This window comes from Thalassospira sp. MBR-102 (genome assembly GCF_040549275.1).
GTDB lineage: Bacteria > Pseudomonadota > Alphaproteobacteria > Rhodospirillales > Thalassospiraceae > Thalassospira > Thalassospira xiamenensis.
Map to the genome: position 1 here is coordinate 56791 of NZ_JBEPTC010000009.1, position 57671 is coordinate 114461.

49 protein-coding genes (2 of these 49 only partly in view) are annotated in these 57671 nt (G+C 55.8%); 20 read left to right on the plus strand and 29 right to left on the minus strand.

Annotated elements, in window-relative coordinates; all coding sequences use genetic code 11:
• A protein-coding gene (locus ABIE64_RS15325; protein WP_037991160.1) for a cupin domain-containing protein crosses the window boundary here: on the plus strand, positions 1 to 279 show its 3' portion. Its footprint begins 225 nt before the window's first position; only the last 279 of its 504 coding nucleotides appear in the window; the start codon falls outside the window, past its left edge; it ends in the stop codon at positions 277 to 279.
• 49 nt (positions 280 to 328) lie between these two features.
• Positions 329 to 976 carry a LysE family translocator gene (locus ABIE64_RS15330; RefSeq protein ID WP_114095558.1) on the plus strand — a complete coding sequence of 216 codons (648 nt, stop codon included), beginning with the start codon at positions 329 to 331 and terminating at the stop codon, positions 974 to 976.
• 35 nt (positions 977 to 1011) lie between these two features.
• On the opposite strand, the gene ABIE64_RS15335 is transcribed toward ABIE64_RS15330, so the two are convergent.
• Entirely contained in the window at positions 1012 to 1557 is a 546-nt protein-coding gene (locus ABIE64_RS15335) for a TetR/AcrR family transcriptional regulator (protein WP_007091190.1), read from the minus strand.
• Positions 1558 to 1649: 92 nt separating this feature from the next.
• Between ABIE64_RS15335 and ABIE64_RS15340 the strand changes: the two genes are divergently transcribed.
• On the plus strand, positions 1650 to 2666 hold the full coding sequence (locus ABIE64_RS15340) for an NADP-dependent oxidoreductase (RefSeq protein WP_354377881.1): 1017 nt from the start codon (positions 1650 to 1652) through the stop codon (positions 2664 to 2666).
• Between the two features lies 1 nt (position 2667).
• A complete protein-coding gene (locus ABIE64_RS15345; RefSeq protein WP_037991123.1) occupies positions 2668 to 2967 on the plus strand; it encodes a putative quinol monooxygenase in 300 nt (99 codons plus the stop codon).
• A 141-nt stretch (positions 2968 to 3108) separates the two neighbouring features.
• Here ABIE64_RS15345 and ABIE64_RS15350 read toward each other — a convergent pair whose 3' ends face one another.
• From ABIE64_RS15350 to tldD, 11 genes are all read right to left on the minus strand, one after another.
• On the minus strand, positions 3109 to 4101 hold the full coding sequence (locus tag ABIE64_RS15350) for a peptide ABC transporter ATP-binding protein (RefSeq protein WP_063093300.1): 993 nt from the start codon (positions 4099 to 4101) through the stop codon (positions 3109 to 3111).
• Complete coding sequence (gene dppD, locus ABIE64_RS15355) at positions 4101 to 5126, minus strand: dipeptide ABC transporter ATP-binding protein (RefSeq protein ID WP_071239427.1); 1026 nt, start codon at positions 5124 to 5126, stop codon at positions 4101 to 4103. Before dppD ends, ABIE64_RS15350 begins: the two co-directional genes overlap by 1 nt.
• Before the next feature lie 3 nt (positions 5127 to 5129).
• On the minus strand, positions 5130 to 6071 hold the full coding sequence (locus ABIE64_RS15360) for an ABC transporter permease subunit (RefSeq protein ID WP_007091185.1): 942 nt from the start codon (positions 6069 to 6071) through the stop codon (positions 5130 to 5132).
• Positions 6072 to 6084: 13 nt separating this feature from the next.
• Positions 6085 to 7095 (minus strand): ABC transporter permease subunit, encoded by a 1011-nt coding sequence (locus ABIE64_RS15365; RefSeq protein ID WP_341363307.1) that lies wholly within the window; start codon positions 7093 to 7095, stop codon positions 6085 to 6087.
• 116 nt (positions 7096 to 7211) lie between these two features.
• Positions 7212 to 8819 (minus strand): ABC transporter substrate-binding protein, encoded by a 1608-nt coding sequence (locus ABIE64_RS15370; RefSeq protein ID WP_063093303.1) that lies wholly within the window; start codon positions 8817 to 8819, stop codon positions 7212 to 7214.
• Between the two features lie 400 nt (positions 8820 to 9219).
• Positions 9220 to 10245 carry a threonine aldolase family protein gene (locus ABIE64_RS15375; RefSeq protein WP_354377882.1) on the minus strand — a complete coding sequence of 342 codons (1026 nt, stop codon included), beginning with the start codon at positions 10243 to 10245 and terminating at the stop codon, positions 9220 to 9222.
• 103 nt (positions 10246 to 10348) lie between these two features.
• Positions 10349 to 11362, minus strand: a complete 1014-nt coding sequence (locus tag ABIE64_RS15380) for a threonine aldolase family protein (RefSeq protein WP_354377883.1) — start codon at positions 11360 to 11362, stop codon at positions 10349 to 10351.
• Positions 11363 to 11452: 90 nt separating this feature from the next.
• Positions 11453 to 13768 carry a CHASE2 domain-containing protein gene (locus ABIE64_RS15385; RefSeq protein ID WP_354377884.1) on the minus strand — a complete coding sequence of 772 codons (2316 nt, stop codon included), beginning with the start codon at positions 13766 to 13768 and terminating at the stop codon, positions 11453 to 11455.
• Positions 13769 to 13781: 13 nt separating this feature from the next.
• On the minus strand, positions 13782 to 15164 hold the full coding sequence (locus ABIE64_RS15390) for a FecR family protein (protein WP_354377885.1): 1383 nt from the start codon (positions 15162 to 15164) through the stop codon (positions 13782 to 13784).
• A gap of 69 nt (positions 15165 to 15233) precedes the next feature.
• Complete coding sequence (locus ABIE64_RS15395) at positions 15234 to 16703, minus strand: tetratricopeptide repeat protein (RefSeq protein WP_354377886.1); 1470 nt, start codon at positions 16701 to 16703, stop codon at positions 15234 to 15236.
• Positions 16704 to 16939: 236 nt separating this feature from the next.
• Positions 16940 to 18373 carry a metalloprotease TldD gene (gene tldD / locus ABIE64_RS15400; RefSeq protein ID WP_354377887.1) on the minus strand — a complete coding sequence of 478 codons (1434 nt, stop codon included), beginning with the start codon at positions 18371 to 18373 and terminating at the stop codon, positions 16940 to 16942.
• 214 nt (positions 18374 to 18587) lie between these two features.
• Between tldD and ABIE64_RS15405 the strand changes: the two genes are divergently transcribed.
• A complete protein-coding gene (locus tag ABIE64_RS15405; protein WP_354377929.1) occupies positions 18588 to 19856 on the plus strand; it encodes a DUF3422 family protein in 1269 nt (422 codons plus the stop codon).
• A 175-nt stretch (positions 19857 to 20031) separates the two neighbouring features.
• Positions 20032 to 21576, plus strand: a complete 1545-nt coding sequence (locus tag ABIE64_RS15410) for a Fic family protein (protein ID WP_354377888.1) — start codon at positions 20032 to 20034, stop codon at positions 21574 to 21576.
• 286 nt (positions 21577 to 21862) lie between these two features.
• On the opposite strand, the gene ABIE64_RS15415 is transcribed toward ABIE64_RS15410, so the two are convergent.
• The gene (locus ABIE64_RS15415; protein WP_037991174.1) at positions 21863 to 22591 is read right to left on the minus strand and encodes a hypothetical protein; all 729 of its coding nucleotides are present in this window, start codon (positions 22589 to 22591) and stop codon (positions 21863 to 21865) included.
• Between the two features lie 157 nt (positions 22592 to 22748).
• Positions 22749 to 23825 carry a COX15/CtaA family protein gene (locus ABIE64_RS15420; protein ID WP_354377889.1) on the minus strand — a complete coding sequence of 359 codons (1077 nt, stop codon included), beginning with the start codon at positions 23823 to 23825 and terminating at the stop codon, positions 22749 to 22751.
• A 246-nt stretch (positions 23826 to 24071) separates the two neighbouring features.
• Here ABIE64_RS15420 and ABIE64_RS15425 point away from each other — a divergent pair, with 246 nt between their 5' ends.
• Both ABIE64_RS15425 and ABIE64_RS15430 read left to right on the plus strand, forming a co-directional pair.
• A complete protein-coding gene (locus tag ABIE64_RS15425; RefSeq protein ID WP_354377890.1) occupies positions 24072 to 24629 on the plus strand; it encodes a precorrin-2 dehydrogenase/sirohydrochlorin ferrochelatase family protein in 558 nt (185 codons plus the stop codon).
• Positions 24629 to 25372, plus strand: coding sequence for a phosphoadenylyl-sulfate reductase (locus ABIE64_RS15430; RefSeq protein WP_417834939.1), 744 nt, complete (start codon positions 24629 to 24631; stop codon positions 25370 to 25372). Before ABIE64_RS15425 ends, ABIE64_RS15430 begins: the two co-directional genes overlap by 1 nt.
• Positions 25373 to 26619: 1247 nt before the next feature.
• Here the strand turns inward: ABIE64_RS15430 and ABIE64_RS15435 are convergent.
• Both ABIE64_RS15435 and ABIE64_RS15440 read right to left on the minus strand, forming a co-directional pair.
• Positions 26620 to 28059 (minus strand): deoxyguanosinetriphosphate triphosphohydrolase, encoded by a 1440-nt coding sequence (locus tag ABIE64_RS15435; RefSeq protein WP_354377892.1) that lies wholly within the window; start codon positions 28057 to 28059, stop codon positions 26620 to 26622.
• Between the two features lie 110 nt (positions 28060 to 28169).
• Positions 28170 to 28589: a DUF4870 family protein gene (locus tag ABIE64_RS15440; RefSeq protein WP_037991700.1), complete on the minus strand. Its 420-nt coding sequence runs from the start codon at positions 28587 to 28589 to the stop codon at positions 28170 to 28172.
• A 241-nt stretch (positions 28590 to 28830) separates the two neighbouring features.
• On the opposite strand from ABIE64_RS15440, the gene gor reads away from it, so the two are divergent.
• The 3 genes from gor (at position 28831) to pbpC (ending at position 37556) form a co-directional block, all read left to right on the plus strand.
• Complete coding sequence (gene gor / locus ABIE64_RS15445) at positions 28831 to 30192, plus strand: glutathione-disulfide reductase (RefSeq protein ID WP_354377893.1); 1362 nt, start codon at positions 28831 to 28833, stop codon at positions 30190 to 30192.
• Between the two features lie 170 nt (positions 30193 to 30362).
• Positions 30363 to 35426, plus strand: coding sequence for an MG2 domain-containing protein (locus ABIE64_RS15450; RefSeq protein WP_354377894.1), 5064 nt, complete (start codon positions 30363 to 30365; stop codon positions 35424 to 35426).
• Between the two features lie 18 nt (positions 35427 to 35444).
• Complete coding sequence (gene pbpC / locus ABIE64_RS15455; RefSeq protein WP_354377895.1) at positions 35445 to 37556, plus strand: penicillin-binding protein 1C; 2112 nt, start codon at positions 35445 to 35447, stop codon at positions 37554 to 37556.
• Between the two features lie 21 nt (positions 37557 to 37577).
• Here pbpC and ABIE64_RS15460 read toward each other — a convergent pair whose 3' ends face one another.
• The gene (locus ABIE64_RS15460; RefSeq protein WP_071239408.1) at positions 37578 to 38066 is read right to left on the minus strand and encodes an Lrp/AsnC family transcriptional regulator; all 489 of its coding nucleotides are present in this window, start codon (positions 38064 to 38066) and stop codon (positions 37578 to 37580) included.
• Between the two features lie 179 nt (positions 38067 to 38245).
• Between ABIE64_RS15460 and ABIE64_RS15465 the strand changes: the two genes are divergently transcribed.
• Complete coding sequence (locus ABIE64_RS15465; protein ID WP_037991707.1) at positions 38246 to 39262, plus strand: 1-aminocyclopropane-1-carboxylate deaminase; 1017 nt, start codon at positions 38246 to 38248, stop codon at positions 39260 to 39262.
• Between the two features lie 164 nt (positions 39263 to 39426).
• On the opposite strand, the gene ABIE64_RS15470 is transcribed toward ABIE64_RS15465, so the two are convergent.
• From ABIE64_RS15470 to ABIE64_RS15485, 4 genes are all read right to left on the minus strand, one after another.
• Positions 39427 to 40734, minus strand: a complete 1308-nt coding sequence (locus ABIE64_RS15470) for a TRAP transporter large permease (RefSeq protein WP_007091270.1) — start codon at positions 40732 to 40734, stop codon at positions 39427 to 39429.
• 73 nt (positions 40735 to 40807) lie between these two features.
• Complete coding sequence (locus ABIE64_RS15475) at positions 40808 to 41431, minus strand: TRAP transporter small permease subunit (protein WP_354377896.1); 624 nt, start codon at positions 41429 to 41431, stop codon at positions 40808 to 40810.
• A 156-nt stretch (positions 41432 to 41587) separates the two neighbouring features.
• Positions 41588 to 42616, minus strand: a complete 1029-nt coding sequence (locus tag ABIE64_RS15480) for a TRAP transporter substrate-binding protein (RefSeq protein ID WP_037989447.1) — start codon at positions 42614 to 42616, stop codon at positions 41588 to 41590.
• The gene (locus ABIE64_RS15485) at positions 42613 to 43224 is read right to left on the minus strand and encodes a gluconokinase (RefSeq protein WP_071239407.1); all 612 of its coding nucleotides are present in this window, start codon (positions 43222 to 43224) and stop codon (positions 42613 to 42615) included. The genes ABIE64_RS15480 and ABIE64_RS15485 overlap by 4 nt, the downstream gene beginning before the upstream one ends.
• A gap of 141 nt (positions 43225 to 43365) precedes the next feature.
• Between ABIE64_RS15485 and gntR the strand changes: the two genes are divergently transcribed.
• Positions 43366 to 44391 (plus strand): HTH-type transcriptional regulator GntR, encoded by a 1026-nt coding sequence (gene gntR, locus ABIE64_RS15490; RefSeq protein ID WP_354377897.1) that lies wholly within the window; start codon positions 43366 to 43368, stop codon positions 44389 to 44391.
• A gap of 9 nt (positions 44392 to 44400) precedes the next feature.
• On the opposite strand, the gene ABIE64_RS15495 is transcribed toward gntR, so the two are convergent.
• The 3 genes from ABIE64_RS15495 to ABIE64_RS15505 form a co-directional block, all read right to left on the minus strand.
• Complete coding sequence (locus tag ABIE64_RS15495; protein WP_354377898.1) at positions 44401 to 44970, minus strand: IMPACT family protein; 570 nt, start codon at positions 44968 to 44970, stop codon at positions 44401 to 44403.
• 48 nt (positions 44971 to 45018) lie between these two features.
• Positions 45019 to 45768: a sulfite exporter TauE/SafE family protein gene (locus tag ABIE64_RS15500; protein WP_354377899.1), complete on the minus strand. Its 750-nt coding sequence runs from the start codon at positions 45766 to 45768 to the stop codon at positions 45019 to 45021.
• A 120-nt stretch (positions 45769 to 45888) separates the two neighbouring features.
• Positions 45889 to 46686 carry a hypothetical protein gene (locus tag ABIE64_RS15505; protein WP_071239404.1) on the minus strand — a complete coding sequence of 266 codons (798 nt, stop codon included), beginning with the start codon at positions 46684 to 46686 and terminating at the stop codon, positions 45889 to 45891.
• A gap of 46 nt (positions 46687 to 46732) precedes the next feature.
• Here ABIE64_RS15505 and ABIE64_RS15510 point away from each other — a divergent pair, with 46 nt between their 5' ends.
• The 3 genes from ABIE64_RS15510 to ABIE64_RS15520 all read left to right on the plus strand — a co-directional run bounded on the left by ABIE64_RS15510 (position 46733) and on the right by ABIE64_RS15520 (position 49516).
• Positions 46733 to 47089, plus strand: a complete 357-nt coding sequence (locus tag ABIE64_RS15510; RefSeq protein ID WP_354377900.1) for a hypothetical protein — start codon at positions 46733 to 46735, stop codon at positions 47087 to 47089.
• Positions 47090 to 47398: 309 nt separating this feature from the next.
• Positions 47399 to 48784, plus strand: coding sequence for a class II 3-deoxy-7-phosphoheptulonate synthase (locus ABIE64_RS15515; RefSeq protein ID WP_007091279.1), 1386 nt, complete (start codon positions 47399 to 47401; stop codon positions 48782 to 48784).
• A 246-nt stretch (positions 48785 to 49030) separates the two neighbouring features.
• Positions 49031 to 49516 carry a hypothetical protein gene (locus ABIE64_RS15520; RefSeq protein WP_007091280.1) on the plus strand — a complete coding sequence of 162 codons (486 nt, stop codon included), beginning with the start codon at positions 49031 to 49033 and terminating at the stop codon, positions 49514 to 49516.
• Positions 49517 to 49581: 65 nt separating this feature from the next.
• Here ABIE64_RS15520 and ABIE64_RS15525 read toward each other — a convergent pair whose 3' ends face one another.
• Genes ABIE64_RS15525 through ABIE64_RS15535 form a run of 3 tightly spaced genes read right to left on the minus strand, consistent with a single transcriptional unit; the run spans position 49582 to position 51869 of the window.
• Complete coding sequence (locus ABIE64_RS15525) at positions 49582 to 50157, minus strand: hypothetical protein (protein WP_354377901.1); 576 nt, start codon at positions 50155 to 50157, stop codon at positions 49582 to 49584.
• Positions 50157 to 51506, minus strand: a complete 1350-nt coding sequence (locus ABIE64_RS15530) for a M48 family metalloprotease (protein WP_354377902.1) — start codon at positions 51504 to 51506, stop codon at positions 50157 to 50159. Before ABIE64_RS15530 ends, ABIE64_RS15525 begins: the two co-directional genes overlap by 1 nt.
• Positions 51507 to 51524: 18 nt before the next feature.
• Entirely contained in the window at positions 51525 to 51869 is a 345-nt protein-coding gene (locus ABIE64_RS15535; protein ID WP_037989462.1) for a YbjQ family protein, read from the minus strand.
• 208 nt (positions 51870 to 52077) lie between these two features.
• Here ABIE64_RS15535 and ABIE64_RS15540 point away from each other — a divergent pair, with 208 nt between their 5' ends.
• The 3 genes from ABIE64_RS15540 (at position 52078) to cysS (ending at position 56566) form a co-directional block, all read left to right on the plus strand.
• Positions 52078 to 53754 carry an NAD+ synthase gene (locus ABIE64_RS15540; RefSeq protein ID WP_354377903.1) on the plus strand — a complete coding sequence of 559 codons (1677 nt, stop codon included), beginning with the start codon at positions 52078 to 52080 and terminating at the stop codon, positions 53752 to 53754.
• A gap of 12 nt (positions 53755 to 53766) precedes the next feature.
• Positions 53767 to 55119, plus strand: coding sequence for a glutamate--tRNA ligase (locus tag ABIE64_RS15545; RefSeq protein ID WP_354377904.1), 1353 nt, complete (start codon positions 53767 to 53769; stop codon positions 55117 to 55119).
• A 67-nt stretch (positions 55120 to 55186) separates the two neighbouring features.
• Positions 55187 to 56566 carry a cysteine--tRNA ligase gene (gene cysS / locus ABIE64_RS15550; RefSeq protein WP_354377905.1) on the plus strand — a complete coding sequence of 460 codons (1380 nt, stop codon included), beginning with the start codon at positions 55187 to 55189 and terminating at the stop codon, positions 56564 to 56566.
• A gap of 57 nt (positions 56567 to 56623) precedes the next feature.
• Here cysS and ABIE64_RS15555 read toward each other — a convergent pair whose 3' ends face one another.
• On the minus strand, positions 56624 to 57019 hold the full coding sequence (locus ABIE64_RS15555; RefSeq protein ID WP_354377906.1) for a carboxymuconolactone decarboxylase family protein: 396 nt from the start codon (positions 57017 to 57019) through the stop codon (positions 56624 to 56626).
• Between the two features lie 29 nt (positions 57020 to 57048).
• Complete coding sequence (locus ABIE64_RS15560; RefSeq protein ID WP_354377907.1) at positions 57049 to 57414, minus strand: MerR family transcriptional regulator; 366 nt, start codon at positions 57412 to 57414, stop codon at positions 57049 to 57051.
• A 171-nt stretch (positions 57415 to 57585) separates the two neighbouring features.
• Between ABIE64_RS15560 and ABIE64_RS15565 the strand changes: the two genes are divergently transcribed.
• A protein-coding gene (locus ABIE64_RS15565; protein ID WP_354377908.1) for an aldo/keto reductase crosses the window boundary here: on the plus strand, positions 57586 to 57671 show its 5' portion. 853 nt of this gene lie beyond the right edge of the window; the window shows 86 of its 939 coding nt (coding positions 1-86); its start codon is at positions 57586 to 57588; the stop codon falls past the right edge of the window.

Below are 57671 nucleotides of genomic sequence, written 5' to 3' on the forward strand. Positions count from 1 at the left end.
CTTGGCGATCCGGTCGAACAGCTGCAACTTTATGCCGATGGCAGTCATCGGCTGGTTGAAATCGGCAATGACCTGCTGGCGGGGCAGAAACCACAAATGATCGTGCCGAAAAATGTCTGGCAGGGGGCGCGCCTGAAACAAGGTGGCAAATTTGCCCTTCTGGGCTGTACGGTGGCCCCCGGTTTTGACTTCGCCGATTTCGCCATGGGCAAGCGGGCCGACCTGTCGTCGAAATGGCCGGCGGCGGCAACGATGATTGCCGCCTTGACGCGCGACTGAATTTCGGGCGCAATCAGCCGGTCACCCATTTTTCACAGGACTTCCCGAAATGCAGCTCGATACATGGTTGCTGTTTTCCGGCGCGGCCTTGGCGCTTTCGATGGCCCCCGGACCGAATAATCTTCTCGCGATGTTCAATGGCGCGCGTCACGGCGTTGCGTCAGCCGCCATTGGCGGGGCGGGCCGCCTGCTGGCTTTTGCCCTGATGATCGTTGTGACGGCCATGGGGCTTGGCGTGGTGCTTGCCGCCAGCGAAACCGCCTTCATGATCATCAAATGGGGTGGGGCGATCTATCTGGTTTATCTGGGCCTCAAAAGCTGGCGAACCAAAGTTGCCGAGCCCGAGGTTCCCGGTGATAGCGTCGGCTTTATCGCCCATCCCGGTGCGATGTCATTGGCCCGGACGGAATTCCTGACCGCAATCGGCAATCCCAAGGCGATCCTGATCTTTACCGCCTTCTTTCCGCAATTCCTTGATCAGGCCGGTTCATATGGCCCGCAATTTGCGATCATGGGGGTGACCTTCATCGCGATGGAGGCCTGTGTCCTTCTCGGATACGGGCTTGTCGGCGGGCAGGTAAAGGGGCTGATCCGTTCCGCCCGCCACATGCGCTGGCTTAACCGCATCAGCGGCAGCCTTCTGATCGCCGCAGGGGTGCTGCTGGCGCTGACGGACCGCACGCGTAGTAGCGCCTGATCCGCGACGGTTTGCGGATGTGATGGTCCCGGCCATCACTTTTTCAGGATGGCGCTGGTGATGACATTGAACAGATGATCCGCACGTGGTGCCGATGATGGCTGATCGCCAAGCCAGGCAAGTGCGCCCACCATCGCAAACAGGTCTCCGCCATCAATATCGGTGCGTGCGACGCCTTTTTCCTGTGCCCGGACAAGGAGCCTTGTCCCCGCGGCTTTCATGGTAACGCACGACGCATGAAGAGCCGACTCTTCATCCTCAATGGCGGCCACCATCGCGGCAATGACGCCGCGATAGTCGTTCGCGCACGCAACAAGATCACGTAACCACGATACCAGCGCATCATCCGGCGAACTTGCGGTTTCGCGTTCGCGCGCTGATTCTTTCAGCCCGTCAAAGCTCTCGCGAAGCAGGGTTTCAAGCAGTGCCTCGCGCGTTGGAAAATGTCGGTACAGCGTACCAAGTCCCACCCCGGCTTTGCGGGCGATGTCGCGCAAAGATGCTTCCGCACCCTGGTCTTTGACAACCTCCCGCGCGATGGCAAGCAGATGTTCGTAGTTCTTCTTTGCGTCGGCTCGCATATGTTCCTCTTGACAAACGGAGCACTGCTCCATAAATGCGGATCAGTGCTCCGATTGTGGATAGCATATATGCGATGAAAGAAGAAGCAGTGATGACAAAGATGATGAAGGCGGTCCGTCAGCACGCGTTCGGCGGGCCCGAGGTCATGCGCTACGAGGACGCGCCGATACCTGATCCGGGACCGGGTGAAATAAGGGTCCGGGTGCACGCGGTCGGGATTAATCCGCCCGACTGGTATTTGCGTGATGGCTACAGGATGCTTCCGCCGGAATGGCAGCCGCAAATATCCTTCCCGGTGATACTTGGAACCGACATATCAGGTGTCGTTGACGCCGTTTCTGATGATGTTACCGGCTTTGCGCCAGGAGACGACGTTTACGCCATGGTTCGTTTCCCGTCCGGGCTTGCCGGGGGAAGCAGGGCCTATGCACAATATGTCACGGTCCCTGCATCGGAAGCCGCGCCCAAGCCGGACGGGATTGATCATGTGCATGCGGCGGGGGTACCAATGTCGCTTCTGACCGCTTGGCAGTTCCTGGTTGATCTGGGACATGACGAACCAAATCCGCTTCAGTCCTATCAGCATAAGCCGGTTGAACTTTCGGGGAAAACCGTTCTGGTGAATGGCGCTGCCGGTGGTGTTGGGCATTTTGCCGTGCAGGTCGCAAAACTCAAAGGTGCCAGGGTCATCGCGGTTGCGTCTGGCAAACACGAGGCGCTTCTGCGCGACTTGGGGGCTGACGAGTTTATCGATTATACGAAAACCCCACCCGAAGACGTCGTGCGGGATATTGATCTTGTGATTGATGCCCTTGGCGGACCGACCGCCGGGCGTTTCCTGCCCACGATCAAACGGGGTGGTGCCCTTTTCCCGGTGTTCCCGCTGGGCTTTTCCAGTCACGAAGAAGCCGAAAAGCTTGGCATTACGGTATCGGCAACGCAGGTTCGCTCGAACGGCGATCAACTGGCGGAGCTTGCCAATCTGCTGACTGACGGCACACTTCGCGTCGTGCTCGACAGCACATACCCGCTTGCCGATGCCCGCAAGGCTCATGAACGTGCGGCCAAAGGGCACATTCAGGGCAAGATCGTGCTTGTGGTGGAATGACATGATCATCCTGATGGGGCACATTCATGTTGATCCACATGAAATTGATCAGTTCATCGCCGACGTTCAGGTGATCGCGCGCAATGCAACACCCGAAAAAGGCTGTCTTTTTTATGCGGTTAATCCTGATGCGGCGTGCCCGGGGCGTCTCGTTATTGCCGAACGTTGGCGCGATCAATCGTCATTGAAAGCCCATCTTGAAACACCAGAGGTTTTAGACTTTGTGCATAACTGGCAAGGCAGGATGAGAAGCGGGATACAGCAATATCAGGCCACGCACGAAGAAACATTCTTGGGCTGAGTTTTGTTCTCAGGGTTCGCATACAGCAAGCAAAGCCTTTGCGGGCTTTCTTGTGACCCTGAAAGGCTCAGGGGCGCAGCTTTATAAAAGCGCGCCCCCTTGCTCCCTTGTCTACCCGGATATCCGGGTGATCGCCTGTTTTCAGGCGATTTCTTCGACCCGATGGCACGCCACCTCGCGGCCTTCATACATGCGCAATTCAGGACGAACCTGTGCGCAATGGTCGGTCGCAAACGGGCAGCGTTTATGAAACGCACAGCCCGACGGCGGATTGATCGGTGAAGGCAGTTCACCGGTAAGCGGTTCTGCCTTGACGCGATGCGCCGGATCGATCTTTGGTGCCGATGCCAGAAGCGCCCTTGTATAGGGATGCAGCGGCTTGGCAAAGATTTCTTCGGTCGGTCCCTTTTCAGCGACGCGCCCCAAATACATCACCATGACGTCATCTGCAATATGGCGGACGACAGAAAGATCGTGCGAGATGAAGACATAGGCGACATTCATCTCTTCCTGCAGGTCCATCATCAGGTTCAGAACCTGTGCCTGCACCGACACGTCAAGGGCGGAAACCGGTTCATCGGCAACGATGACTTTCGGTTCAAGGATCAGCGCACGTGCAATCGCGATACGCTGACGCTGCCCGCCGGAAAACATATGCGGATAGCGCCCGTAAAATTCGGGGCGCAGGCCAACCTTGGCCATGGTTTCGCGCACACGTTCCTCGCGCTCCTTGCGGCCCAGATCCATGTTAAGCAACACCGGCTCGCCAAGGATCTGACCGACTTTCTTGCGCGGGTTCAGCGACCCGTAAGGGTTCTGGAAGATCATCTGAACCGTGCGACGGAACAGTTTTGCTTCCTTGTCACTCAGATCACCAACCGCTTCGCCATTGATTTTAAGCTGTCCGGCACTGGGCTTTTCAATCAGGGTCAACTGACGGCCAAGTGTGGACTTGCCACAACCGGACTCGCCAACAACCGCCAGCGTCTTTTTGGCTTCCAGCGTAAAGGAAACACCATCAAGCGCCTTGACCATCGCACTGGGTTTGCCAAGGCCGCGGCTGACTTCATAGTGACGGACAAGATCATCGGATTCCAGCAACGGAACACCGGGTTTTGCATCAAGAAAACTCATTACACGGTCTCCCCGGTGGTTTGGCCGGTGGTTTGGCCGGTGGTTTGGCCGGTTGGCTGGCCGCGGTCGTCAAGCGGATAGAAGCAACGCACATCGCGCCCGTTATAGGCACCAACATCGGGGCGTTCGACAACGCAACGATCATTGGCATAACGGCAACGCGGTGCCAGAAGACAGCCTGCCGGCCGGTCATACTGGCCCGGAACCACACCGGGGATGGTGCGCAGGCGGTCATGCCCTTCGGAGCGTTCCGGCAATGCCTCAAGCAACGCCTGGGTATAGGGATGGCGCGGGGCGGCAAAGATGCTGTCCGCCGGGCCACTTTCAAACAGCTGACCGGCATACATCACCTGAATGCGATCAGCCGCTTCGGAAACCAGTGCCAGATCATGCGTGATCAGGATCAGGGCCATGTCACTATCGTCCTGCAATTTCAGCAGCAGGTCGATGATCTGGGCCTGAATGGTCACGTCAAGGGCGGTGGTCGGTTCATCGGCAATCAGCAGGCGCGGATTGCACGCAATCGCCATCGCAATCACGATACGCTGGCTCATCCCGCCCGAAAGCTGATGGGGATAGGCGGTCATGCGTGATTTCGGATCGGGAATACCCACCTGGTTCAGAAGGTCAAGCGTACGTTCACGCCGCTCTTTTTTCGAACCGCCCTCATGGACTTTCAGGGCTTCCATGATCTGGGCCTCGACCGTAAAGCACGGGTTAAGGGCCGACATCGGATCCTGAAAGATCATGCCGATATCCTTGCCCGTAATCGCACGGCGTTTGCCAGGCGACATCGTCAGCAGGTCCTGACCGTCAAAGGTCAGGCTGTCGGCGGTGACACGACCGGGGTAGTCGATCAGGCCCATGACGGCAAGCGAGGATACGGATTTACCCGACCCCGACTCCCCGACGATGCCAAGGACTTCGCCGCGATCAACGGAATAGCTTACATTATCAACAGCACGGAACGGCCGGTCTTCGGAGCCGAACTCGACTGTCAGGTTTTTAACTTCGAGAAGAGCCATGACTTACCGCTTCATCTTGGGATCAAGGGCATCGCGCAGACCATCACCCATCAGGTTGAAGGCAAGCACGGTGACGAGGATGCAAAGGCCGGGGAAGGTGATCACCCACCATGCCGATCCCACGAATTCGCGGGCTTCGGCCAGCATGGTACCCCATTCCGGCAGCGGCGGCTGTGCGCCAAGGCCAAGGAAGCCAAGGGCGGCAGCATCAAGGATGGCACTGGAAATACCCAATGTGCCCTGAACGATCAGGGGCGCCATGCAGTTCGGCAGGATATTGACGAACATCTGGCGCATATGACCGGCACCGGCAATCTGCGATGCGATGACATATTCCTTGTTCAGTTCGGATACCACCGAGGCACGCGACAGGCGCACATAATGCGGCAACTGGACAATCGCAATCGCCAGCATGGCGTTTTCAAGTCCCGGGCCGAGGATCGCGACAATCGCCATCGCCATGATCAGGCTGGGCAGGGCCAGCATGGTATCCATCAAGCGCATGATGCCGACTTCGATCCAGCCGCGGAAATATCCGGCAACCAGTCCAAGAACGATACCGGCAACCATCGAAATGATCACGACGAATACGCCGATGGTCACCGAAAGCTGCGCGCCATGGATCAGGCGCGACAGGATATCGCGGCCAACCGCATCCGTGCCAAGGATATAGCGCGGATCAGCACCTTCCATCCAGATCGGCGGTTTCAGGAACGCGGTGCGGTCCTGTGCAATCGGATCAAACGGCGCAACCCATTGGGCGAATGCCGCCATGAACAGGATAAAGCAGATGATGATCAGGCCAACATAAGCACCACGGTTCTTGCGGAAATAATTCCACGTTTCCATGAACGGACTTGGCGGGTTGATCTTCTGGTCTTCCACTGCCGCCGCTTCGGCTGCTGCCGTTTCGGGGGTGGTTGATTGGGTATTCTGGTTTGTCATTTCCCGTGCCCCCTTAACGCTTGTGCCGGATGCGGGGATTGATCACCCCATACATCAGATCGACGAACAGATTGACCGCCATAACCACGAAGGCAATCATCAGGATGCCGCCCTGGATGGTCGGGTAATCGCGGCGGTTCAGTGCCTCGACAATCCATTTGCCAATACCGGGCCACGAGAAAATGGTTTCAGTCAGGATCGCACCGGCAAACAGCACACCGACCTGAAGGCCGATCACCGTAATCACCGGGATCAGGGCATTGCGCAGCGCATGGACCATGATCACCCGCATCGGGGCTAGGCCCTTGGCGCGTGCCACCCGGATATATTCCTCGCCCAGAACTTCAAGCATCGAGGACCGCGTCATACGCGCAATCACGGCCATCGGAATGGTGCCAAGCGCAATCGTCGGCAGGATCAGATGACGGAGCGCACTGAGAAACGCGCCTTTTTCATCGCTAAGCAACGTATCGATCAGCATGAAACCGGTGGTCGGCTCGATGTAATACATGATCGACAGGCGACCGGAAACCGGGGTCCAGCCAAGCGTTGTCGAAAAGAACATGATCAACAGCAGCGCCCACCAGAAGATGGGCATTGAATATCCGGTCAGCGATAAACTCATGGTCAGGTGGTCAAGCCACTTTCCCCTGTTGATCGCGGCAATGACCCCCAATGGCAAACCGATAATGATCGCAAACAGAATCCCCGCGACGGACAGTTCGATCGTAGCCGGGAATAGGGTCGCGAATTCTTCGATCACCGGACGTTTGGTGACAAAGGACTCACCAAGATCACCCTGCAACACACCGCCCAGATAATCGAAATACTGAACAACAAGCGGCCTGTCGAAACCATATTCCTTTTGCAGTTCGGCGTATCGTTCGGGGTCGATACTGCGTTCACCTGCGCGCATCTGGATCGGGTCGCTCGGGATCAGGTGAATCATCAGAAACACCAGAATGGTAACGCCAAAGAAAGTCGGTATGACGTCACCCAAACGGCGTAAAAGGAAACCTAACATGCCATTGGGCCTTTTTTGGCATCCGCGCGCGGGCCTGCGGGCGGACGTCTCTCTCTATTGCGGAATTGCAAAGAGGCCCGGAAAACCGGGCCTCCTCGGCAAGGTGTAGGGGCGTGTTATTCTTTGATATCGACGCCGTAGAAGATGTGACCGCCAAACGGATCGATCTTGTAGTCGACAACTTCGTTACGGATCGGTTCGAAAACGATCGAGTGCGCGATGGTTGCCCACGGTGCTTCACGTTTGAAGACGGCCTGGGCTTCTTCGTACAGACGGGTACGCTCAAGAACATCAGCAGTGGTTTTCGCCTGCTGGATCAAGCTGTCGAATTCCTCGTTGCACCACTGTGCACGGTTCGCACTGCCAACGGCATCGCAACCCAGCAGAACAGCAAGGAAGTTGTCGGGGTCGCCGTTATCGCCGGTCCAACCGAGCATGAAGCTGCCCTGTTCACCTTTTTTGGTGCGATCAAGATATTCGCCCCACTCGTAGGAAACGATTTCGGCATTCACGCCAATCGCAGCCCAGTCAGCCTGAACGAGTTCAGCCATACGGCGTGCGTTCGGGTTGTAAGGACGCTGTACCGGCATGGCCCAGATATCGGTGGTGAAACCATCCGGATAACCGGCTTCTGCCAGCAACTTCTTGGCGGCTTCCGGATCATACGGATCGTCAACGGTATCGTTGTTGTACGACCAGATGGTCGGCGGGATCGGGTTTTTGGCGGCAACGCCTGCACCCTGATAAACACCTTCGATGATCGCAGCCTTGTTGATCGCCATGTTCAGGGCCTTACGGACCTTGACATTGGTGAACGGCTCTTTCTGGGTGTTATAACCAAGATAACCGACGTTCAGACCTTCCTGGCTCATCAGGTTGATGTCGCCATCGGCTTCCATCGCGGTCAGGTCAGCCGGGTTCGGGTACGGCATGACATGGCATTCACCGGCTTTCAGCTTCTGGTAACGAACCGTGCTGTCCGGGGTGATGGCAAAGATCAGGTTATCAATCGGTGCCTTGCCTTCCCAATATTCCGGGAACGCCTTGTAACGGATGACCGCATCTTTCTGATACTGGACAACCTGGAACGGGCCGGTACCGACCGGGTTCAGGTCGATCTGTTCCGGCGTACCGGCAGCCATCAGCTGATCGGCATATTCACCCGACAGGATGGATGCGAAATCCATCGCCATGTTGGCAATGAACGGTGCTTCCGGACGGTTCAGAACGAATTTGACGGTGTAATCGTCAACTTTGACGATGTCCTTGATCAGTTCGCCCATGGACATCGAGTTGAAATACTCGTAACCGCCACCCGAAACCGGATGGTACGGATGTTCTTTGTCCCACTGGCGACGGAACGAGAAGATCACGTCGTCTGCGTTGAAATCGCGGGTCGGGGTGAAGGCATCGGTGGTCTGGAATTTAACGCCTTTACGCAGGTTAAAGGTGTATTCCGTGCCATCGGCCGATACGTCCCAGCTGGTTGCAAGGCCCGGAACGATGGTGGTCGTGCCGCGCTTGAACTGTACCAGACGGTTGAAGACCTGACGCGAGGTGGCGTCAAAGGTGGTACCCGCGGTGTAAAGCTGCGGGTTGAAGCCTTCCGGGCTTCCTTCCGAGCAATAAACCAGGGTTTTTGCCGAAGCGGCAGTCGGAGCAGCAAGCGCAGTCGCTGCAAGCAGACCTGCACCGATCGCCGCTTTGACGAAATTCGCTTTCATATAAGATGCCTCCCTCAAGGCTGGCCCGAACAATTTGCGCTGGTGGCTGCTGGCCTTGAACGGCTCATGCATTGCAATTTGCGCAAATAGACGGGCGGGTTTACCCGATCCAACATTTATGTTGGCAATCGACGAGGGAAAATAATCAGGGTTTCTGGGTATCGTCAACGTTTCCTGCGGGGTTTTACGTAGGACGATCTGATCGAAGGAATGATGAATTTATGTCAAGTGTTTGTTATTTTTATGAAATTGTCCCCCACAATCGGGTATGGGAGCCGTGCATTTTTTTCGGGGCTACTGATGACCGAACGGAAAAACACATAAAGCTAACGTGCTTTTCCATCCGATCTATCTTCTTGAAATTTCTAGATTCGTTTGACCACGGAACCCCTTGCGCCGATCAATTGCGCGCAATGCGATCATTAAGCTCACTGATTTGCGCGATATCCGTGTTCCACGCTGTCACAAATCGATAAACATCCGCCCCCAATGACGGCCATGGATAAAACAGCGCCCCGGCATCGCGCATTTTCTGCGCCAGTTCGGCGGGGATATTCGCAAAAATCTCGTTGCCATCAGCGGCATGCGCCAATGTTGCCCCATGCGAAACCAGCATGTCACAAAGGGTTTTGGCCGCCCCGTTGGCGTGGCGCGCATTGCGCAGCCAAAGATCATCCTTCACATAGGCCAGAAGCTGCGAGGCCAGATAACGATGCTTGGAATACAGATGCCCGCTGCGCTTCCGGGCCTGCTCGACCTTGCCGCGCAGTGACGTATCAAACAGGACAATCGCATCAACCGCCTGCGCACCGTTCTTGGTCGCCCCAAAGCTGATCGCATCGACACCGGCCTTCCACGTGATATCCGCCGGATGACAGCCCAGATGGGCAACCGCATTGGCAAACCGTGCCCCATCCATGAAAAACCGCAGGTCACGCTTTTTGCAAATCGCGCCAATGGCGGCAACTTCATCGGCGGAATAAACCGTGCCCAATTCGGTCGCCTGCGTGATCGCAACGCATTCCGGGGCCACCGAATGCACCCCGCGATCCACCCGGCTTGCCAGAAAGGCATCAAGATTATCGGCTTCAAGCTTTGCCGCCGGGCCATCAACCGGCATCAGCTTCGCCCCGCCGGTAAAGAACGCAACGCCCGTACTTTCATCTTCGTTGATATGGGCCTCGTGATGGCAAACGATCCCGCCAAACGGCGATACCAGTGCCGACAGGCTGATGCAGTTTGCCGCGGTGCCGGTGGCGACCGGAACAACGGCCACTTCCCTGTCAAACAGCTCGGCAAAGGCCGCGTCAAGCTGCTGGCTGGTGTCATCATTGCCATAGGCGGGGGCATTGCCGTGGGCTTCGTGTTCCAGCGCTGCCAGGATTTCCGGGCACAGGGGCGATACATTATCAGAGGCAAAATTCATCGAACGGGTCCGTGTCTTGTGGTGGCGTTAATGCGGAGCCGGGCGTCATTCCGCCAACCGGCCACCCTTTATCACATGCGATCCGTTTGAATGGCAATGATGCCTATAGTGTTTCGGGCAAGGCGCGGATTGCCTCAATCGGGCTGTTCCAGCCGCTAACAAAGCGAAACGCATCCGCCCCGACCGCCGGCCATGGCCGAAATACCAGACCAGCCTTGCGCAACCGATCCGCCAGATCATCGTTCATATGCACAAACAGCTCGTTACCCTGCGGGGTGAAGGCCGCCCGCGCGCCAAGCGTTTCAAGCGACTGGCAAAGGGCGCTTGCGGCCTGATTGGCATGGCGTGCATTGCGCAGCCAAAGATCATCTTTCACATAGGCCAGAAGCTGTGCGGCCAGATAACGGTGTTTGGAAAACAGATGCCCGCCCCGTTTGCGCGCCTTTTCGACCCGGCCGCGCAATGACGGATCAAACAGGATGATCGCATCCACCGCCATCGCCCCGTTCTTGGTTGCCCCAAAACTTAAAACATCAAGCCCCGCCTTCCAGGTAATATCCGCCGGATGGCAACCAAGGGCGGCAATCGCATTGGCAAATCGCGCCCCATCCATGAAAAACTTCATGCCGTGTGTTTTTGTTACCCTGCCAATCGCCTGAACTTCATCAACGTCATAGATCGTGCCGAATTCGGTCGCCTGCGTGATGGCCACACATTCCGGGTCAACCGAATGCATGCCATGGGTGTTTTCGCGGGTTAAAAACGCATCAAGCGTTTCGGGCAACAGCTTCGCCGATGGCCCGTCCATGGTCATCAATTTTGCCCCATTGCCATAAAATGCCACCCCGGTCGATTCCGTCCGGTTGATATGCGCCTGATGATGACAGGCCACCCCGCCGAACGGGGATACCAATGCCGACAACCCGACAAGATTGGCCGCCGTCCCGGTGGCGACTGGCACCACCGCGACCTCCTTGCCAAACAGGTCCGAAAACGCGTGATCAAGCTGCTGGCTTGCTTCATCTGCACCATAAGGCAGGGCCGGGTCACTGGCCTCGCCAATCGCGGCAAGGATTTCCGGGCAGATCGGCGACACGTTATCAGACGAAAAATTCATCGGGGCCTCGGTTCTTTAAGGTGGGGCAGGGGCTTTAGGTGACGGGATGCTCAGCTTCGGTTGATCGCATTTGAAATGCAAGGGAACGGATTACTTGCTGGTCGCGACAAAAACACCGTCCCAGTCCGAAGGTGGCGGGCTTGCACGGAATGTCGCAATGCGATCACGATAAAGCCCGTAAAGCCCGACAAGGTCAAATTGCCCGATCATATCGGTCGCAAGATTGATGCATTCCTCAATCAGTTGTTCCGTACCATCCCAATCCTGCAATCGATAGCTCTGGATCATCTGCATATGGCGGTCACGCAGGTCGGCAAATTCCGCGCTATGGGCAATCGTACTGTCGCCCAGCAGGGTAAAGATGCGCACCGCCTCGCTTTTGCCCTTCACGGCAATCAGATCAAGCTCAAGGATGGCGAAACCATCCGCCGCCTGTCTTGCCGTTTCCTCGCCAATGACAATGCCGACACCGTAATTTTTTGACTGCCCCTCAAGCCTTGAAGCCAGATTGACCGCATCGCCCAGCACCGAATAATCAAACCGCTGATCAGATCCCATATTGCCGACAAGGCAATTGCCGCTATTGATCCCGATCCCGATATTCAGTGGCAGATAGTCCTGGCTTTCTTCGGTTGCTTCCTCTGCACGGCGCGCATTAAGGTGTTCAAGCGCATCAAACATCGCAAGCGCACTTTCGCAGGCCCGGCGCGCATGTGCCGGGACATCAAGCGGCGCGTTCCAGAACGCCATGATGCAGTCGCCCATATATTTGTCGATGGTGCCTTCGCGGTCCAGAATCGCCTTGCTAAGCGGGGTGAGCAGCCGGTTGATCAACCGGGTCAATCCCTGCGGGTTTGATTTGAACCCCTCCGAGATCGACGTAAACCCGCGCACATCGCAAAACAGCAATGTCATGTCGCGGGTTTCCCCGCCCAGTTTCAAACGTTCCGGGTGGCGGGCAAGCTGTTCAACCAGTGCCGGTGACAGATAGTTGGCAAAGGCCGCACGCACCTGTTTGCGTTCGCCTTCGGTGCGCATGAAACCGATTGAACTGGCAATCAGATAAACCGCCACCAGCGACACCGCGCCGTATACCGGATCAATCAGGATTTGCTGGCTGCTATAGGCCCACCATGAAAACCCGCCTGCTGCCACGGTCATGGTGCCACCAATGATTGCCGGCCAGACCGCACCAAGCTTCGGGATCGCCAGAACGAAAAACAGGCCCACCAGCAACAGGACAAGCGTCTCGATCTCCGCAACCCAATATGGCCGCGTCAGGAACTGCCCCAGAAGCATCTGTTCTAACATCTCGGCATGGATTTCAACACCGGGCAGAACCGGATCAAGCGGGGTGGATCGCAAATCAAGCAACCCCGCCGCACTGGTGCCAATCAGAACAACCGTGTTTTCAAGGGCCCGTTCGGGAAGGTTGCCTTTGATCACGTCGGCCGCCGAAATATATCGTTCGGCGCGGTGCCCGGCGAAATGGACCCACATATGGCCCGATTGATCGGTGGGGATGGTGACCTCGCCAACCCGGATGGCTTCAACGCCCTCGGCGGTGGTCCATCGCGTTGCACCACTGGCACCTGATAGCCGTACATTCATGGTGCGCGGGGCATCCTGAAGAATACGGAAAACTTCCATCGAAAGCGTCGGGTAAACCGGCTTGCCGATCAACGGTTCCTCGTGATCAAGCGCTAGCATCAGCGGAACCCGGCGCACAACCCCGTCCTGTTCGGGCGATACATTGATGATCGCATTGCCTGCCGCGGCTTCCTCAATCACCGAAAGGTTCGCGGTCGCCCCCGAAAGCACCGGGATGAAATCCGCCAGATGCCGACCGGCTTCGCCGCCAACGCTGAAATTGCCGACCTGCCGGGGCAGGGTGCTGAACGGTTGTGATGTCAGTTGGGCGGCGGTAACCACCTGCCCGACACCATTGATAAACTCGGCAAACAGCAAATCATGATCAGGCAGGGTTTCGGCAAGTTTTGCCAAGGCGTCGCTGTTATCATTTTTGGGCCAGTCATGCACGACCCGCGCGGGCGATGTGCGGTCCGGCTCGGCAAATACGATATCGAAACCGACAACCTGTGCCCCTGCCAGCCGCAACCGGTAAATCAGTTCCGCAAGCCTCGTGCGCGGCCACGGCCATTGCCCCATTTCATCAAGGCTGCGCTCGTCAATATCGATGATCCTGACACCGACATCCTCGAACGCACGCGGCGCGATCCGCTGATAGGTGTCAAACACCGACATCCGCAACTGCCCGACCAGCGGCACATCCTGCCAGCGCAGAACCACACAAACCAGAAGCACGGCCAGCGGCACCAGATAATGCAGCCACAGGGTCACGCGTGCGCGTGAAAGGCGTCCGGGTGTGTTTGGTTGATCGGTCACGTCAATACCAAAGCTATGGGGTCAACGTACCTGAACCGGACTCTCCGTCCGGGTAGTCTGTGGTCGAAAGGTCGAAATCGACATTATAGGCATCTTTGAAAGTTGCGGACGCATTGCAGCCAAGCGTCACACAGTCGGAGGTATACTGAAAGTCGGAGCCCGAGAAAGCTACCTGCCCGTTGCTACCGGAATAATCGTATGTGGTAGCGTTAAAGCTGCCATCAAGGAACCCTGCTTTGCCGGTCAAGCCGGAACCTGTTTGGGTAATGTTTGAAAACAGGATGCCAATCGTCCGGTTCGCAAAATCGACATTTGAGCTAAAGCTGTAATCAATGTTGGCACCATCCACATTGATCGTTCCGGTAGAAGCCGATCCACTGGTGATCTGACGCATACCATCAAATGTGAATTCGCTGCTGCCACCACCATTATTCTGCGTGGTTTCCTCGACCTGATTCAAGGCCGTGGCTGCGTCCGTGACGCTACCCCCGGCATTCGTGCTCGATACCTGCGCCATGGCGACGTCAAGTGTCGAGGCCATGGTTGATCCGGTTTGCGTTGTTGCCTGACGGGTCTGCTGTGTCGTCAGGCTGTTGCCACCCGATGCCTGCGCGGAGGATGCTGTGCTGCCGCCCTCGTTCTGGCTGTTCGATGCCGTGCGCACCAATGCGCGCGAAAAGTCGAATGTTGCAAGGCTTTCCGGGAAGCGGATCGGTTCGGTGACCTTGTTGTTGGCAACAAACACACCGAAATTCTCGCCGGTCACGTTTTCACTATTGCCGTTCTGGTCAAACACGGCAAAGGCACCGGGGCGCGATGTGGTGTCATTGCGTGAAAGGCCCGGCCCCTGATTGACCGCCATGAAAATCTGCGGGCCTTCGCCGCTATTGCTCTCATCGCTTGAAAAATCAAAACTGCCCGGCACGATCTGGTTGGCTTCATCGGCTGAAACCGACCGGATCAGGCCGATGGTGCCGCGAATGCCAATCGATCCGACCGGCAGATTGACATCCATGCTCGATGGATTTTTAAGCGGGATTTTACCGGTGACAAACCGCACGACACCGCGCGCCATATCGGCAACGATCCTGCCATCGCCGGTCACCGGGTCATAAACGAATTCATCAATCGCAAGGTCGCTGTTCGGGCCGATGGTAAACACCGTTTCATCCAGCAACAGGATCTGCATGCCTGAATGGGCCGATGTCGTGATGCGGTCGCCAAGGTAAACCGGCATGCCGCTTTCAACCAGAACACCAACCTCGCCAACCGACTGCGCCAGAAGCACCTCGCCCGTGACCGCAGCAGAAACCCCCGCCATTTCACCGCTGCGTTCGGCCTGTGCCATGGTAACGCTTGCCAGAAGTACCGCCCCTGAAAGGGCTGCAAGCTGCATATGTCTTGCCCGCTTCGCGTAACGGGGGGCCAAAGCTTTAAATACCGACATCCCTAGAACTCCCATTCCCTAAAACTCCCAACGGCGCGTCAGGAAAAACTGCGCGCGCGCGTTATGATATTCGTAATTGGGAATGTTTGATTCTGTGTTCAGATATTCACCGGTGACCGACCAGTTGATCGGTGCCAGAAAGGCATATATCTGTCCTGCCGTTTTGCTATCCCCAAACAAGTCATCTGGCAGCATTTGCGAAAGCGGCGCACCATAGGTCAGTCGCAATCTCGTCGTCCGGTCCTGTCGGTGTTGCGGCGAATTGCCGGTCACCAGAAAGTCCGGATCGCGATATTGATCAAGACCATAGCGAACACTTCCGCTGATATAACTTCCCCCGCCAAACAGATAAGCATGGATCAGTTCCGCACTCAAGCTGTCATAACTGTTGAAATTGCGTGCGGCTTCTTTTTGACCCGCATTAAGATCAATCGTCGTGCGGTTTGACGGGCTCCAGGCGTAATTCACCCCGGTTCGTGCGCCATATCGCTGCCCGGAATGCAGCCGAAGCGCACTTGATTCCGTCGTATTCTGATACCGTTCATCGGCATAGCTGACTTCGGTGTAAAGATTGGTATCGGGCCGGATGTTCCAGTCCGCCCGCAATCGACCGCTTCGCGATGTCAGGTATTTTTCCCGCGAAAGCGACTGCACGGTCTGGTTTATGACCGGGGTCAGGCTGAAATATCCGCCGCGGATACGCGCGCCAAGGTCAACCGAAAACGACCCCAGATCAAGGCTGTCGATCTGCACCTGATCGCTGCCATAGCCGGTCAGGGCGGCAAAAACCTCGTGCCCTTCCTGATAGCCAAGGTCATAGCTGATGTCATAACGCATCGCCCCGATATGGGCGATATCGTTGCGCGGCTTGTCCTCGGCGGCCGTGATATTGGTCAGTGTCCCGGTGACAAGCTGCTGCTTGTCGGATGGTGCCGCATTGCGGTTGCTGTCAATCTGGCTGCCAAAGGTCACGGTCAGGTACTGATGAAGCCGCTTGCGCCGTGTCTCAATCGCCGAAAGATAACGGTCAATATCGGCCGCAACATCGGGCGATACATTCATCGCCCGCAGGCGTTCAAACTGCGCACGCGCCTCGTCAAGGCTATCAAGCCGATAAAGCACAATCGCGTAATAAAGCCTGATCGCGGCAAGATCGGGATCAAGCACAAGGATGCGTTCCAGTGTCGCCGACGCCCCGCGGACATCCCCGCGCGCAATCTGCGCCTTGGCCCAGCGGAAATTCAGGACAACATCATCGGGATTGGCCAGTACATCGGCAAAACTGATATCGCTGCCATCATCGGTCTGAAGCAAAAGGCGCGACCGTTCCGCCGCATCAATGATCTGCGTAAAATCGCCAATGAAATTCCGGGCTTCATCTGTACGGACATCGACACTTTGCTGTGCGCTTGTTGTTGTCGCGCCTGTTATCAGCATGCCGCACAGGACAATCAAACCCGTGCCGCACCGCCATCTGAGCGATTTCAATATTTTTCCCCAAGGTCGCAACCCGGCTTTGCTTTTTTCAGTCTACCCACCCCAATGCGATACCTGAACAAAACCGGTCTGATTTTATCGTTATAGATTATTGATTATACGGTCTGTGGGAAAGTCATGCGTTTGAATGATACCAAGTCTATGCAATGGTCTTTATACTTATTCGTAAGTACAAAGGCCCGGCAATTTGCCGGGCCTTTTGCTTCAAAACAAGTTCTAAATTCAACCTAAACGGCCGTGCCACCAACAGTCAAACCATCAATGCGAAGTGTTGGCTGACCAACGCCAACCGGCACACCCTGGCCATCCTTGCCACACGTGCCGATCCCGTCATCAAGCTTCATGTCATTGCCGATCATGGAAACCTTGGTCAGGCTATCGGGGCCATTACCAATCAGGGTCGCCCCCTTGACCGGTGCGCCAAGTTTGCCGTTTTCGATCAGATAGGCCTCGGATGCGGAAAACACGAACTTTCCCGATGTGATATCGACCTGACCGCCGCCGAAATTGACCGCATAAATGCCTTTCTTGACCGACGCCAGGATTTCGCCCGGGTCCTTGTCACCGCCCAGCATATAGGTATTGGTCATGCGCGGCATCGGCGCATGGGCATAGGATTGACGTCGTCCATTGCCGGTGGATTTCACCCCGGTCAGGCGCGCATTCAACCGATCCTGCATGAAGCCCTTCAGGATGCCATCCTCGATCAGGACCGTGCGCTGGGTCGGGGTGCCTTCATCATCAATCGAAAGCGACCCGCGGCGATCATGGATCGTGCCATCATCAACAACCGTGACCCCCGGCGATGCAATCCGCTGACCCAGCAAACCGGCAAAGGCCGATGTGCCCTTGCGGTTGAAATCGCCCTCAAGCCCGTGACCAATCGCTTCATGCAACAGAATGCCGGGCCAGCCCGGACCAAGCACCACGGTCATCTCGCCCGCAGGGGCCGCAACCGATTCAAGGTTCAGCGTCGCCTGACGCAAGGCTTCGTCAACTGCGGATTTCCAGCTTTTTTCTTCAAAGAACCCGTCATAGCCAATGCGCCCGCCCTGACCATGCGATCCGGTTTCCATGCGGTCGCCCTGCTTGACGACGACGGAAACGTTAAACCGCACCAGCGGGCGGATATCACCAATCCGCTGTCCGCCACTGCGCCAGATCTGCACTGCCTGCCAGTTGCCCGAAATCGATGCGGAAACCTGCACCACGCGCGGGTCCTTGGCGCGCGCATAGGCATCAATCTTGCCCAGCAGATCAACCTTCGCCTCAAACGTTGCCTCGCCCAGCGGATTGACATCGGAATAAAGCGACACATTGGTGCCGACTGATCCCAGATCGACCTTGCCCGACCGGCCATTGCCAACCGCCTTGACGGTCTCGGCCGCACGGCCAACCGCGTCATTGGAAAGCTCGTTCGAATGCGAAAAGGCGGTGGCCTCATCGGCAACCGCACGCAGGCCAAAACCCTGTGCGGTGTCGAAATTGGCACTGCGCAGGCGGCCATCATCCCATGTCAGGCTTTCGGACTGCCGGTATTCAAGGAAAAGTTCCCCGTCTTCCGCCGCGCCCAGCGCATCATTGACCTGCTTTTCAAGCCGGTCGCGATCAAGGTCGCCATTGGCGAAAAACAGGCTGTCGGTTTTGCTCAGATCGGTCATGAAACCTCCTTGCGGGCGTGCCGGATGGCAACAGATGGGCGACTTTGGCCAAATGGGCGATTTTCGCCTGTAAGTTAAAGCATTTGTGACAGTATTTTCCCTTACGTTTTCAGGGCTATCTGCCACCTTGGACTTTCGTCTATACAGAACGTGTCGGGGCGTGCCCCGAAGGCTCTATATAGACCGCAATGGCCAATTATGAAAGCCCGTGGCAATGTTTGTTGAACATCCCCAGCGTGTCGCCCTTCATAACGAAATCCATGCCCGCCCGTTTGGCGGGGTGCAAAGCCCGGCCCGCTGCACCTGCATCGCCTTTCACGCAGGCGAGGAACTCGATACCGATGTCCGCACCCATTTTCAGGGCTTCTGTCAACGATACAGCCTGACACCCCCGGCACCCGATCAGAAATATTACGAAGCCCAGTGCGACGGTTTTTCCGTCATCTGGGAACGCCACGCGGAATTCACGGTCTACGTCTTCAAACGTCAGGCCGCCTTTGACCATCCGTTTGATGACCCGGTCATCAACCTGATCCCGCAGGACTGGCTTGAAGCCACCCCGGGGCAGCTTCTGGTCGGTTTGCATATCGCGATGGACCGGGATGAACGCTCGTCTGATGAAGTATCGCGCCTGTTTGATCATAACGGCCTGACCGGCAGCCGCGTTCTGGGCGGTACGGCGATGGTCTGGACCGATTTTCGCCTGCATGGCGATGGCTTTGGCCGCATCCTGATCCGTGATCAGGGCCTTGAAGTCCTGCAGGCCGGGCGTCTGATCCAGCGGCTCAAGGAAATCGAGGTCTATCGCATGATGGCGTTGCTGGCCTTTCCGCTGGCCCATTGCGCAACGCCCAAGGTCTCGGAAATCGATACACGCCTGTCCTCGATCACCGCCGAAATGGCCAGCAAATCGCACACCGACGACGAAGGCACCCTGCAAAAACTGACCGACCTTGCCGCCCAGACCGAAGAAATGGCCGCATCGCTCAATTACCGGTTCAGCGCGGCACGCGCCTATTACCGCATCCTTCAGGCCCGCCTTGTCGAACTGCGCGAGGAACGCGTCGAAGGCCTGCAAACCATGACCGAGTTCATGGAACGCCGTCTGGCCCCGGCCATGCGCACCTGCCAGAATATCGGTGATCGCCTCGAAGTCCTCTCGAAACGGGTGGCACGTGCCAACAACCTGCTGCGCACCCGGGTCGATATCCTGCTCGAAGCCCAAAACCGCGACCTTCTGGCCAGCATGGATCGCCGTGTGAAACTGCAACTGCGCCTGCAACAGACCGTCGAAGGCCTGTCCGTGGCGGCGATCACCTATTACGCCGTCGGGCTTCTGGGATATCTGTTCAAGGCGCTAAAGGATACCGGCCTTCCGATCAACGACCGCCTCGCCACCGGCATCGCCGTGCCCGTCGTCCTTGCCGCCATCTGGATATCCATGCGCCGGATCAGAAAGGCGCTGCATCGGGACGAGGGGTGAGGGTGCCTGAAAATCCCTTTTTATGGCATTTGCGATTGAATTACGACGGATGAGCTTATTTTTCAGCATAATACGACGCCTGCGCATATTTTACGACAAAGCTTGAGAAGAATATTTTTCGACATTATCCTGTTAAATAGAAAGAAATACGACATACGCGAAAGATTTACGACATATGCAATTCGTTCCGGCGACGCCTCTCACATTTCAGGATGAGCTTGTCCCCGAGGGAACAACGCTTGTCGGCCTGTCTGCGCTTGTTTATGCACTTGATGTGCAGGCTCCCGTGCGCGTTGCATGCTGTGTCTCGGAAAAACACATACGAGGTGGCTCCAGAGTTGAAGGAGGCTGGAAAGTCTTCGATAAACGGTTCTTGCTCGGCGAGACGTTCGGGGATCACCTCACCTTTGCGCTTAAACATGAAGCCATGGATTTACTGGTTCTCAAGCGGGTGTTTGACGCCATTGATCCGGGTGAGGTGAAAGCCTTTGTGTTATCTGCGCCCACCGGTGCGCCGTCGCGGCGCGCATGGTTTCTGTATGAGACACTCACTGGCAATCAATTGGACGTGCCGGACGCACCAAATGTGGCCTTTGTCGATCTTCTCGATCCCAAGGCATATTTTACAGCAGAGCCTCGTCCGTCCAAGCGTCATAAGGTGCGCGATAACCTGCTTGGAAATGCGCGGTTTTGCCCCGTCATTCGTCGTACGCCAGCGTTAGAAGATTTCTGCACATTGATGCTGGCCGATAAAGCACATGAGACTGTGGGGCGAATAGGCAAGCATATCATCGCGCGCGCGGCGAGCTTTATGCTTTTGGCCGACAGTCGTGCCAGCTTTGAGATTGAAGGGGAGCGTCCGCCCAGAAGTCGTCTTGAACGGTGGGGGAAGGCGGTTCAGCAAGCAGGCAAGAACCCACTTGATATGGCGGAGATCATTCGCCTTCACGGTGTTCTGATTGAGGATAATCGATTCATTCAGGTCGGGCTCCGCCAGGACGGGGTTTTCCTGGGCGAGCGGGACCGGTATGGGGAGCCACTTCCCGAATTTATAGGAGCTTGCCCCGACGATCTCGAAAACTTGACGGCAGGCCTGATCGAGGCAAACACACGTATGCGTGAGGCTGGCCTTGACGCCGTTCTTCAAGCCGCGGCTACGGCCTTCGGGTTTGTGTATGTTCACCCCCATGAAGATGGTAACGGACGTCTTCATCGCTGCCTGATCCAGCATGTGCTGGCAGAGCGCAAGTTCACACCTCCGGGCATGGTGTTCCCCGTGTCGTCGGTCATGCTTGATCGGATTGATGCTTACAAGGCCACACTTCAAGGACATTCAGGCCCCTTGATGCGCTACATTGAGTGGCAGCCGACACCAGAGCGGAATGTCGAGGTATTAAACGATACCGCTGACTTATATCGCTATTATGATTGCACCGATGAGGCCGAGTTTCTTTATGCCTGTGTGCGTCACACGGTTGAGCACGACCTCCCGCGCGAAATTGATTACATCCGCCGACATGATGAAGCCATGAGGGCCATTATGGAGGCAATAGAAATGCCCGATAGGCTCGCAGAAGACTTCATTATGTTTGTGCGCCAGAACCAATGGGAACTCCCCAAACGTCGCCGAAACAAGGAATTTGAAGCTTTGACAGATACGGAAGTGTCTATGCTGGAGAATATCGTGCGGGATGCCTTTGGTGGATTTGAAAACGCATAAGCTTGGGGGGGCTGCAAAGAGTTATGCGAAGCTGATTCTTGGCTACCAAGCCATTGTGCCTAGGGCCGCTTACACCGTTGCCGATACCAAAACGAGGGCATGAACTTCTGCTCTGGCATTACGCTCAGGCCAGAGCATAATGTGATACCTTCATACCGTCGAGAGTTGGTTCGCCGGACGGTCATGTTGCAGACTACGTAACCGATGCAGCTCTATCCTGAGCTGAATAGTAGAACGCTAATTAATTAAATCTGTCTCCTTTTGCTCGCGCAACTTCTAAGGCTCATCAGAATGAGCTTTTCTTAACTTTGCTTACCGGAACTGTAGCATGCGTGACAGTCTTAATCTGACTGAGGGTGCGAGAGTAAGAGACTATATCGAATTCTTCGATGACTACTGTGCCGTAGTCTCGATTTACCAATTTATCAAGGTGTGCAGTAAACATCTTTGCGTCAGATAGCGGCTCAGAAAACATGAGCATACTGGCGTGACAAGTGTTTCGCACATTCTCAATCGTAGGCTCAGGTCCCGGACGAACAAGGTTCCGCGCCTCAAGCTCGAGGAAGTATTTCTTCCTCAGTTCGATGAGGTCAAAATGAGGATACCCGCAAAGTAGCACACCGGTTCTTACGCCAATCATACCTTTGAATGTGACTTCAAACGGCTGGTGGCCCTCTATGACAGCTTTCATAGCATCAGCGTATCCGGCCACATCTGAATCGTTAGCGACGATGTTCGCCCGGAAACCTTCATTCGAACGGACAGTGACATGAACGCTGTTTGGGTCATACGCAGCGTGGACCTCACCCATGGTATTTCGCAGGTCCGCAATATCTCTCCAAAGTTCTGCGCTTAACTTCGGCCTGAACACAGTGCTTATTCCCCAGCGAAGTTCGCCTGGCTGAGGCAGAGGGTCGACAACGATATCATTCTCGATAATTGCTTGTCGGTTTCCCTCTCGGATTTTGGCATAGCGTGATTCAAGGTCATTGAAGCTTCCGCTATTAGAGCTCATGATAATCTCCTATGCCGAGTTTCAGCTGGCCAATGAACTCTTTGCAAAAATCATCGTTTGGGCCCATCAGTGGCTTCGCTAGTCTAGGGTAAAAAGGGGCCAGATTTATTTTTTAGCATCGGCTTTTGGGGCACACATGTTCTGGTATCGAGCCCCTTCAGGCGTCCCGATCCCCCGACAACCTGTAAACCGCATAAGTCATCGCCCCCACAAGCACCACCGCCCCCGCCTGATGCGCCACACCCAGCGGCAACCACACAACCGACAGCAACGTTGAAACCCCCAATGTCACCTGCAGGCAAACCGCCGCCAGCACCAGATGGGTGGCAAGGCGTTGCTGCGGTGTCAGGTTCCATTTCCCGGCCCGCCACCAGAACAGAAACACCGCGACAAAGGTCAGTTTCGCCAGCCACCGGTGGTCCCACTGCACCGTCATATGATCCTCAAACGGGGCCAGCCATGCGGGGCTATAGACAAACAGCCCGTCGGGGATCAGTTGCCCGTCCATCAGCGGGAAGGTGTTATAGGTATGTCCGGCATTGATCCCGGCAACAAAACCACCCGAAAGGGCGGTAAATACGATCAGCGCCAGAAGCTGCCAGCCGCGTTTCGAGGCATGGGTTGCCACTCCACGCGGCGCATACTGGTTAAGCCCGACCCACATCAACGCGATGAAAATCACCAGCGCCAGACCGAAATGCGCGGTCAGGCGGTACTGGCTGACATCGGGGCGGTCGACAAGGCCGCTCATGACCATGTACCAGCCCATCGCACCCTGTAAGCCGCCAAGAATGAACAGGCCCCAAAGCTTCCATTTGGTTGCGCCATCAATGGATTTTTTGGCAAGGAACCAGACGAAGGGCACAAAGAACACAACGCCAATCAACCGGCCCCAAAGCCGGTGAATGAATTCCAGCCAGAAGATCGATTTGAAATCCTCGACCGACATCCAGGCATTGATCTTCTGGAATTCCGGATACTGGCTGTATTGCTGATAAAGCGCCATCCAGTCCGCCTCGTTCATCGGCGGAATGATCCCGGTAAAGGGACGCCATTCCACGATGGAAAGCCCGGACTCGGTCAACCGCGTCAGGCCGCCAATCACCACCATGATGAACACCATGGCCGCCACAAAAAACAGCCACATCGCAACATTCCTGTGCGGGGTGGGGGCTATGTCGGCGGGGTGGGGCAGGGCGGATGAAACGCTGCTGGTATGCTCAATCGGGGACATCGGCGGGATCTCTTTGTCATGCGAAGCGCTTAATTTCGCGCCCAATATAGGATGAAATTTTAAAAAGTGCAGGAAAAGCTTCACCGTAATGCTTTTACGGCCGTCACCGAGGCCGGATCACGAAACCTATTTGCGCAATAAATAGTGTTCTATAAATATAAAACACATAAAAAATGTATTGAATTGTCCGATATACACAATCATAGTCTTAATCAACCAACAGAAACTTTCTTTTGAGGATCGACGATGTTTCCCATCAATCTGGACCTTGCGCGGCTTTCGGTCGCGCTGGTGGGCAACGGGCAGGCAACCCTGAACCGTTTGCGCCAGCTTGACGGTGATGGGGCGAAATACGTCACCGTTTATGCCGAAGACCCGATTGCCGAACTGGTGGACCAGGCCGGCGACCGGTTGCACCGCTATCTCCCGAATTCGGCCGATGTCAACGCGGCCGCAATCCTGTTTATTGTCGATTTGCCCCACGAAAAGGCCGCCGAGCTGGCCGCCATCGCCAAGGCCGTCGGCACGATTGCCAATGTCGAAGACGTCAGGGAATACTGCGATTTTTTCTCGCCAGCGCGGGTCACGCGCGGTGATTTGATGATTACGGTGTCGACCAACGGGCACAGCCCGCGTCTGGCCGGGCGTATCCGCCGCGCGATTGAAAACTGGCTGGTGCCCAAATGGGATCAGCGCCTGCGCGAGCTTTCCGGTCAGCGTGAAAAATGGAAGGCCGATGGGGCGGACATGAAACAACTCCTGAAAATGACGGACGATTATATCGACCGTCGGGGATGGTTGTGATGACCGTCATGCGCGAAGAAGACATTGTCACCGGCGGCTCTATGTCGGTCGAGGAGGCCGAGGTCCGTGCGGCCGATCTGCTGTCGCGATACGGTCACTTGCAGGGCATTTCCCTGATCGAACCGATGGTGCACGAGGAATTCCACGGCAAAATCACCATGACCTCGTCCTTTGGGACAGAGGCCGCAGCTTTGCTCGCCCTCGTGTCCGAGGTCGATCCGAACCTGCCGGTGATCTTCCTTGATACCCGCAAGCTGTTTGGCGAAACCCATCGCTATCGTGAACAGCTCGTTGATCAGCTTGGCCTGACCAATATCCAGATCATGCGTCCGGATGAAACGCTTCTGGCGGCGGATGATCCCAACGGCATGCTGTTTGCCAGCGATACCGCCAAATGCTGCTATCTGCGCAAGGTCGAACCACTGCAACGCGCGCTCAAGGGCTATGACGCGTGGCTGACCGGTCGCAAACGCTTCCACGGTGGCGAACGCGGGCAACTGCCCGTGATCGAAACCGCCGGAACCCGGATCAAGATCAATCCGCTGGCGGGCTATAACCGGGCTGATATCGAAGATATCTTTGAAAACCGCGCCCTGCCGCATCATCCGCTCGAAGCCGAAGGCTTCCTGTCGATTGGCTGCATGCCATGCACGGATCGGGTTGATCCCAATTCGACCGATGTCCGTGCCGGTCGCTGGGCCGGGCAGGACAAGACCGAATGCGGCATCCACTACATCATCTGAAAATCAAAGCCCGGTCCTTGTGCCGGGCTTTTCCGATTGCGGGCAAAGCCTTCCCGACCTGATCGTCATTCCCGCGACGGCGGGAATCCAGTCTCTTTCAACGGGGCATGGATTCCGGGTCTGCGCTGCGCTTCGCCCGGCATGACGGTTTTGATCCATCGCCAAACCAGTCCCGCCAGCCAACCCCGGACCGCTGACAAAGCCCTCCCAACCAGATCGTCATTCCCGCGACGGCGGGAATCCAGCCTCTTCCAATCGGGCATGGATTCCGGGTCTGCGCTGCGCTTCGCCCGGCATGACGATTTTGATCCATCGCCAGGCCAATCCAGCCAGCCAATGCCAGACCGCTGACAAAGCCCTCCCAACCAGATCGTCATTCCCGCGAAAGCGGGAATCCAGTCTCTTTCAACGGGGCATGGATTCCGGGTCTGCGCTGCGCTTCGCCCGGAATGACGGCTTTGATCAATCGCCAAGCCAATCCAGCCAGCCAACCAACCCCGCTGCCCCCGGTATCGCCAAACGCCACCGACCGGACGGACCACGCCCCGGACGGCCCCCGCTCTCGGTTGCCCCAAAACGCACCTCACCCCAAGGGCAACAACGTTGCCGAATGGCAGGCACACAACTCCCGCCATCGATGACCAGCCTTTCGGCATCTCCGAACGATCCATCGGCCCGCTGGCAACCGATCCTGCCAGCCGATCCCGTGCCGACCCAATCCGGGCGCAATTCGGGCCCGCTGATTCTCGGCATTGTCACGCTTCAACGACCGGACTGGACTAAACGGACCGGACGAACTTCGCCTCGCCCCGGCTATCGCTGCCCCGAACCAACACCCTTGCCCCAAGGGCACATTTCTCCCGTCATGATAAACACCCGTTTTCGTAAGTTTCCGACGGCCTCACGGCCCGGACGCACCACCGCCGTAATGACTTTTCCATGCACCGGTGATGCCCCTTTGGCGATACCGCCCCCGCCATGTCATCGCGTCAGATCGCTGCCCCGTCATCTTCTCATTCCTGTTTTTGCCGCCCGAAACGCAAAAAACCCGCAAAAGCGAATCACGCTTTGCGGGTTTTGTCTCCGGACCCATTTGTCCTGTTGACTTTATCTTTATGCCACAACAAAAAGAACAAATCAAGAACTTTCTTCCAGAAAACCGGGAAAAGTTCCTTTTCAAAGCTCGGCACGGAAAGAATTGTATATTTATCAATATCTTAGTCGGGCGAACCTGCCGGGCTTTTGCGTTAAATCGTAATGCCCTGAAGTTTGCGAAACAGCGTCACCGCATAGCGGTCCGTCATGCCGGAAATATAATCCATCACCCGCATGATCCGGGCATAAAGCCCGTCGGCTTCCGACAGCTTGCCCGACAGAAGTTTGTCGATCCGGTCGGCCTGCGGCGGCAGGCGCTTGCCATGCGTTTTATGTTCTTCAATGTCGATTGCCGCCCGGACAAAGCTGTCAAGCAGGCCATTGATCACCTCGAACCCGGCCATTTCAATCGGCAGGACATGCGGCGCGTTATAAATCCGTTCAACCGCCAGCATCTTGCACTGTCTGGCATCCTTGCCAAGCGGCGTATTGGCCAGCAGATCACCTTCCAGTGTGCCCGAAAGCAACGCGTCCTCATGCGCGATAAAGGCATCAACCGCCGCCTTCACCAGATTGCCAATCGCCTTGCCGCGCAAAAAGCCGATCCGGTCATCTTCGGATTTCTCGGCATACCACGGCTCGGCCCGCAAATCGGCCCAGCGTTTTTCGGCATCACCCGGATATTTTTCCGGGTGGCGGGCAATCGGGGCAAGGGCGCGTTCGACCTGCTCGAAACTGACACAATTAAGTTCCCAGCCATCTTCAAGATCGACCACCGAATAACAGATGTCATCGGCCGCCTCGACCAGATAGACCAGCGGATGGCGTCGCCACGCGCCGTCAAACCCGTCAAGCGGCGATAACCCGCAAACATTGGCAATCGCATGGGCAATGTCGCGTTCCGCCTGATAATATCCGGGTTTCTTAAGCCCGGTATATTCCTTTCGGCGCGCATCGGGCACCGACGTGCTGCGCGGATATTTGATGAAGCTGCCAAGCGTGCCGTAAGTCAGGTTCAGCCCACCGTCAAACCGCTTCATTTCAAGCTGGCTGATGATGCGCAAGCCTTGCGCATTCCCTTCGAAATGCCGCAAATCTTCAAGCTCCGGCCCGGTCAACCGCCCGGTCAGTTCTTCCTTGGCAAGGCGGGATGTGGTGAACCATTCATTGATCGCATCCTCGCCCGAATGGCCGAATGGCGGGTTGCCGATATCATGGGCCAGGCACGCGGCCTGCACCATGTAACCGATATCGGCAATGGTGATCGGGCTTCCCTTGGGCAGGTGCTTGACGATATGCGCACCCGCCATAAGGCCAAGCGACTGCCCGACCGATCCGACCTCTATCGTGTGGGTCAGGCGGGTATGCACATGGTCATTTTCCGAAAGCGGATGAACCTGTGTCTTGTTCTGAAGACGGCGGAACGAGGATGAAAAAATGATCCGGTCAACATCGATCTGGAACGGGCTTCTGCCATCCGGGCTTGGATGCGGATCGCCATCGGGCAGGCGGATCTTGCCATCCCGAAAATCAAGCCGGTGTGGTGAAAGCAGATTTTCCCAGCGCATTTTGGCCGGTTGCATCGAACCCATGGCGATGCGACTCCCTGTCCGTGTCGTGTGTGCGTCCGCAAACCCGACTTTAACGGGGTGGGGAGTCGGGCGCAATCGGACAAAACCGATTGCGCCAAATCAGTGTGATCTTATCCGAAGAACCAGCTTTTCGGATTATCAATCGGGCTGCCGTTAAGCGCGCGCAAAAGACCGATCACGTTGCGCCCGATGAACCACGCGGTGGTATAAAGCGCCATCAGCCCGACAATTGCCCAGCCCAGAAGCGGCACCCAGCCGATCACGAAGGTGAAGAAGCCCAGAATGATCGCATAAAGGATGCTGATCCAGAATGTGCGGATGATGAATGTGTAATGGCTGTTGGTCCAGTGATCATCATCCTCGCGCGCGACATAGGCAACGATCAGCGCGATCAGACCGGTGGCAAAGGCGGTAAACAGCGTCGCGATCATCAGGCCGTAACAGACGACAGCCGTATTGCCGCCGCGCGTATCTGCATATTGCGGGGCATTGTCAAACGATGCGTCCTGACCTGTCATCCGGTCACTCATGGGCGTTGTTCCTGTGTTGTGGGGCCGTTCATCAAATCACCGGCTCTTTTCAGCATATAGCGAGAAAATTACCAAATGCTATCTTCGGGTGGTGAACCGGCACTGCGCGGGTGTTTTTCAGCGCGATAACACGAAATTCATCGCAAAGGGGCGGCTTTTGCCTCGACTCTTGTGATTTCCGCCCTACATTTGGCCCCATATCACGCAATGATCACAATGATCGAGAAATAAGGATTTCCGCATGTCGGATTATGATTATGACCTGTTTGTCATCGGTGCCGGATCGGGCGGGGTGCGGGCCGCACGCGTTGCATCTGGCTATGGGGCAAAGGTCGCGATTGCCGAGGAAAGCCGCGTTGGCGGTACCTGTGTCATTCGTGGCTGTGTGCCCAAAAAGCTTCTGGTTTACGGCGCACATTTTGCCGAGGATTTCGAAGACGCGGCCGCCTATGGCTGGACCCTTCCGGGTGAGCCAAACTTTAGCTGGAAAAAGCTGATTGCCAACAAGGATGCGGAAATCGACCGCCTGAATGGCATCTATAAAAAGCTTCTGGCGGGATCGAATATCGAACTGTTCGAAAGCCGCGCGGTGCTTAAGGATGCACACACCATTGCCGTTGGCGATAAAACCGTAACGGCGGATCGTATCCTGATTGCGGTGGGCGGCACGCCATCACTGCCCGATATTCCCGGTGTCGAGCACGCGATTTCCTCCAACGAGGCCTTCCATCTTGACGATCTGCCCGAACGGATTGCCGTTGTCGGCGGCGGCTATATCGCGGTTGAATTTGCCGGGATTTTCGCAGGCCTTGGTGCGCAGGTGACGCAATTCTATCGCGGCGATCAGATTTTGCGCGGTTTTGATCATGATATTCGCGAACACCTGGCCCGGGAAATCGTCAAAAAAGGTATCGACCTTAAGCTGAACACCAATGTCACCGCGATCAGCAAAAATGACGACGGGACGCTTTCCCTGACTCTGACCGGTGGCGGACATCAGGTTGTCGATGCCATCATGTTTGCCACCGGCCGCAAACCGAAAACCCATGGCATGGGTCTTGAGGAGGTCGGGGTGGAGCTTAAGGATAATAGTGCCATCATCACCAATGCGGGGCTGCAAACCAGCGTGCCAAATATCTATGCGGTTGGCGATGTCCGCGATCATGTCCAACTGACCCCGGTCGCGATCAAGGAAGGCATGGCGTTCGCCGATACGGTATTTGGCGGCAAACCGTGGTCGATGTCCTATAACGCCATCCCGACCGCGGTGTTCAGCCAGCCACCGGTTGGCACGGTCGGCCTGAGCGAGGAAGAAGCCCGGGCGAAGGGGGGCGAAGTCGTCATTTACAAATCGACCTTCAAACCAATGCGCCATACGCTTTCGGGGCGCGATGAAAAAACGCTGATGAAACTCATCGTCGATAAAACCACCGACGTCGTTCTTGGTGCGCACATGGTCGGCCCGGACGCCGCCGAAATCATCCAGGGTATCGGCATTGCGGTCCGCATGGGCGCAACCAAGGCCCAGTTCGACCAGACCGTTGCCGTGCACCCATCCGCGGCGGAAGAATTCGTCACCATGCGCTTCCCGGTTGGCGACTAAACTCCGGTTTCCGGCCAGTCTTCTGAAAACAGGTGGTTTCCCGTAACCCACCTGTTTTTTTGTGTGATGTTTATGCTGGACGACGGACCACAAAAAACCTTTATTGTGCAGAAGGATAAAAATCAGAATTCTGCCAATAAAATAAAAATACAGAGGTTCGGATGCGTTGCGTGAAATGGCTGACAGGCCTTCTTTTCTTGATGGTTACCTTGCCGGCTTTAACGGCTCTTGCTCAGGAAAAGGGGCCGTCACAGACGCCCGTGATCTATGCCGCAAGTTTCCCGTGCGAACGCGCATCAACGCTTGTTGAACATGCGATCTGCCAGAACGAAGACCTGGCAAAACGTGACCTTGAAATGGCGCGACGTTACCAGTCGGTAATGTCCATGTCAGACCCGGATCAGCAAAACAGCATCGAAAGCGATCAGGTGGGCTGGCTTTGGGAACGTAACCGCGCCTGCAGTTTTGACGCATCGGAAACCGCAAAAATCCATGACTGCCTTGCGGGGCAATATGATGCCCGGATTGCGGTTCTTGCCGGAATGCTGCGCGGGGATATTGTTCTTCAGAATGTGTCGGTGGCATCGGACAAAGCGGTGAGCGAAACCTGCTTTGTGTTTGATCACGAATTGCGTGCCGATCAGGATCTTGAATTGCGTGCCTATATCGAATTGTCGCCAAAACGGGACTATTCGGCGCGCATTTCCAACGGTGCGCTGTGTCTGTTTGGCCTTCCGCATTCGCAAATCACCAATGTTACCCTGCGCAAGGGCCTCAGAGGCCCCCACGATTTTACCCTGGCAGAGGATCTCAGCCACGATGTGAAGGTCGGGACGCGCCGTGCCACGATTTCACTGGGTACAAACAGCTATATCCTGCCAAAAAGTGATACGCCGGTCTTGCCGGTTACAACGGTCAATCATGATCGTTTGGCGCTTAAATTCTATCGCGTTGTGGAACGAAACATCGTTACGACGCTGACCCGCAATCTTCTGGCGCGTGAGCTTGATAATTGGGACATGCGCCAGATCGGCAATGATATCGGGGCAGAAATCTGGTCTGGAACGCTTGATATTCGCAATCGTCCGGATCAGGACGTCGTCACCCAGATTCCCCTGCGCGATATGGTTTCGGACTTCAAGCCGGGGCTCTATGTTCTGGTCGCAAGCGATCCTGATCAGGATGAAAGCTGGGCCAACCAGCCGACTCAATGGTTGGTGGTCACCGATCTTGGTCTTTCGGCTTACAGCGGCGAAAATGGCCTGTCGCTTCAGGTCCGGTCGCTTAAATCGTCCGAACCGGTCGGTCGGGCGACGGTGCGGCTTGTCGCCCGCAATAATGAAATACTCGGTGAAGCCGTCACCAGGGCGGATGGCTGGGCGGACCTTTCGGGGGCATTGTTAAACGGCACCGGCGGCAAACAGGCGGTTTATCTGACCGCAGAAACCAGAGACGGTGATTTTTCGTTTATTTCGCTGACCCAGCCAGCACTGGAGCTGTCGGACCATGGTGTCGCGGGCAAGGCGCCGCCCAAACCGCTGCAAACCTATCTGTACTCGGAACGTGGTATCTATCGACCGGGCGAGACGGTGAAACTTGGTTATTTGCTGCGTGACGACAAGGCCAATGCGCGCGCCCAAATCCCCCTGACCATTGTTTTGTATCAACCCGATGGCAAGGAAGTTTTCAAAACCGTTCAGTCCCCGGATGATTTGGGCGGCGGGCGTGTTGATATCCCCATTTCAGGCGCTGCCGCGACCGGGAAATGGCGGATTGCTGCCTATAGCGATCCAAAGGCGGATGCCATCGGCAATCTTGAAATTCAGGTCGAGGAATTCGTTCCCGAACGTCTTGAAGTCAGCGCGCATGTATCGGCCCCCTATATGGCCTTTGGTGCATCGATGCCGGTTGATGTTCAAACCGATTATCTGTTTGGAGCCCCGGGAAGCGGCCTTCGGGTCAGCGGGGATGCCTTGCTTCAGGTTGATCACAAACCGTTTGAGACCTATGGCGATTATTATTTTGGCTTGGCATCGGAAACGGCGCAAATCCGCAATGCTTTCGACCCTGTTAAAAGCGATGACAGCGGTTACGCCGAACTGAAGGTTCCGGCCTTTGACGAGGTTGATGTTTCCTCGCCGCTGCGCGTCCGGCTAAACATCGAGGTTGCCGATATCGATGGCCGTCCCAGCCGGGCGACCGTCAATCTGCCGCTGCGCAATAGCGACACCTTTGTTGGTGTAAGAGCCCGCTTTGATGGCGATACCCTGTCTTATGGGCAAGCCGCGACATTTGATGCAATCGCCCTGAATGCCGCGGGTGATCCAATCGCCAATCATGAATTGCAGATCGAATGGGTCCGCGAGGAACGCGATTACAACTGGTTCTATCAGGATGGTCGCTGGCAATCGAGTTACGAAAAATACGACATTCCCATTGATCGGGAAATCGTCACGACCGGCCCGGATGGCGTTGTTTCGTTCGATCGCGGATTTGATGACTGGGGATATTATCGCGCGGTCATTCGCGATAACCAGACCGGCAGTGCGGCCGATCATACCTTCCATGTCGGCTGGTGGTCGAACGGGCAATCCCCTGACCGCCCCGATCAGCTTGCCCTGACGGTTGAGTCCGACGACGTCAAACCGGGGGATACGATCAATGGCTTTGTCAAAGCACCGTTCGAAGGCAGACTTCAGGTAACGGTTGCCCACAAAAACATTCTGTGGCGTCAGGAATTTGATCTTTCGGCGGATGGCACGGAATTCAGTATCCCTGTCCGCGCGGAATGGGGCAGCGGCGCCTATGTTCTTGCTACGGCCTATCGTGCGGGGCTTGATACCGATCAGCACGGTCCGTTCCGTGCCGTCGGGGCCAAATGGATTTCGTTTGACAGTGAAAGCCACAGATTGAAAGTCGATTTTGACCTGCCCGACGAAGTCCTGCCATCCAGTCATCTTTCGGTGCCGGTCACGGTTTCGGGCGAGGTGGTTGGGGATGAAGACCTGCGCGTCAATGTCTTTGCCGTTGATGAAGGCATCCTGCGTCTTACCGGTTTCAAGACACCGCGCCCTGATCTTGATCTGCTGGCACAACAATATCTGCAACTTGGCTATTATGATCTTTATGGTCATCTGATCGCCCCGCAATCCGGGGATGCCGGAACGATCCGGTCCGGGGGGGATGAAACGGATTCTGGGAATCTGGGGTCATTGCGTGCCCGCGTATTCAAATCGGTGGCACTGGCCAGTGATACCTTGAAACCCGATGAAAACGGTGTGGCGACCGCACAGTTTGATCTGCCTGATTTTAACGGCAAACTGCGTTTCTTTGCCGTAACCTATAGCAAAACAGCCACCGGTGGTGGGGCGGCAAATATGCTGGTACGTGCCCCGATTGTCGCCGAACTTTTACCCGCCCGTTTTCAGGCACCGGGGGATGTCTCCAATGTGGCTCTGCGTCTGCAAAATCTAAGCGGTCCGGCTGGCGATTATCACACACGCTTGTCGTCCAGTGATGAATTTGCCATCGCCCAGCCCGACTGGAACGGTGTTTTGGCACAGGGCCAGCAAATTGAAACTGCATTTGACATTACCGCGCGAAAGATCGGTGTCGGGACGCTGACGCTTGATGTTTCCGGGCCGGATGGCTACCGCCAGCAGCGCCAGTGGGATATGGAAGTCCGTCCCGCCCAGCCTTGGGAAAACCACACCGCGCAGGCGGAATTGACCGCGGGTGATGTCCTTGATTTCAATGCTGACATCCTCGGTCAGTATTTGCCTGAAACGGTCAATATGAACCTGACCCTGTCGTCGGTTCCCGAAATCAGGGTTCAGGACCTGATCACGGCACTTGATCGCTATCCCTATGGTTGTCTGGAGCAAACCACCAGCCGGGCGTTCCCGTTGCTGTCGTTTGGGGATGCCCAGTCACGCTGGAGTGACGTCCGTTTCGATGCGGCCGGTCTGGATGACAAAATCCGTGACGGCATCGTGCGCATTCTTGCCAAGCAGCGCGGCGATGGCAGTTTCGGTTTCTGGGATCGCCATAATGATCCCGAACCGTGGCTGACTGCGTACGCCACCGATTTCCTGACGGCCGCGCGTGCGAACGGATATACCGTGCTGGATGACCGTTTTGATGATGCGCTGGATTGGATGCAGGACGTTGTGCGCTATGAACAATACCCGCCCGAAGCACGCGCCTATATGGTGCTGGTGCTGGCGCGCAATGATCGGTATTCCGTGTCGAACCTGAAATACGAAGCGGAAAAACTGCTCAATACCGGCATCGGGTCGCTGGCGCGCGCTCAGGTGAATGCCGCCCTGGTGACGGTTGGCGCGGACGCCGATCCGGTTTCAATGGATGACATCCTTCAAAATCTTGGCTCGACCGGGCGCTATTATCACAGCTTCGGCTCGTCCTTGCGCGATCTGTCGGCAATCCTGACCCTGCCAAAGGAAATCTTTGCCAGCGAAACGGAACGCCTGGCACTTTTGCGGGCTGTCACCGAACAATCCGATCAGGAACGCTATACAAGTACCCAGGAAAAAGGCTGGCTGTTGCAGGCGGCAACCAGCATTACCAAAGATGCCAGCCAGCTGGTTTCCCTGCGTCTGAACGGACGAGACATGGAACCGGCGCGAAGCTATCGCCTGACATTGCCGCCCGAACTTGTGACACCGGGATACAAGGTGGAAAATATCGGGGATCACACGGTTTTTGCCCGCTGGTCCGTTACCGGCATTCCGGCCAGCCCACTGGCACCAGAGGCCCATAACCTGTCGATCAAGCGCCAATATTTTGATCTTGATGGCAAACCGGCCTCTTTGGAAAATGTCAAAACCGGTGATCGCTTGATTGTGGTTCTGTCGGGGAAAAGTACGGCCAAACTGTCGCACCGTGCCTTGGTGGTGGATTTGCTGCCTGCCGGGTTTGAAATTGAAAGCAACGCGCATTTCCCTGAACTGGATGGCAAGCTTTCTCTTGGCCCCGATGACGTCTCCTGGACCGATTTCCGCGCCGAACGTGATGACCGGTTCGTCGCCTCGATCAATATTGGCAGTGGCGGCTATGGGCGTTACGAGAAAGCCGACTTCCGCCTGTCTTACGTTGTTCGTGCGGTGACGCCGGGGACCTATATTCTTCCGGCACCTTATATCGAAGATATGTACAAACCGGCCTTCTTCGCCCGTGGTACGGTGTCCTCGCTTGTGGTCAAACCGATCAACTAACCGCGAAAGACATCCGCCGTGACATTGACATGGCCCAAACCCGGACGCGCTTCTATCATTGTCGGCAGTTTTCTGCTGGCAATGGCGTGTCTGTGGGGGCTTGATCGGGTTTTCCCGCCCAATCTTGCCCGGTTGGATGATCTTTCAACCGTGGTTGAAGGTGAAAATGGCCGCCCGTTGCGGGTTTTTGGCACCGCCGATGGATTGCTGCGGCTGGAAACGCGGATTGCGGAAATTGATCCGAAATATATCCGGTTTCTGAAATCCTATGAGGACCGCCGTTTTGACAGTCACTTTGGCGTTGATCCGCTGGCTCTTATCCGCGCCGTCGGGCAATGGGTGCGGGCAGGGCATGTCGTGTCGGGCGGATCAACACTGACGATGCAGGTTGCCCGCCTTCTGGAGCCGCGTGATCGCACGATCCTATCAAAAATCATCGAAATGCTGCGCGCCATCCAACTCGAAGCCCATTATTCCAAAACGGAAATCCTTGATATGTATGTCACGCTGGCCCCGTTTGGCGGGCGTGTCGAAGGTATTCGAAGTGCCACCCATGTCTATTTCCGCAAAGAACCCGATCACTTGACAATTGCCGAGGCGGCCTTGCTTACCGTGCTGCCGCAATCGCCCGGCCGTCTGCGCCCGGATCGTTTTCCCGAAACGGCGCGTGCTGCCCGTGACAAGGTGCTGGATCGGCTATATTTAACGAATGCCATTTCCCGGGCCGATTATATCGAAGCTTTGGCGGAACCTTTGCCTGTTGCGCAATATCCTTTGCCGATGCTTGCCCCGCATCTTGCCGAACGATTGGTCGCAGCCAATCGCGATCAGACCCGTATCGTCACGACGATTGATCCGGCCCTTCAGGCTGACCTTCAAAAGCTTGTTGAATTTCACGGTGGGGATCAGGCCCCCGAACGTTCTGTGGCCATTATGGTTGTTGAAAACAGCACGTCAAAGGTCCGTGCCCATCTGGGGTCTCGCGATTATCTGGATCGGGTCAGTCACGGGTTCGTCGATATGACGCGCGCCATCCGTTCCCCCGGATCAACGTTAAAGCCGTTCATCTACGCCCTGTCATTTGATGATCACCAGACCCATCCCCAGACCATGATCTGGGATCGGGAAATTGCCGATGGCAGTTACCACCCGACCAACTTCGATCACGGCGAATATGGTCAGGTCAGCATTGCCGACGCCCTGCGATTTAGCCTCAACATCCCGGCCGTCAAGGTGCTTGAACGATATGGCCCGATCCGGTTTGCGCAAAGCTTGCGCCGAAATGGCCTTGAAATGCGGTTGCCCGGTGAAGCGCAAAGTCCCAATCTTGCCATGGCGCTTGGCGGGGTTGGCGTGCGCCTTGAAGACCTGATCGGGTTTTATCGGGCGCTGGCTGCGGATCGTAAAAACTGTCCGTTGCAATATCTGCGTGATCGGGCACCCGTTCCGTGCCTGTCCGACAGCGATATGTTTTCAGTTCGAACTCAAAACTGGATCACGGGTATTTTGCAAAATACGCCGCGTCCTGCGGGATATCGTTGGCAATCGTCGGACAATACCAATACCCCGCCGATTGCCTTTAAAACCGGTACCTCATATGGCTATCGCGACGCTTGGGCATTTGGCTATGCCGGGGATTATACCGTTGGCGTTTGGGTGGGGAAGGCATCCGGGCAACCGATACCGGGCCAAACCGGCCTTGGCGCTGCCGCCCCCATTTTGTTTTCCGTGTTTGAAAAACTCCCTCGTCCGCCTTTGCCACCAGCCAGGAACGCGGCCTTTAACCTTTGGAAAGCCCCGCCGCCCGACCTACTTAAGGACTTTTCGCGTCAACAGAAGGGCACAACAAAACAGGCTGCCAACGGCCTTGATATCATTTCCCCTGCCGAGGACGCGGTTTTCCTGCTCGGCGATATTCAGCAGCGCGGCGTGCCGCTGCGTGCCCGCAACGGGTTGCGCCCTCTGATCTGGATCATCAATGGCGTGCCGCTTGTTTCCGACCCTTGGAAACGCACCGTAAACTGGATGCCCGATGCACCGGGTTTTTACGATATCACCGTGCTTGATCGTCAGGGAGCAGCGCACCATCGCCGCATCACCATTCGTACAGCGTTGCCGTCCGACCGCTAACTCTGTTGATCTTGTTCTTGGTCAAAACGCCAGCGGTGCATTGTCGACGACCTCTTTCATCACAAAAAACGTTCGCGTTTGCCGGACACCGGGAAGCGCAATCAGCTGATCGCCATGCAGGTGATTGAAATCGGCCATGTCGCGGACCCGGATTTTCAGAAAGTAATCGAAATCCCCCGCCACCAGATGGCAATCAAGGATGAACGGAAGTTTCCGGCACGCGGTTTCGAACGCGGCGAAGCTGTCAGGGGTTGAGCGGTCCAGTACCACGCCAACCATCACCAGTGCCGCGCGATCCACCTTGTCCGGGGCGATCTGGGCGCGGATGGAGGTGATATATCCTTCTTCGAACAGGCGTTGCATCCGGCGGTGGCAGGTGGCCGGGCTGACATTGACCCGTTTGGCAATATCGGCATTGCCCATTCGTCCGTCAGTTTGCAGCAGGCGCAGAATCTTTTGATCGATGCGGTCTATCGGGGTGGTATTTGCGGGATTGGCAGGCTGCGTCATGAAAGGACCTTCCGGAATTCTGTAAATTTTCGAAATTCTAGGCACATTTTGATATGTGATGAAAGCTTCGTGTGAAAAATTGGCACGAAGTTCGAGAACACCTTTCACGCGGTTGGCGGTAGCATTTCCCCTTCATGAGGTTCGTTTCCCATGTCGTTCTGCAAATCAGGGAGTGCGCGATGCGCCTGGATAAATTTGAAAAATACAAACTGACCTTTGGCCCGACCCCGATTGAGGCTCTGCCGCGTCTTTCCGCCCATCTTGGCGGCGATGTCGAACTTTATGCCAAGCGCGAGGATTGCAATTCCGGGCTGGCCTTTGGCGGCAACAAGGTCCGCAAGATGGAATATATCATCCCCGATGCAATCAAATCCGGGGCCGATACCCTTGTCACCATCGGCGGTGTGCAATCCAACCACACAAGGCAGGTTGCGGCCATCGCCGCCAAGATCGGCATGAAATGCCGTCTGGTGCAGGAAAGCTGGGTGCCGTTTAACGATGCGGTTTATGACCGGGTCGGCAACATCCTGATGAGCCGCGTCATGGGGGCGGAGATCGAGTTGGTCGACGAGGGCTTTGATATCGGCATCCGTGAAAGCTGGGAAGCCGCCCTTGAGGATGTGAAGGCCAAGGGCGGGGTGCCTTACCCGATCCCGGCCGGGGCATCGGTGCATAAATATGGCGGTCTTGGTTTTGTCGGCTTTGCCGAGGAAGTCCGCGCCCAGGAAGCTGAGCTTGGCTTTAAATTCGATTATATCGTGGTCTGCACCGTGACCGGTTCCACCCATGCCGGGATGGCTGTCGGTTTTGCCGCCGATGGCCGTGCGGATAAGGTGGTTGGCATTGATGCGTCGGGTACCCTCGAACAGACCCGCGCGCAGGTTCTGGCGATTGCGCAGAAAACCGCCGATCTGGTCGAACTTGAAGGCGGTATTTCGGATCGCGACATCACCCTGATCGAAGATTATGCCTATCCGGCTTATGGCGTGCCGTCCGATGAAACCAACGAGGCAATTCGCCTGTGTGGTCGTCTGGAAGGCATGATGACCGACCCGGTTTACGAAGGCAAATCGATGCAGGGCATGATTGATCTGGTCAAAAAGGGCTATTTCCCCAAGGGGTCCAAAGTCCTGTACGCCCATCTTGGCGGTGTGCCGGCGATCAATGCCTATAGTTACCTTTATCGTAACGGCTGACTGGCCGTTCACAACCCTTGCACCCGCGCCACCCTGTCATTCCCGTTCTGGCGGGAATTTGGTCTCCCACAGCTCTCCCTCGAGGATGGGGTGGTGCGAACGCAAAGGGGAAGCCGTTATGGCTTCCCCTTTGTCATTTTGGGTTTCTATCAGTCCGGATGATCCTATCGCCCTGTAATCCCCGGGAAGATGATCAGAATGGCCACGGCCAGCACCTGCAGGCAGATGAATGGCACCAGTGCCTTGAAGATCGTGCCAAGCGTTATGTCCGGTGGTGCCACGGATTTCAGGTAAAACGCGGCAGGGCCAAACGGCGGGGACAGGAAGCTGACCTGCATGTTCATCGCAAACAGCACCCCGAACCATACTGGATCAAAGCCAAGCTGTTTGATGATCGGAACAAAGATCGGCATGGTCAGAAGGGCGATCCCGACCCAGTCAAGGAACATGCCCAGCACGAACAGGATCAGCATCATGAACAGGATGATGATCATCGGGTCATCGGAAATGCCGGTAATCAGGACGGATACAAACTTGATCCCGCCCATAAGGTTGAATACTCCGACCAGTGCCGATGCGCCAATCCCGATCCAGACGATCATGCCGCATGTCGACAGTGTCTGAAGCGATGCGGCCTTGAGCATGGAAAGCGAAAATTCGCGCCGAACGATGGTCGATGCGACCACCCCGGCAACACCAACGGCCGAGGCTTCCGTGACCGAGGCAATGCCGCCATAGATCGACCCCAAAACACAGATCACGACCAGGAACGGCAGGATCAGGCCCTTGAGCAGGCGGATTTTTTCTTCGTTCGGGATTTTTTCGGTGCGCGGCGGCGGAGCGATATTATCCCCCGTGTAGCTTCGAAACAGCACATAGGCGACATAGAACCCCGCCAGCATGAAGCCCGGCAGGAAGGATGCGGTAAACAGATCGCCGATCGACACATTCGCCGTCAGGCCATAGATGATCAGAACGATGGATGGTGGCACCATCGTGCCCAGCGACCCGCCAGCACAGACAACCCCGATAGCCAGGTTCTTGTCATATCCCTGACGGAGCATCTGTGGCAGTGCCAGCAAGCCCAGCAACACGATCTCGCCGCCGATGATGCCGCTCATGGCGGCCAGAATGACGGCGACAAAAATCGTCTGGACCGCAACCCCGCCCTTAAGCCGGCCACCAAACAGGCGCATGGCTTCGAACAGGTCCTTGGCAATGCCGGATCGATCAAGGATTGCTGCCATCATCACGAACATCGGGACCGAGACAAAGACAAAGGATGACACAAACGAATAGACCCTGCTTGTGATCAGCGGTACCGCCATCGGTCCGAACCAGCCAAGGGTAAACAGCAGGGCAATCAGCAGGGTCACAAATGCCAGCGGCATGCCGGTCATCAAAAAACCAAGCAGCAGCACGAACATCGCAAGCGTGCCATATTCAATGCCAAGGGACTGCAAATCAAACATCGGGATTTATCCTGTTGCGCCGGATATAACGGTCTTCATGCTGTGCATGGGCGAGTTTGGGCAGGAGTTCGGGTCAGTCATTGTCTTTTGCCGTCCCGGAATTTGCGCGCACATCATCAGGTTTGGCGCGGACATAATTGATAGCCAGAACGACAAACTGGATCGTTAACGCGATCAGAACCAACAGCATGAAGATTTTCAGTAATCCCGGATAAGGTGCGTTAAAGGCGCTGCCGGTGGTTTCCAGATGGATGCTGCCATCGGGTTTGAAGGCGGCACGCTGCACCATCAACCACCCCGCCCAGGCGAAAAAGCCCGACGAAATGGCACAGACGATTGATATGCCTATATCAAGTGCCCGGCGCAATTTTGGCCCGGCAATGTCATAGATGATGACAACCCGGATATGTTTGTCGCGCGATGCACAGTAAAGCCCGGCAAAAACAAAGCCGATGGCCGATAAAAACGTTGTGGTTTCATGCGCCCAAAGGGTCGGGCTGTTAAAAACGTGACGCATGAAAATCTCGAAAATCAGGATACCCATCGCCAACAGGAAACCCAGCGCGAAAACCGTGCTGATCTTGTCGACAACCCGGCCAAAAATGCCGGAAACCTCTGGTACGGGGGTTAATGCGCCATCCGGTTCCAGGGCAGGGGGAATTTCGCTATGCGCCATTTTTTCTGCGCTCGGGGCCATTTTCAGCATTCCTTGTCACGACAAAGAATACAATCCGGCAACGGGGAGGACCGCATCACCCGATAGCGTCTCTTCTATCGGGCTTGGCCGGACTGTACCGGGTCGTTCCGGCGGGCCTTTGCGGGCACCGCCGGAAACGGATGTATCAAGGCAGGCTCAGATCATGCCCTGTTCGGTCAGGTATTTGACGAGTGTATCATAAACCTTCTGGGCATTTTCCGAACGTGCCGCGACTTTTTCCCACTGGCTGGTTGCGATTTTACGGAATTTGTTGCGTTCCTCGGCCGACCAGTTGTGGATGGTAACCCCACCTTCGGCACGGGCCTTGGCAACGGCTTCCATGTCTTTCATGGCCAGCTGTGCGTCCATGTCGCGCGCAAGATCACGGACCGAAACTTCCAGAATGGTCTGGAGGTCTTCGGGCATGGAATCCCATTTCGCCTTGTTGACCGAAACTTCAAGCATCGGCATGGAATGGAAGCCCGGATAGACCGGATGTTTGGCGACGTCATGCAGACCCATTGCCTGGTTGGTCGAGAACACGGTCGCATCCGCAGCATCAATCACCTTTTTATCAAGGGATGTGAAAACTTCGGACTGCGGAATGTTCACAGGCGACGCACCGGCCGCGGCAAAGACTTCCTGCACCATACCTTCTGGTGCGCGCATTTTCAGCCCCTTGAGATCGGCAACGCCATCAAGCGGTTTTGACGAAACGAATGCCTCAAGGCCCGGTGTCACCGCCCCGATGAAATGCAGGCCATAGGGTTGCAGCAGTTCATTCATCAGTTCCTTGCCGCCACCATATTCAACGAAACGCAGCATTTCGGACGGTGCCGACCATGCACCTACCGGATTGGCGATCAGGCCGAATGCCGGGTCTTTACCGGTGAAATAGCTGGTGTCGGTGATGTGGCCGTCAATGATGCCAGCAGCAATTGCGTCCTGGGTTTCGGCATGTTCAACAACCGAGTTGACCGGCAACATTTCAACCGAAATGCGTCCGCCCGACATTTTGCCGACACGCTCGGCCCATTCCTGCTCCAGTACAAAGTTCGGCACGCCAGCCGCATCGCTTGACTGGACTTTAAGGGTGAATTCCTGTGCATTTGCGATCAGCGGTGATGCCATCATCAGGCTGGCGGCAAGTGCGGTTCCGGCGAGTGTCTTGAACGATAGGGTCATCTGTCTTCTCCCTGGGTTACCGGTTTTCCGGCGGTGTTATGCGTTTTGGTGGATGGACTGTCGATTTCGCCGGCTGCAAGACGGGCAGCAGCGGTCGAAACCACGGCTTCAATCGGGGCGTCGATGGAAACAGTCACGCTGATCTCGTCCGGCCCCAGCGGTTCGAGATCGGCCAACTGACTGTCAAGCAATCCGGGCGGCATGAAATGGCCGACCCGGCGATCCAGCCGGGACCGGATCACTTCGCGCGAACCGTCCAGAAAAACAAAAGTTACGGGTGCCATGTGATCGCGCAGGAAATCGCGATAGCGCCGTTTCAGTGCCGAACAGGCGATAAAGATTTTCGGCGATACATAGTTTGACTCAATTCCATGCGCGACTTCTTTGGCAGCCGCCCCAAGTGATGCCAGCCACGGCCAGCGCATCTCGTCATCAAGCGGGATGCCATTGCGCATGTTTTCGACATTTTGCGGGGGATGATAATCGTCCGCGTCAAGCCACACACCATTCATGATGCTGGCAAGGCCCTTTGCGACCGCGGTCTTGCCTGATCCGCTGACACCCATCACGATGACAAATTCGGCTTTGATGGCTAATCCTCCCGCCACTTTTATTTCGTCTTTTCTTGAGCGGGCCTTGCCCGCCTTGCTTTGTTAGCGCTAACATAATGATAGCGCTAACATCGAGTCAACAGATATTGTGCAACGCCGGGATCGCGGATATGAGGAACAGGGCATGAGAAGGAAGACATGAGAAAACGCAGAGGGGCCGGACGGCCGACCATCGCTGATGTGGCTGATAAGGCTGGGGTCAGCACGATCACCGTTTCACGGGCCTTGCGTGATCCGGCCAAGGTATCCGCCCCGTTGCGCGAACGCATTGATGCCGCCGTTCGCAAGCTTGATTATGTTCCCCATTCCCATGCCAGTGCGCTGGCATCATCGCGGTCCAACATTGTTGGCGTGATCGTGCCGTCGCTGACCAATAACGTGTTTGCCGATACGCTGCGCGCGATTTATGACGAGCTCGAACAGGGGCCGCTTCAGGTGCAGCTTGGCAATTCGCGCTATGTCGCGGCAGAAGAAGAACGCCTGATCCGCATTTTCCTTGGGCAGCGCCCTGCTGCCCTGATTGTTGCGGGTGGGGATCAGACCCCGGCGGCGCGGGCCTTGCTGGAAAGTGCCGATTGTCCGGTGGTGCAGGTCATGGAAGTCGATCCCGATCCGATTGATATGATGGTCGGATTCTCGCATTTCGAAGGCGGGCGCGCGGCCGGATATCACCTGTTGCAGCGCGGATATCGCAATATCGGTTTCATCGGTGCACGCATGGACCCGCGATCACGCCGCCGCATGGAAGGCTTTGCCGAAGCACTGCGATCAGCAGGCCGGTATGATTCGGAGCTGTTCATGACAACAACCCGGTCATCAAGCACATCACTGGGCGCAGAACTGATCGCAACGTTGCGTGCAAAGCGCCCGGATATTGAAGCGGTTTTTTGCAACAACGATGATATGGCGCTGGGCGTTCTGTTTGGCTGCCAGCATGCCGGGCTGCGTGTGCCCGAAGACCTTGGCATTATCGGTTTCAACGATCTTGAGATGATGGCAGCGGCCTGTCCGTCATTGACCAGCATTCGGACAAACCGCTACGGGATCGGCAAAACGGCGGTTGATATGATCCGGACAAGGCTGGATGGTGAAGAGCCGGAAAAGCCGGTTGTCGATCTTGGTTTCCAGTTGCAGGAACGTCAAAGTACCGCGCGACGGGGCTGATATACTGTTCTAATCGCGATGGATCGGGAAACGTCCGGCCAGTTCGGCAACCAGATCCTTTGGCCCTGAAATCCGGATATGTGTGCCGTTGCTATCAAACTGCCGGTCCAGAACCGTGATCCCATCCTGTGCGCAGGCCTGTTCGAGCGTTCCGGCGTTGGAAAATCCGGCAAACAGTTCGGCCTCTGCCTTTGGGACATAATCGATGAAATCAGCGACGCTGCAAACTGCATTTGCCGCCCCGCTATAAGCGCGCACCAATCCGCCGGTGCCAAGCTTCACCCCGCCAAAATAGCGCGTGACGATCACCGCAACATTAATCAGGTCGCGCCCCTGAAGCACCTTTAGGCACGGCACGCCAGATGTGCCCGATGGTTCGCCATCATCCTTGCCATGTTCGATCAACTGGTCTTCGTCATTCAGGTATCGATAGGCGGTGACATGATGATTGGCCTTGGGATGAGCCGCGCGCAATTCCGCAAGCCGCGTCGCGAGATGGTCATAAGGGACCAGCTCGGCCAGGAAGCGCGATTTCTTTTCTTCGGTTTCGGCAAATGCGGCGCGGGCGATGGTTTTCATCACGACTGGATAGCAAAGGCAGGCGCATTGCACCAGCGTGCTCAAGCGTTAAGGGTGAAACAGCGCGAATTTGCCGATCAGGATCACCCCGAAGATCACCAGCATGATCAGAACCAGCCTGCGGAAACTTTCCGCATCCATGCGTGATCTGACAATGCCGCCAAGCTTGGTGCCCAGATAAACCGGGATCAACCCGGCAAGAGATATCCAGACAGTTTCAAGCGTCATCAGGCCAAGTTTTGACAGGCCAATGGCCATAACGATGCTCGACAGGCTGAAGGAAATATTGATCGCCTGTATGAAACGTTTCGGGTCCAGACGAAGGGCCAGAAGGAAAGGCAGAACCGGCATGACCTGTGATCCGGTAATGCCATTGACAAGCCCCGTTGCGAACCCCATCACCGGGGCCAATGGTTTTTGCAGTTTTTCCGGTACTGGCCACCCCGGCCGCCATAACGTCAATGCGCCGTAAACCATCAAAACAACGCCAAGAACCGCCCCCGCCATCAGGCTGTTGACCAGATCAAGCACCACAAGCCCGATGACAAGCCCTGGCACGGTGGCAACGAACATCGGCCAGAACCGCTTGACGGTTTCGTGAAAATGCCCGGCCTGTGCCATGACGATGCTGTTGCTGACCAGTGATGGAATGATCACCAGCGGCATCGCGGCTTTTAACCCGATACCAAGGGCGAGAACCGGCAAGGCGGATGTTGAAAAGCCAAGCCCGGTTGCCCCTTTGACAAAAGCGGCAATGAAATAGGCGCAGGCAATGATAACTGCCGTTTCGATTGTCATAGGGGTTCCGTTGATCCTGCTTGGAATACCCTTGTCTAATAGTTGATAAGTTTATCGATTAATACTGGTTTTCAGGATGTTCCGGGGTTAACGCCGGAATCTACAAGGCGGTTACGAGGACTAAGTATCCTCGTCTTGCATATCGACATCATCGTCATTCTGATAAGGTGAGGGAGCGTTGTTGCAGTCTCCTTCCGGGGGAACGGTATAGGTTACGCCCTGATTGGTTGGCATTGCGTTTGCCTGCCGAATGTTTGCGCCGGGTAGTTGACGCACTTCTTGAGTAAAAGGCTCGTGGGCTGGATAAAGTGCATTGGATTTTGCCTGATTGCAGGCCAAACAGATCATGCAAAGATTATCGTGGTCGGCGCAGGCCACATCGACCAGAGAATGGGTGATCGGGTTCTGGAAGGCAGGCACATTGAACCTGAACTGTGTTTGCCCGTTGACGCGTGTGGCGGTCAATATTTCTATTGGATCGTCTTCATCGTCATTGCGCCATGTTTCGTAGAATGTCTTGTCGGTCTCCCCGTAACCGAGGACGTAATATTGAACAAAACTGAAATCGGGGAGACTGATGGTCGTTTCCCCCAATGTGTTGCCCCAGGAGCCGTTGCCAGCCATAGGGTTATTATTGTGCTGCGCAGCCAGATTACTAATCTGTTGGTATCTGTTTTGATTTGCACCGGTAAACATGTCTTTTAATAGGCTGTCGGGAAAATTGTGATCTGCCTGTGCAAAGGCATTGGGAACTTTGCGTTGGCAGGCAGGGCAGGTAAACCATGCCTCGCATCCGGATCCAAAATCGAAGTCGCCGGACGTGCCGTCTGTTCCCGGGTACCAGTATGAATTGTAAGCTGTTGATGCTTCGGGTGTCGGGCGTAAGAGATTTCCATTTGTGTCCAGAAGAACAAACATGGGGTTACATCCCTATAAAATCTGGCTGACATAGAGGCGCCAATTCATGACCGGCGGATCAAACGGTCCCGGTGCCATGGATGGCAGGCTGGGCTTGTATTGCTTGCTGGCTTTTTCAAGCCGCCACTCAAACCGCATCTCGGATGTGGAAGTTGGCAGGGGTGGCGGAACCGGATTATCTGAACTTTGGCAGGGGGCCACGCTGTCGGTCGGTTTCCATGGCCCCCAAACCGGACGCGGTATTGGAATTGCCGGGCCAGGCGGACCCATCAATGATTTGCGAAAGGCAAAACTATTGCTGTTGGTTGCGGGCATGGCCTTTATCTTTCCAAAGTTGCTGGCCTTTTGCCGACGGACGCGAGGTAAGTTTGTGATGGACAGATACGAAAACCGGAAGTGCTGATAGGGCGTTGATGGCATGAAGGACAGCCGGATTCGCAAGATTTCCAGAGCCCCGACGAGAACGGGCATCCTCCCAAATCCATCTGGAATGGCGGATTGGGGTGGAATTTTGCGTTTTGTTTGTGGGTATTGGTAAAAATTTGCGGGTTTTTCTTTGCGAATTGCACGGAAGGGGTGGAAATGCGGTTGCAAAACCCGTATCAAGTTTGGCCCGGTTGACAGCACCGGCGATACGGGCGGAAATCCGCTGTGACGCTGATTATATGGTATAGTAACGGCATGATGGATATGCCGGATTGAGAGGAAGCAAATGAGCAAGAGCTGGAGCATTGATAGTTGGCGCAAACTGCCTGTGAAGCAGATGCCGACATATCCGGATGCACAGGCCGTCAAGGCCGTAGAGCAAGAGCTCGGCAGCTATCCTCCTTTGGTATTTGCTGGCGAAGCGCGCGCATTGAAAGAAAAGCTTGGTGAAGTTGCCGAAGGCAACGCATTCCTGCTGCAGGGCGGGGACTGTGCCGAGAGCTTTAAGGAATTTCACCCGAACAACATTCGCGACACCTTTAAGGTCATGTTGCAGATGGCGGTTGTCCTGACCTATGGCGCAGCATGCCCGGTGGTCAAGGTTGGCCGTATGGCGGGGCAGTTTGCCAAGCCGCGCTCGGCGGATACCGAAACCATTGATGGCGTCGAACTGCCAAGCTATCGCGGTGACAATATCAACGGCATCGAGTTCACATCCGAAGCCCGTGTTCCGGATCCGCAGCGCCAGATCCGTGCCTATAACCAGTCGGCATCGACGCTAAACCTTTTGCGTGCTTTCGCGCAGGGCGGGTTTGCCGACCTGAGCAAAATACACCGTTGGAACCTGTCATTTGTCGATAACAGCCCCGCGGGCGAACGATATCGCAAGATGACAACCCAGATTGACGAAGCTGTTGCCTTCATGCAGGCGTGCGGCATCACGGCCGAAACCGCCCCGCAGATGCGCGAGACGGATTTCTATACCTCGCACGAGGCGCTTTTGCTGGGTTACGAACAGGCCCTGACCCGTCAGGACAGCCTGACCGGTGACTGGTATGACTGTTCGGCACATATGCTGTGGATCGGTGATCGTACCCGTCAGCTTGACGGGGCGCATGTTGAATTCATGCGTGGTGTGAACAACCCGATTGGCATGAAATGCGGACCGACCACCGAAGAAGACGATCTGATCCGTCTGATCGATGCGTTGAACCCGAAAAACGAAGCCGGTCGTCTGACTCTGATCGCGCGCATGGGAGCGGGCAAGGTTGAAGATCACCTGCCCCGTCTGGTGCAGCGGGTCAAGGCAGAGGGCCGCAAGGTTGTCTGGTCCTGCGATCCGATGCATGGCAACACGATCAAGGCGGCGAACGGTTATAAAACCCGTCCGTTCGATGCGATCCTGTCGGAAGTCAAATCGTTCTTTGATGTGCACAAGGCCGAAGGCACCCATGCCGGTGGCGTTCATTTTGAAATGACCGGTACGGATGTGACCGAATGCATTGGCGGTGCACGTGAAGTGACGGTCGACAGCCTGTCGGATCGTTACCACACCCATTGCGATCCGCGTTTGAATGGCGGGCAGGCCCTTGAACTTGCCTTCCTGATCGCCGAAATGATCAAAAAAGAACGCGACAGCGTTCGTGCGGAGCAGCTTGCAGCGTCGGCATAATTGAACATCGAACAATTGATGCGAAAAGGCGTTCGGGAAACCGGGCGCCTTTTTTATAGGTGGCATGTCTTTTTGAGAGTTGAGTTCGTGGTTTTTTCTATTTAAGGGATGCGTGGCTGGAGGATGTTTCGTTAATTCTGACAGTGAGTATGCATTTTGCCTCTACACTGATTGGCACAACATCCTTAAGTATAGACAATCGCGGCACGATATCGCGGGGATTTTGGGGAAGGGGTCGCACGAAACATGGTGGATGAGGCGGATTTCGCCGCATGGCAGAAAAAAGTGGAGGGAACCAACATTTCCTCGACCACGCTGCTTGCGACCGATTACCTGAACCATTTCAATGAAATCGTGATGCTTCTGGAAATGGTTCCGGACATGCCCGACATGATTGAGGACTGCAAGGAATGGGCGCCGAAAAGCTATCAGGACCATTTCCGTGACAGTGCCTTTTCCGACAAGGAATTGGCGATTGAGGCCTATGATCATGTGCCGGCTCGTTTCCGACGCCCGTTCGAGGAAACCATCGAGCATATGAACGCAATCGTGTTTCGCGCCAACGAGCAGCTTGATGCGCTGATTGCCGAGGGTAATGAAGACCTTTTACGCGAAACTGCCAGTACGGTGACATTGTCCCTGCAGCGTTTCATGGATGTCGCAAGTGGCATCATCCATGGGTCGGCCAAAACCATGAGCCAGGATGAAATTGACGCTGCACTGGCGCTGTAAAAATTCCGCATAAAAAAGGCCGGGTGTTTTATGCTTCCCGGCCCTCGCATTGTCGGATCGGTCGATCAATCCATCATCTCGGCCAGTTCTGCATCAAGCGTTTCGATTTCGCCACGCAGTTTTGGCAGGATATCGTTGCGTGCAGCCGCGACCTGCTGTTTCATGTTTTCAATGGCGCGACGGGAATAGCCGTTGGCTGACTGTTGCTGGAACAGACTGGTCATCTGGGCTTCGATACCGGTATAGAAACGACGCACGCCGGTAATGATTTCCGGATGGACCTCGAACGTACGCGGTGAATAACGCATCGTCGACCAGACCATATCGTCAAGCCGATGCGTCGCTTCTGGCGTCAGTTCGCGGGCGTGCCATTTCATCGGGGCTTCGGGATATTCCGCGATCCATTGTTCTACACGCTCGATATTGTCGACAAACTCGGCCTCAAGCGATTTTTCCAGATAGCTGACATCCGACAGACTTTGATAGCGGTCGAAATCAACCGCAATCCGGAAGCCGGCAAAGCTTGCCAGATACACACCAAGAACCGTTGATGCCAGAATGATGCACTGGGTGAACCAGAATTCGATATTGGGTTTGCCGCTGATGCTAAGAAAGCGGAAAGGGGATAAAAAGAGACGCATTATTCTGATCCTTCCGGAGCTTCGTATTCGTCGTAGATTGTTGATCGCCCTTCGAGGGCATCGACATATCGTTCGAAAGCTGTCTGTAGCGGTATCGGTTCACCAAGCGGCAGATTGCGGTCCGCGACCATTTTATTAAGGCGTCGCACGCGATCCATTGGATGAGGGTGCGTGCCGAGATAATCAAGCATGCTCTCATCCTCCTGCATCATTGCAAGCTTGGCAAAGGTGGTTGCGACATCGGTGGCATGGCCATATTTCGCCATGACGATATCGAGTCCCCATTTATCGGCATCAAGTTCCTGGGATCGGGAATAATCCAGGTCGGCCAGCATTTTCGGCCAACCAGCGATCCAGGTGGTCAGAACCGCATCGGCCTGGAACATCATCGCCGACAGGGCAACGCCAACCGCCTGCCGCCCTAGCCCTTCAAGATGATCACGGCCATTATAATGGCCGATTTCATGACCAAGGATGGATAACAGTTCATTTTCGGTATCGACCAGTTCAAGCATGCCGGTATGCACAAGGATCAGCCCACCGGGCAGGGCGGCGGCATTTGGCGTGTCATCGGGGATGATGACAACTTCGAAATCATAGGCCGCAGCCGGGCCAAGGGCTGATTTCGGGATCGAGTTGATCAGATCAAGGATATAGCGTTCCGGCAGGCTGCGTTGATCATCGCTGCGGCGTTCAGTGATGTAGTCGCCTTCAAGCTCGGACCAGATGGCGATTTCATCCTCGATCGAAATCTGGCGGGTTGCCCATTCGACAGCAAAACCGCTGGTAGCGTAAATGCCCCAGCAGATAAACAGAAACGCCGCACTTGCCGATGTAAATTCAACCAGCAGGTTTTTATGGCTGATATTGATGCCATCATCAGGCAGGGCAGACGGAAAGCCGCCGCTGGGGCGTTTGTCGGTATAAAGGGCCGTGCCCGAAACCATCATTTCAACCATGCCGCGGCCAAGCTGGGCTGTGGTCATGCGGATGCCGGTAATGTGGGATGCGCCCTTGGCGTCGGTCCGCATGCGCAGCATGGCTTCGCGTTTGGCACGCGTGATGGTGGCTTCGTGTGCCCCCAATCGGCCTCCAACGAAAATGCGCAGACGCGCAAGTAGATTGCGGAACCGGTCTTCGCCGATCACAACCTTGCCGGTGACCATTCTGCTGTAACGCAGAACGATGTCTTCGGGGGCATGGTCCTCGGTGCTCAGGTGCTGATTTGGCAAAAGTTGCTCGTCACGGCGCAGGGCGCGTTCGTGGGCGGCTTCAGCCAGACGGCCTGTCACAAAGGCGATCCCGATCAGGATCATTAGCATGATCCCCGGAACAAATAGTTCCTGCATTGGAAAAGACTCCGGGGATTATTTCAGGCGAACAGCCGTGCCATAGGCAAAGATTTCAGCCGCCTTGTATGCGACCTGCGATGTGGAAAAATGCACATCAACAACCGCATCGGCATCCATCACACCGGCCTGTTTGACCAGGCGTTCGAGGGCCTCGGTCTGGGCCTGTTCTAGAAGGCGGGTATAAGAACGCACTTCGCCGCCAAACAGGTTTTTGAAAAAGGCAAAAATATCAAACAGGAAGCTTCGGCTGCGAACTGAACTGCCAAATACGATGCCCAGATTTTCGCTGATTTCACGGCCCGGAATATGGGATATTGTCACGACCGGCAATTCTGCCACCGTGTTTTGGTTTTTCGTCATTGGTTTGCTCGTCTCAAATTATTGTTTTTGGTGCCGATTTTTCGGCTGGCGCAATAAAGCCACTTTGCGAACGTATTGCAAGCGATTATCAAGTGACGGTGAATGAAGTTGCGGTGACAGTGCAAAAATACGGCATTGTTGCCGATGCAGTGCTGCTATCGCGCATTCGGCAATTGACACCAAACCGGACGCCTCCTATTCCAACATCATGACAAATATGCTTGCCATCGCGATTGCCCAGCTTAACCCCATTGTCGGCGACGTTGCCGGGAATGCCGAGAAAGTTGTGGCTGCCTGGGAAACTGCGGCCGATCAGGGCGCGGATATTGTCCTTTATTCCGAACTGGTTCTGTCGGGCTATCCGCCCGAGGATCTGGTGATGAAGCCTGCCTTCATGCGCCATCTGCGCCATGCGGTCGATAATATTTGCGAACGCACCAATGCCCGCAAAGACGGCCCGGCCCTGTTGCTGACCACACCGTGGGACATTGACGGGGAACGTTTTAACGCGGTTCTTCTGATCGATCAGGGCAAGATCGAAACGGTGCGGGCGAAAAACGACCTGCCGAATTATGGCGTGTTTGATGAAAAGCGCGTCTTTAGCGCCGGACCGATGCCCGATGTCGTGTCCTTCCGGGGGGTAACACTTGGTGTGCCAATCTGCGAGGATGTCTGGACGCCAAAGGTTGTTGCCCATCTGCGCGATCGCGGGGCGGAAATTTTCCTGGTGCCGAACGGATCACCGTTCGAAGCGGACAAAGGTGATCTGCGCCGTAACCTGATTGCGGATCGGGTCCGTGAAACCGGCGTTCCGATGATTTACTGCAACGAAGTCGGTGGTCAGGACGAACTGGTGTTTGATGGCGGCTCGTTCGGTCTTAACGGTGATGGATCATTGGCCGTGGCCCTGCCGGGCTTTGCCGAGGATGTCGTGACCAATACGTGGTCGCGTGGTGACGATGGCACCTGGCGGTGTGATAAGACTGCACCAAAGGCCGACTATCCAAGCGGGCTTGATGCAATATACCAGACATTGGTTCTGGGGCTTCGGGATTATGTGAACAAAAACCGGTTCCCCGGTGTTGTGATCGGCATGTCGGGCGGGATTGATAGCGCGCTTTCAGCCGCCATTGCCGTTGATGCGCTGGGATCAGATCGGGTGCGGCTGGTGATGATGCCCTCGCCTTACACGTCGCGCGAAAGCCTTGAAGATGCCAAACAATGCGCCGGGATGCTGAAAACCGGGATTGAAAGCATCAATATCGGGCCTGCCATGGATGCATTCGAACAGATGCTTGCCCCGGCATTCGAAGGCCGCGACCCGGATATTACCGAAGAAAACATTCAGGCCCGTTCGCGCGGGATCATCCTGATGGGGCTTTCAAACAAGTTCGGCGATATGGTTCTGACGACGGGCAACAAGTCGGAAATGTCGGTTGGCTATGCCACGCTGTATGGTGACATGTGCGGTGGCTATTCGGTTTTGAAAGATCTTTATAAAACAACGGTGTTTGCGCTTTGCCGTTGGCGCAATGCCCATCATCCGGTGGGCGCACTTGGCCCGGACGGCGTCGTGATCCCGGAACGGATCATTACCAAGCCGCCATCAGCCGAATTGCGCCCGGATCAGAAAGACGAAGATAGCCTGCCGCCTTATGACGTTCTTGATGATATCCTTCATCAGATGATTGAAGGCGAACGGTCTGTTTCCGAGATTGTGCAAAGCGGCCATGACGAGGCCACGGTACGCCGGGTCTGGCGATTGCTTGACCGGGCGGAATATAAACGCCGACAGGCACCACCCGGGGTGAAGATCACGCCGCGTGCCTTTGGCCGCGACCGCCGCTATCCGATTACCAACGGTTTCACGAATTTAGTGACCTGAAAAAAGTTTGAAATGACAAAACCTGTCCTGCGATTTGCGCCCAGCCCGACCGGGCTTCTCCATGTCGGTAATGCCCGCGTTGCCATGATGAACTGGCTTTATGCCAGGAAACATGGTGGCGAGTTCATTCTGCGCTTTGACGATACGGATCCGGTCCGTTCCAAAGACGAATATGTCGATGCGATCCGCGAAGACCTGAAATGGCTTGGCATCGACTGGGACCGCGAGGAACGTCAAAGCCTGCGTCAGGATAAATATGACGCGGCGATTGATGACCTGAAATCGCGCAACATGCTTTATCCGTGCTACGAAACCGAAGGCGAACTGAACTGGAAACGCAAGGCCGCCCGCCAGCGTCACCAGCCGTTCATCTATGACCGCAAGGCATTGACGCTTTCGGATGATGAAATCGCCCACCTTGAGGCCGAGGGCCGCAAACCGCACTGGCGCTTTCTTCTGACCGATGGCGTGGTTGAATGGGATGACCTGACGCGCGGGATTTGCACGTTTGACACCGAACATGTCTCCGACCCGGTTCTGATCCGCGAAGACGGATCGCTGCTTTATATGCTGGGTTCGGTTGTTGATGATCTTGAAATGGGGGTTACCCATATCATCCGCGGCGAGGACCATGTGACCAACACGGTGTCGCAGATCCTGCTTTACATGGCGATGGGCGGTAAGCCCGGTGCGCTTGAATTTGCCCATATGCCGCTTTTGGCGGGGCCGGGTGGTTCGCAGCTGTCGAAACGTCTGGGCAGCCTTTCGCTGCGTGAACTGCGCAATGACGGGTTCGAGGTTGCCTCACTTGTCGGGCTTCTGACCGGGCTTGGTGCATCCGACAAGATCGAACCGGCGACGCTGACCGAGGTGCTGGGCAAATTTGATCTTTCGCATTATGGCCGTTCGACCCCGAAATTCGATCCGGCAGAACTTGCCAGCCTGAACGAAAAAGTCATTCATGACATGTCGTTTGAAACGGCCAAGTCGAAGCTTGACGCCCTTGGTTTGGGCGACGCGCCGGAAGAATTCTGGAACGCGGTGCGCGGCAATTGCTGGCGCGTGGCAGAAGCAGTTGAATGGTGGGATGTGATCACCAAACAGGTTATTCCGCAGATCGATGACGCCGACGTGGAATTTTTAAAGCAGGCGGCAGATATGCTGCCCGAGGGCGTGCTTGATGCGACCAGCTGGAAAGCATGGACCGGTGTGATCAAGGATGCGACGGGCCGCAAGGGCAAGGAGCTTTTCATGCCGCTTCGCAAGGCACTGACGGGGCGTGAACATGGCCCGGAAATGTCGGCGATGCTGGTTCTGATCGGACGTGAAAAGGCGTGTGAGCGGCTTTGTGGAAAGGCGGTCTAAGGCAAACAGCTTTGACCGCCGGAAATATCCTGCAAATCCGAAAACACAAGCCATATGGACCGAAAACATGACCAAGACCTCATTGCGTATTTATGACACCTTAAGCCGCGAAAAGCAGGTGTTCGAGCCGATCGATGCAAGCCATGTCCGGCTTTATGTCTGCGGCCCGACGGTTTATGACTATGCCCATGTCGGCAATGCACGGCCTGTTGTGGTGTTTGATACGCTGGTGCGTGTATTGCGTCATATCTATCCAAACGTGACCTATGTGCGCAACGTCACCGACGTTGATGACAAGATCAACGAACGCGCGCGGCAAAGTGGCGAGCCGATTTCGGAAATCACCAAACGCACCCATCAGGCCTATCTGGAGGATATGGGTGCGCTTAATGCTGCCAAGCCCGATATCGAACCGCGCGCGACCGAACATATCGCCGAAATGATCGCGATGTGCGAAAGCCTGATCGAACAGGGCTTTGCCTATGCCGCCGAGGGGCATGTGCTGTTTTCCGTCGGCCAGTATGAAGAATACGGCAAACTGTCGCGTCGCGACCGCAAGGAAATGATCGCTGGTGCGCGGGTTGAAGTCGCCCCCTATAAAAAGGACCCAGCGGACTTCGTTCTGTGGAAGCCGTCCGATGACGAAACGCCGGGCTGGGAAAGCCCATGGGGTCGCGGACGTCCGGGTTGGCATATTGAATGCTCTGCCATGTCGACGCGCTATCTGGGCGAGAATTTCGATATTCATGGCGGCGGATCGGATCTGGTCTTCCCGCACCATGAAAACGAAATCGCGCAAAGCTGCTGCGCGAACAAGGGTTCCAGCTACGCCAAATACTGGATGCATAACGGCCATCTGATGGTCGAAGGTGAAAAGATGTCCAAGTCGCTTGGCAACTTTGTCACCGTGCATGAATTGCTCGAAAGCTGGCCGGGCGAGGCGATCCGGCTTGCGATGCTGGGAACCCACTATCACCAGCCGATCAACTGGACCGAAGAAAACCTGCGTCAGGCCAAAGAGGCGCTGGATCGGTTCTATACCGCCCTTCGTCAGACCACCGATATCGAACCGGAAAACACGCCGGTGCCGGAATCGGTCCTGAATGCGCTGTGTGATGATCTTAATACGCCGCTGGCGATTGCGGAATTCCATGAACTGGTGACCGAACTGAACAAGGCGACCAGGAAATACGACAAGGCCGAGGCCAAGGGCCGTGTTCTGGCGGCGGCAACGTTGCTGGGTATTCTTGAAAATGATCCGGAAGCCTGGTTCACCGGTTCTGCCGATGAGGACGAGGCCGCCGAGATTGACAGCCTGATCCAGCAGCGTGCCGAAGCGAAGAAAAACCGGGACTTTGCCACCGCCGATCAGATCCGAAATGATCTTTTGGCGCGTGGTATCCTGCTTGAAGACTTCAAGGAAGGTACAAGCTGGAAGCGCGTTTGATCCGTCGGATTTGAATTGGAAAAGGCACCGCCGGGAGACCTGCGGTGCCTTTTTGTTTCAGGCGGCGGTGGCGTCCAGTTCGTCAAACAGTTCCTGTGCGGCATTCAGGCCATTGATCGCGGCAGGAAGGCCGCCATAAACCGCCATTTGCCAGATGGCTTCGATGATTTCTTCGCGCGTCGCCCCGGCGGCAAGGCTGTGTCTGATATTGACCTTAAGCTGCGGTGCGGTTTGCCCACCCAGAACCGTTAGGGCGGAAATCGTGCAAAGCTGACGGGTTTTCAGATCAAGGTTGGGCCGCGCGTAATGGCGGCCGTAGGCCCATTCAACGAGGCTTTCGGCAAAACCCGGCACCAGGGTGTCGTATTTTTCGGCCAAGGCGCTTTCAAGCGGTGGGTTCAGACGTGCGACAACATCGCGCCCGGCATCGAGCGCGCTTTTCTGTTCAGCCATAAGGGGCTCCTGCGAGGTTTGTTGTGGGGTCAGGCCGTTTTCTTGCGGCCGATTTCGTCGTAATTGGCGATCTTGTAATCAAGCACTTCGAGGGTTTCGGTCAGCTCGGCGATTTTTTGGGCCAATCCGGTCCGATAGATTTCGAGAAGTTCGCGTCGTTCACCAACCGTCTGTTCGCCCTCGCTGCGCAGACGGGCAAACCGCACCCGATCACGGATCGGCATGCCAAGATCCTTGAGGCGTGAAATGAAAGTCAGCCAGTCAAGGATTTCCGGGTCATAATAGCGTCGGCCACCCGCATCGCGTGACGGTTTGGGTATCAGACCGATTTTTTCGTAATAGCGCAGCGTATGAATGGGCAGACCGCTTTTGGCCGAGACTTCACCAATCATCATGTCGGTCACCTTTCAGCTTGGGGAACTTTCAAAAGGCTAGCTGCTGGAGTGTACTCTAGGTCAAGCGCGAATTTTTTGCCAGTTTGTGCAACAGCTTGCGGTTGCGTCCGCAGGGTAATCTGACCACCTTCTAAGCTGTGACCGGTTTGAAACGACAATGTTGGGATTGCGATGTTTTTTCTGGGTCGGCGAAATTTCCTGCGCGGTGCGACGGCGATTGGCGCAACAGCGGGCCTTGGCGCGATCAAGCCGCTTTG

Coding starts and splice junctions, on each gene's coding strand:
- ABIE64_RS15470 (WP_007091270.1), bottom strand. CDS start 40,734: ATGTTTGATTTGCAGTCCCTTGGCATTGAATATGGCACGCTTGCGATG.
- ABIE64_RS15335 (WP_007091190.1), bottom strand. CDS start 1,557: ATGCGAGCCGACGCAAAGAAGAACTACGAACATCTGCTTGCCATCGCG.
- ABIE64_RS15555 (WP_354377906.1), bottom strand. CDS start 57,019: ATGGCTGAACAGAAAAGCGCGCTCGATGCCGGGCGCGATGTTGTCGCA.
- ABIE64_RS15405 (WP_354377929.1), top strand. CDS start 18,588: ATGTTTGTTGAACATCCCCAGCGTGTCGCCCTTCATAACGAAATCCAT.
- ABIE64_RS15495 (WP_354377898.1), bottom strand. CDS start 44,970: ATGAAAACCATCGCCCGCGCCGCATTTGCCGAAACCGAAGAAAAGAAA.
- ABIE64_RS15345 (WP_037991123.1), top strand. CDS start 2,668: ATGATCATCCTGATGGGGCACATTCATGTTGATCCACATGAAATTGAT.
- ABIE64_RS15475 (WP_354377896.1), bottom strand. CDS start 41,431: ATGGCCCCGAGCGCAGAAAAAATGGCGCATAGCGAAATTCCCCCTGCC.
- ABIE64_RS15525 (WP_354377901.1), bottom strand. CDS start 50,157: ATGCGTCTCTTTTTATCCCCTTTCCGCTTTCTTAGCATCAGCGGCAAA.
- ABIE64_RS15370 (WP_063093303.1), bottom strand. CDS start 8,819: ATGAAAGCGAATTTCGTCAAAGCGGCGATCGGTGCAGGTCTGCTTGCA.
- ABIE64_RS15350 (WP_063093300.1), bottom strand. CDS start 4,101: ATGAGTTTTCTTGATGCAAAACCCGGTGTTCCGTTGCTGGAATCCGAT.
- ABIE64_RS15510 (WP_354377900.1), top strand. CDS start 46,733: ATGACCGGCGGATCAAACGGTCCCGGTGCCATGGATGGCAGGCTGGGC.
- ABIE64_RS15425 (WP_354377890.1), top strand. CDS start 24,072: ATGTTTCCCATCAATCTGGACCTTGCGCGGCTTTCGGTCGCGCTGGTG.
- ABIE64_RS15365 (WP_341363307.1), bottom strand. CDS start 7,095: ATGTTAGGTTTCCTTTTACGCCGTTTGGGTGACGTCATACCGACTTTC.
- ABIE64_RS15500 (WP_354377899.1), bottom strand. CDS start 45,768: ATGACAATCGAAACGGCAGTTATCATTGCCTGCGCCTATTTCATTGCC.
- ABIE64_RS15535 (WP_037989462.1), bottom strand. CDS start 51,869: ATGACGAAAAACCAAAACACGGTGGCAGAATTGCCGGTCGTGACAATA.
- ABIE64_RS15390 (WP_354377885.1), bottom strand. CDS start 15,164: ATGCAGCTTGCAGCCCTTTCAGGGGCGGTACTTCTGGCAAGCGTTACC.
- ABIE64_RS15540 (WP_354377903.1), top strand. CDS start 52,078: ATGACAAATATGCTTGCCATCGCGATTGCCCAGCTTAACCCCATTGTC.
- ABIE64_RS15435 (WP_354377892.1), bottom strand. CDS start 28,059: ATGGGTTCGATGCAACCGGCCAAAATGCGCTGGGAAAATCTGCTTTCA.
- ABIE64_RS15375 (WP_354377882.1), bottom strand. CDS start 10,245: ATGAATTTTGCCTCTGATAATGTATCGCCCCTGTGCCCGGAAATCCTG.
- ABIE64_RS15410 (WP_354377888.1), top strand. CDS start 20,032: ATGCAATTCGTTCCGGCGACGCCTCTCACATTTCAGGATGAGCTTGTC.
- ABIE64_RS15465 (WP_037991707.1), top strand. CDS start 38,246: ATGCGCCTGGATAAATTTGAAAAATACAAACTGACCTTTGGCCCGACC.
- ABIE64_RS15460 (WP_071239408.1), bottom strand. CDS start 38,066: ATGACGCAGCCTGCCAATCCCGCAAATACCACCCCGATAGACCGCATC.
- ABIE64_RS15420 (WP_354377889.1), bottom strand. CDS start 23,825: ATGTCCCCGATTGAGCATACCAGCAGCGTTTCATCCGCCCTGCCCCAC.
- ABIE64_RS15330 (WP_114095558.1), top strand. CDS start 329: ATGCAGCTCGATACATGGTTGCTGTTTTCCGGCGCGGCCTTGGCGCTT.
- ABIE64_RS15380 (WP_354377883.1), bottom strand. CDS start 11,362: ATGAATTTTTCGTCTGATAACGTGTCGCCGATCTGCCCGGAAATCCTT.
- ABIE64_RS15440 (WP_037991700.1), bottom strand. CDS start 28,589: ATGAGTGACCGGATGACAGGTCAGGACGCATCGTTTGACAATGCCCCG.
- ABIE64_RS15430 (WP_417834939.1), top strand. CDS start 24,629: ATGACCGTCATGCGCGAAGAAGACATTGTCACCGGCGGCTCTATGTCG.
- tldD (WP_354377887.1), bottom strand. CDS start 18,373: ATGACCGATCTGAGCAAAACCGACAGCCTGTTTTTCGCCAATGGCGAC.
- gntR (WP_354377897.1), top strand. CDS start 43,366: ATGAGAAAACGCAGAGGGGCCGGACGGCCGACCATCGCTGATGTGGCT.
- ABIE64_RS15505 (WP_071239404.1), bottom strand. CDS start 46,686: ATGTTTGTTCTTCTGGACACAAATGGAAATCTCTTACGCCCGACACCC.
- cysS (WP_354377905.1), top strand. CDS start 55,187: ATGACCAAGACCTCATTGCGTATTTATGACACCTTAAGCCGCGAAAAG.
- ABIE64_RS15545 (WP_354377904.1), top strand. CDS start 53,767: ATGACAAAACCTGTCCTGCGATTTGCGCCCAGCCCGACCGGGCTTCTC.
- ABIE64_RS15480 (WP_037989447.1), bottom strand. CDS start 42,616: ATGACCCTATCGTTCAAGACACTCGCCGGAACCGCACTTGCCGCCAGC.
- ABIE64_RS15415 (WP_037991174.1), bottom strand. CDS start 22,591: ATGAGCTCTAATAGCGGAAGCTTCAATGACCTTGAATCACGCTATGCC.
- ABIE64_RS15340 (WP_354377881.1), top strand. CDS start 1,650: ATGACAAAGATGATGAAGGCGGTCCGTCAGCACGCGTTCGGCGGGCCC.
- ABIE64_RS15560 (WP_354377907.1), bottom strand. CDS start 57,414: ATGATGATTGGTGAAGTCTCGGCCAAAAGCGGTCTGCCCATTCATACG.
- ABIE64_RS15530 (WP_354377902.1), bottom strand. CDS start 51,506: ATGCAGGAACTATTTGTTCCGGGGATCATGCTAATGATCCTGATCGGG.
- dppD (WP_071239427.1), bottom strand. CDS start 5,126: ATGGCTCTTCTCGAAGTTAAAAACCTGACAGTCGAGTTCGGCTCCGAA.
- ABIE64_RS15515 (WP_007091279.1), top strand. CDS start 47,399: ATGAGCAAGAGCTGGAGCATTGATAGTTGGCGCAAACTGCCTGTGAAG.
- gor (WP_354377893.1), top strand. CDS start 28,831: ATGTCGGATTATGATTATGACCTGTTTGTCATCGGTGCCGGATCGGGC.
- ABIE64_RS15520 (WP_007091280.1), top strand. CDS start 49,031: ATGGTGGATGAGGCGGATTTCGCCGCATGGCAGAAAAAAGTGGAGGGA.
- ABIE64_RS15360 (WP_007091185.1), bottom strand. CDS start 6,071: ATGACAAACCAGAATACCCAATCAACCACCCCCGAAACGGCAGCAGCC.